We start from the raw sequence: 57671 nt of genomic DNA, 5'->3' as shown, positions 1-57671 counted from the left end.
CAGCTTGGTGACGTCCTCGCCCTTGTACCGGATCGCACCGGCCGTCGGCTGCTCCAGGTGCACCAGCATCCGGGCGACGGTCGACTTCCCGCAGCCGGACTCGCCGACGATGCCGAGGGTCTCGCCGGCCGCCAGGTCGAAGGAGACCCCGTCGACGGCCTTGACGGCACCGATCTGCTTCTTGATCAGGATGCCCTGGGTCAGCGGGTAGTGCTTGACGAGGTCGCGTACCTCCAGGATCGGCTCCCCGCCCGCGTAGCTGCTGCGCTCCCGCGACTTGGCCAGGAGGTCGCGTGCCACCTCGCCCTCTTCGCGCGCTCCCTTGCGCCCCGAGTGGTCAGCGTGCATCGAGCGTCTCCTTCCAGAAGTGGCAGGCGCTCTGTCGGTGCTCCGCCACGTCGTACAGCGGCGGCACGTCGGTGCGGCAGACGTCCTGGGCCATCGGGCAGCGCGGGTTGAAGGCGCAGCCGGGCGGGATGTGCAGCAGGTTGGGCGGCAGGCCCTTGATCGCGTACAGCTCCTGGCCCTTCTGGTCCAGGCGCGGGATCGAGCGGAGCAGGCCCTTGGTGTACGGGTGTGCGGGCGCCTTGTAGATGTCGTGGACCGGCGAGGTCTCCACGATGCGGCCCGCGTACATCACGGCGATCTTGTCGGCGACGTCGGCGACCACGCCGAGGTCGTGGGTGATCAGGATCAGGCCCATGTTCAGCTCGCGCTGGAGCTCCGCGAGCAGGTCCATCACCTGGGCCTGGACGGTGACGTCGAGTGCGGTGGTGGGCTCGTCCGCGATGATCAGCGAGGGTTCCAGGGCCAGCGCCATCGCGATCATGATGCGCTGGCGCATCCCGCCGGAGAACTGGTGCGGGTAGTTGCCGACCCGCTCCTTAGCGGCCGGGATGCGGACCCGGTCCATCAGCTCGACGGCCTTGGCCTTCGCGTCCTTGCGGGACAGTCCGCGGTGCACGACGAACATCTCGCCGAGCTGCGCCCCCACGGTCAGCACGGGGTTGAGGGAGGAGAGAGCGTCCTGGAAGATCATGGCCATCTCCCGGCCACGGATCTTCCGGCGTTCCTCCTTCTTGAGCTTGAGCAGGTCGCGGTCCTTGAAGAGGATCTCCCCGCTGCTGATCCTGCCGGGCGGCATGTCGAGGATGCCCATGATCGCCTGTGCGGTGACCGACTTGCCGGAGCCGGACTCGCCGAGCACGGCGAGCGTCTCGCCCTCGGCCACCGAGTAGTTGACCCCGTTGACGGCCTTGGCGACCCCGTCCCGGGTGTGGAACTCCACGTGCAGATCGCGCACTTCGAGCAACATGGCAGCGGACTCCTCAGCGCAGCTTGGGGTCGAGGGCGTCGCGCACCGCGTCGCCGAGCATGATGAACGCGAGCACGGTGACCGCCAGCGCCCCGGCGGGCCAGAGGAGCATGTGCGGGGCGTTGCGGATGTACTGGGACGCGGCCGAGATGTCGATGCCCCAGGACACGGCCGGTGGTTTCAGGCCGACGCCGAGGAACGACAGGGTCGCCTCCAGGGAGATGTACGTGCCCAGCGCGATGGTCGCGACGACGATGACCGGGGCGACGGCGTTCGGTGCGATGTGGCGCAGCATCATCCGCCCGTTCGAGGCGCCGAGCGCCCGGGCCGCCTGTACGTAGTCGTTGTGCTTGGCGGTGATGACGGAGCCGCGGGCGATACGGGCGATCTGGGGCCAGCCCAGCAGCACGATGAATCCGATGACCGGCCAGACGGTGGAGCTGGTCACCACGGAGAGGAAGACCAGGCCGCCGAGGACGACGGGGATGCCGAAGAACACGTCGGTGAGGCGGGAGAGGATCGAGTCCCACCAGCCGCCGAAGAAGCCGGCCAGACCGCCGAGGATGCTGCCGATCACGGATACGCCGATGGTGGAGCAGATGCCGACGGTGACGGAGTTCCGCGCGCCGTACACGACACGGGTGTAGACGTCGCAGCCCTGTCCGTCGTAGCCGAAGGGGTGGCCGGGCTGGGAGCCCTCCTGTGCCTTGTCCAGGTCGCAGTCGAGCGGGTCGCCGGAGGCGATGAGCTGCGGCCAGATGGAGATGATCACCAGGAACAGGATGATCAGCGCGGAGATGATGAAGACGGGGTTGCGGCGCAGGTCACGCCAGGCGTCGGACCACAGGCTCTGCGGCTTGGTGCCGGGGCCCGTCCCCCGTGGCCCGCCGGGCGTCTTCTCCAGGGAGTCGCCCTCGTCGAGCGCGAGGTCCATCGTTCCGCCGGCTCCGGCGGACGAGATCGCCTCGTCCGGTGTCTGCTCAGGCATAGCGGATCCTCGGGTCGAGTACGGCGTACAGCAGGTCGACGATCAGGTTCGCCGCCAGGAAGACGAGGACCAGGACGGTGACGAACCCGACGACGGTCTGCGAGTTCTGGCGCAGGATGCCCTGGTAGAGCTGGTAGCCGACACCGTGGATGTTGAAGATCCGCTCCGTGACGATCGCACCGCCCATCAGGGCGCCCACGTCCGTACCGATGAAGGTGACGACGGGGATCAGCGAATTGCGCAGCAGGTGGCGGACGACCACGCGGCGCCTGGGGAGGCCCTTGGCGGTCGCGGTGCGGACGTAGTCGGCACGGGCGTTCTCGGCGATCGAGGTGCGGGTGAGCCGGGTGACGTAGGCCAGCGACACCGAGGCGACCACGAGCCCGGGGATGATCAGCTCGTTGAGCGGGGCCTCGCTGGAGACGGAGGGTTTGATGACGCCCCACTCCACACCGAGCAGGAGCTGGAGGAGCAGACCGGTGACGAAGGTCGGGATGGAGATGACGACCAGGGTCAGGATCAGCACGGTCGTGTCGATGGGGCGGCCGCGGCGCAGGCCGGTGACGACACCGAGGCTGATGCCGATGACGATCTCGAAGAAGATCGCCACGAGGGTGAGGCGGATGGTGATGGGGAAGGCCGTGGCCATCAGTTCGGTGACTTCCTGCCCGTTGAACGCGGTGCCGAAGTCGCCGGTGAAGACGTTCCCCATGTAGGTCAGGTACTGCTGCCAGACCGGCTTGTCGAGGCCGAATTCCGAGCGGAGTTGGGCGGCGGTCGCCGGGTCGCACTGGCGGTCGCCGCAGAGACCCGCGATGGGGTCACCCATCACGTTCACCATGAGGAAGATCAACAGCGTGGTGCCGAAGAAGACCGGGATCATCTGCAGCAGCCGCCGGATCACATAACGTCCCATGAAGGGCTCCGGGGGTCGCGGGGCGGAAGTCTCTGGGCTGAGAAGTCGTGGGACGGGGAAGCCGGGTGGCCGGTGCGTGGACGCACCCGGCCACCCGGCTGCTTATCGGGTCACTTGACCTCGATCTGCTCGTACACCGGGACGCTGAACTGGTTCAGGGAGACGTTGGTGATGTTCTCCGAGTAGCCGGCACTGCCGTTCTGGTACCAGAGCGGGATGACGGGCATCTGTTCGACCATGACCTTCTCGGCGTCCTGGAAGGTGGAGACGGCCTCGGCCTTGTCCGACTCGGCGTTCGCCTTGTTGACGAGGCTGTCGAACTGCTTGTTGTTCCACTTGCCGTCGTTGGACGAGGCGTTGGTGTAGTAGACGGGCTGCAGGAAGTTCTGGATCAGCGGGTAGTCCATCTGCCACCCGGCGCGCCAGGCGCCGTGCAGCTTCTGCTGGGAGACCTGGCTGCGGAAGTCGGCGAAGGTGCCGACCGGGGCGCCCACGCACGCCTTGTTGTTGCCCATGACCTTGTTGATGCTGTTGCAGACGGCGTCCACCCACTCCTTGTGGGATCCGGTGTCCGCGTTGTACGAGATCTTGAGCTGGCCGCCGGGGATGCCGCCGCCGTCCTCGATCATCTTCTTGGCGTCGGCGGCGTTGTACGTGCACTCCTTGCCGCAGAGGCCCTTCTTGAAGCCGCCCTCCTCGCCGAGGACCGGTGAGGTCCAGTCGGAGGCGGGGGTGCGGGTCTTCTGGAAGATCTGGTTGGTGATCTGCTCGCGGTTGATCGCCATGGAGAGGCCCTGGCGGACCTTGATCGCGCCGGGGGTGTTCCACTGCTTGTCGTAGAACGGGAACGCCAGGGTCTGGATGATGCCGGCCGGGGTGTTGATGTAGCGGTCGCCGAGGTCCGCCTTGACGTTCTTGAGCTGCGAGGCGGGCACGTCGTCGACGAGGTCGAGGTTGCCTGCCGTCAGGTCGGTGTAGGCGGTGTTGTTGTCGGTGTAGACCTTGAGGTCGATCCCGCCGTTCTTCGCCTTGTCGTCACCGGGGTAGCCGTCCCACTTGCGCAGGCTCATGGACGAGCCCTTGGTGTACTTGTCGATCGTGTAGGGGCCGTTGCCGACCGGCTTGGACACCCAGGCGGCGTGGTCGGTGAAGAAGGCCTTCGGCAGCGGCGCGAAGGCGGGGTAGCCGAGGGTGTCGGGCCACAGCGAGAACTTCTGCGTCAGCTTGACCGAGAAGGTCATGTCGTTGACCTGCTTGAGGCCGGAGAGCGTGGTGGCGCTCGCGGTCCCGGTCTCGGGGTGGACCTTGTCGTAACCGTCGATGTAACCGAAGAAGTAGGCGTTCTTCTGGTTGTTCTTCAACAGGGCGCCGTAGTTCCAGGCGTCCACGAAGGACTTGGCGGTGATCTTCTCGCCGTTGCTGAAGGTCCATCCGTCCTTCACCGTGATGGTGAAGTTCTGGTTGTCCGTGGACTCGATCTTCTCGGCGAGCATGTTCGTCGCCTCGCCGGTCTTCGGGTCGTACTTCTTGAGCCCACGGAAGATCATGTCGAGGACCTTGCCGCCCTGCACCTCGTTGGTGTTGGCGGGCTCCAACGGGTTCTGCGGGTCACCCCAGGAGGAGCTCACGATCCCATCCGCGCCACCGCCACCGCCGCCGCTGTCCCCTCCGCCGCAGGCCGTCGCCGTCAGGGCGACGGCCACCGCACATGCGGCCCACTTGACCTGTGTGGCTCCGCGCATGGAGTGCCTCCTCGTAGTGCTCCGTCTTACGTGAAGTCAAATATCACCTCATAGCGGACTTGCCGCATATTTACTCCCCCCATCCGGGCGCAGCGCGACCATGCGGGTGCATTTCGGGGTCGCTACTGTGCATCCGACGTCAGGGCTTCGGCCGGCCGGCTCATACACAGGGAGGGGCGCGGACCATGGGCGCTCACGTACGGACCCGCATTTCGGCATACGCGATCGCGAGGCAGGAGGATCGCCTCCTGCTGGCCCGGCTGTCGGACGCTTCGCCCGTCTTCCTGCCGGGGCTGTGGCACCTGCCGGGCGGGGGAATCGACCCGGGAGAACAGCCTGTCGAGGCCCTGGCCCGTGAACTCCGGGAGGAGACGGGGCTCGAACTCGCACAGGCCCGGCTGGCCGACGCACGGACCTACGCGGTCCGGCGGAACGGAGTGGACTGGAGCCTCACGGCCCTGTTCTACGTCGTCACCCTCAAGGGCGGGGCGCCGACGGTGACCGAGACCGACGGCTCCACGGACGCGGTCGCATGGGTGCCCCTCACCGACCTGCGGGACGGCACGGTGCTGTCACCCGCAGCGGCGGACGCCCTCCGCATCCTCGAACGGGCCGAGGCGGCACCCGCCGCCACCTCCTGAGGCGATCACCGCGAGCGCCCCTCACGCACCTCCGCGCCCCCGCCTCACACAGGATCCCGATCGCTCCAGGGCCCGTCCGTGACCAGGGCGTCGAGCACGGACAGCACCTGCGGGGGTTCGACCGGGTCCGGCAGTGAGGCAAGATCCGTCCGGGCGATCCAGGCATACGCGTCCAGGCTCGCCCGCTCCTCTGGGAGGAGACCGGTCCGCACCAGGGGCGGGCGCTCGTCGTCGAACCGGGCGAGGAAGAAACGCTCCGTCCCGGTGTACCGCCTGCCGTTCCACCGCACGTCACGACCGACGGGCACCCACCGGTCGAGAACGGCAGCCGGGTCGAGTCCGGTCTCCTCGACCAGCTCCCGCCGCGCCGCCACCAGCGGCGTCTCGCCGGGCTCGATGCCCCCACCGGGCGACTCCCAGAGCAATGAGCCGTCGAACGGATCCCGCCAGCGCAGAAGGAGCAGACGGTCCGCCGCGTCGAGGCAGATGACCCGGGCCGCGGGCCGGAGAGGTTCCACCCGTCCGACGCTGTGCGGCACCCGAAGCGAGGATCAAGACCCGCACCGGCCGGCATCGCCCACGAGGACCGGGCATCGCACCGGCGAATTATCGCAGTGCTGTTATATTAGCGCTGTGACATCTTCGGACCCCACAGCGCTCCCCGATCCCTGGCACTCCCTCCACGAGCTCCTGGCAGCCATGGACGCCGAAATCGAGCAGGTCTACGTCGAGCGTGGCATCGAGGGAGTACGCCCCCGGTTCGCCTATCCGCTCATCCGCCTCGCCCACACCGGACCACTGACCATCCGTGAGCTCGCGAAGTCGCTGGACCGTTCGCACTCCGCGATCAGCCAGACCGTCGCCGCCATGCTCAAGGAGGATCTGGTCACCTCCGAGCCGGGGCCCGACGCCCGCACCCGGCAGATCGGCCTGACCGAGCGCGGCCGGTCACTGGTGCCGTTCCTGGAGGCGGAGTGGCGCGCCACCCACGAGACGGTCGCCGAACTGGACCGCGAAGTCCCGCATGCGATGACCGGCGTGGTCGAGGAGGTACGGCGGGCCCTGGAACGCCGGACGATGCGGCAGCGGATCCTCCACCACCTCGTCGAGCCGCCGCGATGAAGGGACGCTTCCGCCTCCGGTTCCTCGATACCCGCCCGCTGCGCGCCAGTCGGTCGTTTCGCGACCTGTGGATCGGCACCTCGGTCTCCCAACTCGGCGGACAGACAGCCGCCGTGGCGGTGCTGGCCCAGGTCTGGGATCTGACCGGCAGCCCCGTGGGCACCGGCGCCATCGGGCTCGCCACCGGCCTGCCGATCGTGCTGTTCGGGCTGCTCGGCGGCACGTTGGCCGACACCGTGGACCGCCGCACCGTGGTGCGGGCCACCACCGCGGGTCAACTGCTGGCCGCCGCGGGGCTGTGCGCCCAGGCGCTGGCGGGCAACCGGAGCGTTCTGCTGCTGCTCGCCCTGGTAGCCGTACAGACGAGCTGCGGCGCTCTCGGAGCTCCCGCCCGGCGCACCTTCCCGGTCCGGCTGCTGCCGGGTGACCAGGTCGCTGCGGGTCTCGCGCTGACCAATATCTCCTTCCAGGCGGCGATGCTGGCCGGGCCCGCGATGGCCGGGCTGATCATCGCCCGCTGGGGCTTCCCTGCCGCGTACGCCACCCAGGCAGTGGCGATGGCCGTCTCGATGCTCGCGGTGATCCGGCTGCCCGCCATGCGTCCCGACGGCGCCGACGCTGCGGGCGGCAGGCGCCGGCCGGAGCGTGGCGGGTGGCGGGTCGTCCTGGGCCGCCCGACGCTGCGCGGCTCGCTGGCCACCGACCTGGCCGCGACGCTGCTGGCCATGCCCGTCGCCCTCTTCCCCCTGGTCAACGAGATCCGCTTCGAGGGAAACCCGCAGACCCTCGGCCTGTTCCTCTCGGCGGTCGCGGTCGGGGGGATCACGGCCGGTCTGCTCTCCGGCACGGTGACGCGCCTGCGTCGCAGCGGTCTCGTTCAGCTCTCCGCCGCCGGTGTCTGGGGTCTGGCACTGGCCGGTTTCGGTCTGGTGGGGCCGCTGTGGGCGGCGCTCGGCTGCCTGGCCGTGGCGGGGGCCGCCGACACCGTGTCCGTCGTCACCCGCAGTGCCCTGGTCCAACTGGAGACGCCGGACGCGTACCGGGGACGGGTCTCCTCGGTGGAGCACGTCATCGGCGTCGCGGGCCCCGAGCTCGGCAACTTCCGAGGCGGCCTGCTGGCGTCGGCCACGTCCGCCCCCTTCGCCCTGGTCCTCGGCGGCCTCTCCGCCGCCCTGGCGGTCGGCGCCGTGGCCGCGACCCACGCACCCCTTCGCGCCTACCGCACGCCGTCCGCCGGCGCGGGGCCGGCCGGCCCCGGAGCAGCCGACGCCAAGCCGCTGGACCGGCCCGAAGTGGCCACCCCCGAAGCAGCCGTTCCCGAAGCGGCCGGCCCCGCGGCAGCGGCCGCCGGCCAGGCCCGCTGAAGCGTGCGGTGCCCCCGCAGGGCCCGGGAAACGCGAACGGGTGCCGGGACGCTTCCGCGTCCCGGCACCCGAGCTCCCGGCCTGGCCGGTACGTCCTGCTACTTCGTGTCCGCGTTCTTCTCCAGAGCGATGAGCGCGGGGTCGAGAACGACGTCCGGGCCGGTCTTCTCCGTGGTCGGCGCCTCCGGGAAGTGGCAGGCGGTCAGGTGGCCCTCACGGGCACCCGAGAGCTGCACCAGCGGAGGCTCCTCGGTCGCGCACTTGTCCTGCGCCTTCCAGCAGCGGGTGCGGAAGCGGCAGCCGGACGGCGGCATGATCGGCGACGGCACGTCACCGAAGAGCCGGATCCGCTCCGTCTTGTCGGCGTCCAGGTCCGCGTTCGGCACCGCCGACAGCAGGGCGTGCGTGTACGGGTGGCGGGGGGCGTTGTACAGGGAGTCGCGGTCGGCGACCTCCACCACCTTGCCGAGGTACATCACGGCGATGCGCTGCGAGAAGTGCCGGACGATCGCGAGGTCGTGCGCGATGAACACGAACGCGATGTTCAGCTCTCGCTGGAGCTCCTGGAGCAGGTTGATGACCTGCGCCTGGATGGACACGTCGAGCGCCGAGACCGGCTCGTCCGCGATGATGATCTTCGGGTTGAGCGCGAGCGCGCGGGCAACACCGATGCGCTGACGCTGGCCCCCGGAGAACTCGTGCGGGAAGCGGTTGTAGTGCTCCGGGTTGAGCCCGACCGTCTCCAGCAGCTCCCGCACCCGTGCCTCACGGCCTCCGGGCGGATTGATCCCGTTGACCTCCATCGGCCCCGAGATGATCGTCCCGACCGTCTGCCTCGGGTTGAGCGAGGCGTACGGGTCCTGGAAGATCATCTGGATCTCGGACCGGATCGGCGCCATCTTCCTGCGGCTGGCGTGGGAGATGTCCTGGCCGTCGTAGGTGATGGTGCCGCTGGTCGGCTCCATCAGCCGGGTGAGCAGCCGGCCCGTGGTCGACTTGCCACAGCCCGATTCACCCACCAGACCGAGGGACTCGCCCGGGTACACGTCCAGCGTCACGCCGTCGACGGCCTGGACCGCGCCGACCTGCCGCTTGAAGGGAAATCCGCCGTAGATCGGGAAGTGCTTGGTCAGGCCCTTCACGCTCAGGAGCGGTTCCGAGACATCCGGTTCCCGCTGCGCCTGAACCGTGTCCGGACCGGCGGTGTTGCTCTTGTTCTCGCTCATGGTCATAGCCCCAGTTGCCGGTACATCAGCCCAGCCGGGGCTGAATCGTCTCGATGAAAACCTGCTGCTTCTGCTCGCCGGTGAGGTGGCAGGCAGAGCCGCGCCCCTCCGGAAGCAGGGGTCGCTCGTTCACGCAGCGGCCGCTCCCGTCGACGATGTCGACGAACGAGCACCTCGGATTGAACGCGCAGCCCGACGGCGGGTTCAGGAGGCTGGGCGGCGATCCCGGGATCGGCGTCAGTTCCGAGCCCACGTCCTGGGAGAGCCGCGGCATCGAGCCGAGCAGGCCCCAGGTGTACGGGTGTTCCGGGGTCTTGAGCACCTCACGCACGGTGCCGCGCTCGACGGCCCGGCCCGCGTACATCACCAGCAGGTCGTCGACGGTGTTCGCGACGACGCCGAGGTCGTGGGTGATCAGGATGATCGCCGATCCGAACTCCTGCTGAAGGTCCTTGAGCAGATCGAGGATCTGCGCCTGGACGGTGACGTCGAGGGCCGTCGTCGGCTCGTCGGCGATCAGCAGTTCGGGGTTGCAGACCAGCGACATGGCGATCATGGCGCGCTGGCGCATACCGCCGGAGAACTGGTGCGGGAAGTCGTCGACCCGGTTCTTCGGGTCGGGGATCCCCACCTTGCCGAGCATCTCGATCGCCCGCGCACGCGCCTCCTTCTTGGAGGCCCCCGTGTGCTTCATGTACGGCTCGGCGATCTGCCGGCCCACCGTGTAGTACGGCGAGAGCGCGGTCAGCGCGTCCTGGAAGATCATCGCCATCTTGTTGCCGCGGAGCTTCTGCAGCTCCGTGTCCGAGGCGCCGGTGATCTCCTGGCCGTCGAGCACGATCTCGCCCGAGACGTTGGTGCTGCGCCGGTTGTGCAGCCCCAGGATGCTCAGGTTGGTCACCGACTTGCCGGAACCCGACTCGCCGACGATACCGAGCGTCTGCCCGCGCTCCAGGTCGAACGAGAGCCCGTCCACGGCTTTGACGATGCCGTCCTCGGTGGAGAACTGGACCTTCAGGTCCCGCACCGACAGGAAGGCTCCGGACGAGGAGGGTGCGGGCGAGTCCTCGGTCTTGGTGAGTGTGGTCACGGTCGTACTCCTAGGACAGACGCACGCGCGGATCGATGAACGCGTACGCGGCGTCCACGATGACGTTGAACAACAGGATGAAGGCGGCGCTGAAGATCAACACGCCCATGGTCAGCGGGAGGTCCTTGAGGACCACGGAGTCGCGCGCGAGGCGGCCGACTCCGGCCAGACCGAAGGTGAGTTCGGTGACCATGGCGCCACCGAAGAGCGCGCCCATGTCCATACCGATGATGGTGACGATCGGGATGAGCGAACCGCGCCAGGCATAGCGGAAGAAGACGAAACGGCTCGTCATACCCTTCGCGCGGGCTGCCTTGACGTGCTCTTCCTGCAACTGCTCGATCATCGACGAGCGCGACATTCGAGTGTACTGGGCCGTGAAGATGACCGACATGACGAGCCACGGGATCAGCAGACCCATGAACCAGCCACTGAAGCTCTCCGTCAGCGGCACGTACTTGGGCTTGTCCAGCCATCCCGTGCTGTAGACGAAGATCCCGAGAACCACCGGGCCGAGGAAGTAGATCTGCAGGGAGCTCAGCACGAGCGACGCCGAGCTGACCGTCTTGTCGACCTTCGTGCCCTTCTTCCAGGCAGCGAGCATACCCAGGCCCAGACCCACCACGAGGAAGACGACGAGTCCGCCCGCGGAGAGGGAGAGCGTCAGCGGGAGACGGTCGAGGATGGTGTCCCAGACCGGCTGGCCGCTGGCGAAGGAGATGCCGAAGCAGGGAGCCGCGCAGTCACCCATGGCCAGGTCACGACCGGCGAAGATGCCGACGATGTAGTGCCAGAACTGGACCGCCACCGGCTCGTCCAGGCCGAGGTTCTTGTGAATGACCTCCAGCGCGTCCGGGGTGCAGTTCTTTCCACATGCGAGCAGTGCGGGGTCCTGCGGGATGGCGAAGAACATGAAGTACGTGACGGCACTGATCAGGAAAAGTGTCAGGACTGCGCCGAGCGTCCGGCGAGTGAGGAATCGAAGCATGGCTGGTCGCTGCTCTCAGGACGGCGGCAATGAGGGGGACATCAGGAGAGGGCCTGACGTCCCGGGGGTGCGCGCTCCGCCGTGTGCGCACCCCCGGGATCGGCCTGTGCGGGTTGCTACTTCTTCAGGTACAGACGCGTGACGTCGACGTAGCTGGCGTCACTCGAGTACCGCAGGCCACCGACGTTGGAGCCGAAGATCTGGAACACCTTGGTGAAGTAGATCGGGGCTGCCGGGTTGATGCGCTCCACGATGTCGTGGTGCAGCGCGGTCCAGGCCTTGCCGGCCTCGGCCGGGTCCGTGATCTTCATGATGCGAGCGATCTCGGCGTTGACCTTGGGGTCGTTGACGTGCGAGTAGACGGAGGAACCGTCCTGCAGCTGGGTGCCGTCGTAGGACGGCGGGATGACGGTGGAGGCGGACGGCCAGTCCTGGCCCCAACCGGTCATGTACAGGTCGAGACCGTTCTTGACCTTGCCGACCTGCTCGTACCAGGTGGCGGAGTCGATCTCCTTCTTGACGACCTTGAGACCGATCTCCTCGAGGCGCTTGGAGATCAGGACGGCCTGCTGCTGGCGGACCGGGGTGTTGCCGTAGGCGTAGATGACCTTCTTGCCCTCGGCGCCGGCTTCCTTGATGAGCTCCTTGGCCTTGGCCACGTCGCCGTTCGGCTTCTTCAGCTTGCCGAAGGGGTCGTAACCCTTCTCGTAGCCGGGGACGGTCGGGGCCATCAGACCGGTCGCGGTCTCACCGCCGTAGGCGCCACCGTCGAGCTTGTAGAGCTGCGCGTTCGGCATCGCGTAGGTGATCGCGTCACGGACCTTCTTGTCCGTCATGCGGTCCAGGTTGAAGTTGAGCTGCCACACGTACGGCGCGTAGCCCTGGATCGTGCGCTTCATCGCGGCGGCGTCGCCGACGACCTTGCTCACCTGGTTGGTGGCGACCTGACCCGTGAACATCACGGCGTTCTTGGCCTCGCCACGGTCGGCCAGGAGGGTCTTGGTCTGGTCGTCGTCGTCGTGGTTGTACTCGATGTTGAAGCCGTCGACGTACTGGTGACGGACCGAGTCGGTCGCCGGGTCCCAGTTCGTGTTCTTGACGAGCTTCATCGACTTGCCGGGCTTGAACTCGGCGATCTTGTACGGGCCGGTCGCGACCGGGGCCGTGTCGTACTTCTCCTTGGTGTCCGTCTCCTTGGGCACCACGGAGTAGCCGGGCATCGCCAGCGCCTGACCGAGGTCGGGCTGCGCGTCCTTGAACTTGAAGATGACGGTCTTCGCGTCCGGGGTCGCCAGGACCGAGTCCGGCAGGTGCTTGCCCTTGTACGGACCGTCCGGCAGAGCCTTGCGGTACGTGGTGCCCGCGCCGGACAGCCAGTTCTGGATGTAGATCGGGCCGTCGGTGATGAACGGGGCGTACAGACGCTCGATCGAGTGCCGGATGTCCGACGAGTCGATCACATTGCCGTTCGCGTCCTTGAGGTTGTCCTTGAGCGTGTAAGTCCAGGTCTTACCGCCGTCGGTCACCTTGCCGGAGTCGGTGGCGAGGTCACCGACCACGGTGAGCTGGCCCTTGTCGTCCTCCTGGTACTGCGTCAGGCCGCGCTGGAGCAGCCGGTCAAGCTGCTTGGCGTCGCTGACGTAGCTCTGACCCGGGTCCAGGTGGGAGAAGTCGGCCTCCTGATAGACCGTCATGGTGCCGCCGGGCTTGGCGCCGGGCACCTCGGCCGCAGGACCGGTGGACGCCTTGGCGTCTCCCATGATGACGGCCGACGACTGCTTGGCGGCGTCTTCCTGGGTCTTGGTCTTGCCCTTGCTGCTGTTGTCGTTGTCGCTGCCGCCGCATGCGGTCAGCACCAACGAACCGGCTGCCACCGCGATGACCGCGGCGCGCATCTGGCGCGTACCAAAGATGCTCATGACGATGAGTACCTATCTGTCAGTAGTGATCCAACTGAGCTGCCTGGCGCATCCGGCCCTGGCCGGCGTCCGGGTGACAGCTACCCCATCCGCGGGGGGACGGAAGCTTCAGCGTCCGGACTTGGGGTCGAACGCGTCTCGGACGGAGTCGCCGAGGAGGTTGAACGCCACCACGAAGACGACCATGGCGACACCCGGGAACAGCATGTAGACCGGGTCCTGCTCGTAGATGTCGGCACCGATGGCGAACATCCGGCCCCAGTCAGGGGTGGGCTCGACGAATCCGACGCCTACGAAGGAGAGGAACGCCACGGAGAGAATCGTGGAAGGCAGCATCAGCGTGGCCTGAACCAGGACAGGCGTGATGATGTTGGGCATCAGTTCCTTGCGGATGATCCGCCCGGGCGAGGCGCCCGAGATCCTCGCCGCCTCGATGAACTCCCGCTCGCGCAGGGTCAGCGTTTCCGCACGGATCAGACGGGACAGGCCCATCCAGCCCAGGAACGACAGCACGATGATGATCGCGACGGCACGCAGCGAGGTGGGGGTCTCCTCGTCGGGGCGGACGAACGCCGCGACGACCACCGGCATGGAGGCGATGAAGAAGAGCTGGCTCGGGAACCCGAGCAGGAAGTCCGTCAGCCGGCCGACCCAGTAGTCGATCTTGCCGCCGAAGTAACCGCCCACCAGGCCCATGAAGACACCGATCGCCACCATCACGATCGTGGCTGCCAGAGCGGTGTAGATCGAGGTGCGCATGCCGTAGACGAGCTGCATGAACACATCGCGGCCCAGGTTGGGTTCGATGCCGAACCAGTGGTCGGCGGACATGCCACCCGCCCCACCCGTCGGCATGTTGAACTCATCGAGGAGGTCGAGGTTGTCCTGCCCGTAAAGGGTGTAGGCATCCTTGCCGTAGAGCATCGAGATCACGGGCGCGAGGATCGCCACCGCGAAGAAGAAAAGGACGATGCACGCGGATATGACCCCGGTGCGGTCCCTCTTGAAGCGACGCCACATCAGCTGCCCGGGAGAAAGACCTGCGGCCTTCTTGACCTCCGGTCCACCGGACTCCGACTCGCTCCCGGACGCCGGGAGGGCTGACGCCTCGGCGTCATCGATCTGCACAGGACTTGTCACGGTCGGTCGACCCCCGTAGGGATCAGCGTCGCGCACACGACCCAGTTGGTGCTTATGGCACCACGCATGGGTTCCTCCTCAAGAGTCCACTTGTTCACCGCAGGAGAGACACCGACCGCCGCCGCCATCCCTGACGTGCTTGGCCGGTACACCCAGCGTGCTCGTGAGTCGGCACCCTGCCAGTGCGCGCCTCATTGACCCGAGCTCAACTGAGCCAACTATTGAGCACAACCGGGCTGTAAACCACACTTAAAGGGTCTCGGTTTGACAACATAGGGAAGCCTTGAATGGCCGAAATTCGGACAAAGGGATCCTAGACAGACACACCCGAAACGGACTGTTAACACGTGCTCCGGTGAACAGCGCCCGATATCCGGACGTCTGACGAAAGAAAACAAGTTGCGCAGCCAGCGCGGCGGACGTGTCTCCCGGGCCGCCCGGAGAAGCGGGAACGGCGCCGCCCTGCCGGTGGCATTTGCCCCCGTCCCCGAGTGTCGGCGACGGGGGCCGAGGCATCCCGCAGGTCGCGTTCCGGGTCATTCCCGGCACGGCCTCCGCCCTCCGTGCCGCAACCCCGGAGCCGGGCCCCGGACGCGCCTCAGGGCGCTCCGGGCGGTGGGCCCCGCACACGGGAAAGGCCCGGTTCCGCGACTGTCGCGGAACCGGGCCTCTACCGTGTGATCAGCGCTTGGCGCGCGAGGCGGAGCGACCGCGCTCCTTCTGGTCCAGGACGACCTTGCGGATACGCACGGTCTCCGGGGTGACCTCGATGCACTCGTCGTCGCGGCAGAACTCCAGCGACTGCTCGAGCGAGAGCTTGCGGGCGGGCACCACGTTCTCCGTGGTGTCCGCGGAAGCCGCACGCATGTTGGTGAGCTTCTTCTCCTTGGTGATGTTCACGTCCATGTCGTCGGCGCGCGAGTTCTCGCCGATGATCATGCCCTCGTAGACCTCCGTGCCGGCCTCGGTGAAGATGACACCGCGCTCCTGGAGGTTGACCATCGCGAACGGCGTGACCACGCCGGCGCGGTCCGCCACCAGCGAGCCGTTGTGACGGGTGCGCAGCTCGCCGAACCACGGCTCGTGGCCCTCGAACAGGGAGTGCGCGATGCCCGTGCCGCGGGTCTGGGTCAGGAACTCCGTACGGAAGCCGATGAGGCCGCGGGACGGGACGATCCACTCCATGCGGACCCAGCCCGAACCGTGGTTCGTCATCGTCTCCATGCGGCCCTTACGGGTCGCCATGAGCTGCGTGATGGCGCCGAGGTGCTCCTCCGGCGAGTCGATCGTCATGCGCTCGATCGGCTCGTGGGTCTTGCCGTCGACCTGCTTGGTGACCACCTGCGGCTTGCCGACCGTGAGCTCGAAGCCCTCACGGCGCATGGTCTCGATGAGGATGGCCAGCGCGAGCTCACCGCGGCCCTGGACCTCCCAGGCGTCGGGGCGCTCGGTGTCCAGCACGCGGAGCGAGACGTTACCGACCAGCTCGCGGTCCAGACGGTCCTTGATCTGACGGGCGGTGACCTTGTGGCCCTTGCCGCCCTTGCCGACGAGCGGCGAGGTGTTCGCACCGATGGTCATCGAGATGGCGGGCTCGTCGACCGTGATCAGCGGCAGCGCGATCGGGTTCTCGGTGTCGGCCAGGGTCTCGCCGATCATGATGTCCGGGATACCGGCGATCGCGCAGATGTCGCCCGGGCCCGCCTTCTCGGCCGGCTTGCGGGTGAGCGCCTCGGTCATCAGCAGCTCGGTGATGCGGACGTTGGACTGCGTACCGTCACGCTTGATCCAGGTGACCGTCTGGCCCTTGCGCAGCTCGCCCTGCTCGACGCGGCACAGCGCGATACGGCCGAGGAAGTTGTCGGCGTCCAGGTTGGTGACGTGCGCCTGGAGCGGGGCGTCCTCGTCGTACTCCGGGGCCGGGACCGCGGAGAGGATGGTGCTGAAGAACGGCTCCAGGCTGTCGCTGTCCGGCGGGACGGTGCCGTCCTCCGGCTTGGTCAGCGAGGCGACGCCGTCACGGGCGCAGGCGTAGACGATCGGGAACTCGATCTGGTCCTCGTCGGCGTCCAGGTCCAGGAAGAGGTCGTACGTCTCGTCGATGACCTCGGCGATCCGGGAGTCCGGCCGGTCCGTCTTGTTGATGCAGAGGATGACCGGCAGCTTGGCCGTCAGCGCCTTGCGCAGCACGAAGCGGGTCTGCGGCAGCGGGCCCTCGGAGGCGTCGACCAGCAGCACGACCGCGTCGACCATCGACAGGCCTCGCTCGACCTCACCGCCGAAGTCGGCGTGGCCGGGGGTGTCGATGATGTTGATCGTGATGACGTCGCCGCCATCCTTGGGGTGGTACTTCACGGCCGTGTTCTTGGCCAGGATCGTGATGCCCTTCTCACGCTCCAGGTCGTTCGAGTCCATCATGCGTTCGTCGAGGTTCTCGGCGGCGTGCGCGGCGAAGGCGCCGGCCTGCCTGAGCATGGCGTCGACCAGCGTGGTCTTGCCGTGGTCGACGTGGGCGACGATGGCTACGTTACGGATGTCGTGGCGCGTGGGCATGGGTGGCTTGCGCTTCTCTCGGATCGGGGATTCAGGCGTCTTAGTCGGTCTTGAGTCCTCGTACGCCCGCCGGGCGGACGCGCCACGGCTAGTCCCATGGTACGGGGCGGGCGCCCCTCCGGCTTCCCGGGCAAGTCTTACCGGCCACGGGACGGGGAAGCGCGCCTCGTGGGGGTGAAGCGGCGGGCCCGCGTCCGCTTGGTGTTTCCGCCTCCGTGCCCAGGTCTTCCGCCGGAATTCACCGGTGGTCATGAACACGGTCCCCCGGGCGGACGACGCGGACGCGGGTCCTGAACAACTCCGGAGGTGGGGCTCCGAAGCTGCGGCTCCGTGGCGGGGGGCTGGGAGCGGGCCTCCACGGCGCGATCGTCGGGGTTGGGGCCCCTTCGGTCGGGCGGCGGAGTGGTCACCCGGGTCAACAGGTGCGCACAGCCTTGCCCGCCGGCCGTCCGGCGGGCAAGGGAATTGAGCCAGTTCTGAGCTTTCGGATCAGCGCTGACCTGCTACTTCTTCTGGTCGGCCGGGGCGCCGGCGGACTGCGGCTTCTTGAAACCGATGTCCTGGTAGTGCGGCACCCCGAAGCCGAAGGCGCCGACGTTCACGAGCTTCTTGTCCGTGGCGACGAGCTGCGGGCGCTGGTAGAGCGGAATCGATCCTGCGGCTGCCCAGATCCGGGCGTCCGCCTGCTTCATCAGGTCCCTGGCGGTCTTCTCGTCGAGCTCGGACACCGCCTCGTCGAAGAGCTGGTCGATGTGGTCCGTACCGACGCGGGTGTAGTTCTGCTCGACGAGCAGCGAGCCGTCGGTGCCGGGCACCGGCTTGGCGAAGATCGGGCGGCTGTCCGTGGCCGGGTAGGCGGTGGCGGGCCATGAGTACAGCGCCAGGTCGTAGTCCCCGGACGCGACGTGGTCCTGGAAGTAGCTGTCGTCGGAGACCTTGGTGATCTCGGTACTGATCCCGATCGTGTCCAGCATCGCCGCGATCTTGTCGCCGACACTGCGCAGGGACTCCGAGCCGGGCCCGGACGGCAGGACGAACCGCAGCCTCAGCGCCTTCCCGTCCTTGCCGAGGGGACCGCGGGCGGAGTCGGGGGCCTGGACCGGGGCCGCGGTGCCGACCGGGGCGTACGCGCCGGCCGCGCCGCCGGGCTGCCGGTCCTGGGCGGTGATCCGGACGGGAGCGTCCTCGGAGGTGCCCGACTCGCCGAGGTGGCCGGCCTGGCGCAGCAGTGCGGCGCTCTGTACGGCGGCGGCGGGGGCGGGGGCGATGACGTGGGTGGCCGCGCCCCCGGCCTCGCCGGGCTTGTCGTCGTCGCCGACGATGTACAGCCCGTCGTCCTCGGAGGGCTCGCGCCGGGCCGCGCCGTCGGTCTTGCCGTCGTCCTCCGCGCTGCCGGCCTCCTCTCCCTCCTTCGCCTTATCCGCCTTCTCCGTGTTCTTCTGCTTCTCGCCCTCGCTGCCCGCCTTGGTCCCGTCCGTCTTCTTGAGGGCGCCCTCGCGCGTCCAGCCCGCGTCGGCCAGCAGCGCCTGCGCCTCCTTGGTGTCCTGGCTGCCGAGCGCGTCGGCGGCGTCCTTGTACGCGGGCTGCCCGGCGAGCGCCAGGTGGCTGCCGAGGGGCTGGGCAGGCAGGCCGAGCGGCCGCAGCACGGTGTCGGCGATCTCCTGGCGGTCCAGGGCGCGGGCCACCGCCCGGCGTACCCGGGCGTCGGCGAGCGGCCCGCGCTCACCGTTCAGCGCCAGCTGGGTGTAGGCGGGCTCCAGGGACTTGCGGACCGCGTAGCCGCGCAGGTCGCCCTGCTCGGCGGCGTACGCCTTCGCGGCCGCCGCCTTCTCGTCCCGGGCCTCCTGCGCCTCCTCGGCCGCCTCCTCGTCGGAGCCGTGCGCCAGGGCCCAGGACCGCAGCGCCTGGGCCGGGGTGACCTCGGAGCCGGGGCCGTGGGCGGGGGGCGCGCCGTTGCCGCCGGTGGCCCGGGCTGCCCGGACGATGCGGTTCGCGGCAGCCGCGTCGATATCGGCGATGTCGACCTTCCCCTCGGTCAGCGCCTCCGTGCGGTCCTGCGGCTCGACCGCTCTGAACACCAGCGAGTCGAGTTTGGCGGGACTCCCCCACCAGCGCGGGTTGCGCGCCAGCGTGACGGATCCCGCCTCCTTGTCCACCTCGCGCAGCCTGAACGGGCCCGCGGTCGCCTTGAGCGTGGACCGCGCCCCGTCGTTGAAGGCGTCCGGGGAGCCCGTCACCTGCTTCGGGTACAGCGGGGAGAAGAGGGAGCGCCAGTCCGCGTACGGCTTGGCGAAGGTGACCTTGACCTCCAGGTCGTCGGCGCCGCGCTCGATCTTCTCGATGCGTTCGTACCCGGCGTTGCGGGCCGTCCAGAAGGCGGAGTCCTTGCCGCTCAGCGCCCGCCACTGGGCGACGAAGTCCGGTGCGCCGATCTCCCGGCCGTCACTCCACACCGCCTGCTGGTTCAGCCGGTAGAGCACGACCTGCCTGGGCTCGGTGTCGACGACCTTCGCGGATTCCAGGTAGTCCGGGTTGAGCTGCGGCCGGCCCTTGGCGTCCAGCGGGAAGAGGGTCGGAAGCAGGGCGCCGGTGATCCGGGTGGTGGCGCTGTCGGCGTCGGCCTGGAAGGCGTTGAGGGTGGCGGGCATCGCGTCGATGGCCCAGTTGACCGTGCCCCCCTCCGCCACCTGCGCGCGGGCCGCCGGCGCGATGTCCTGCGGGGTGACGGCCACCCTGGTGGCCGTGTCGTTGCCCGAACTGCAGCCGGCCAGTACGGGAAGGGTGAGCACCCCCGTGGTGAGAAGTGCGAGCGAGAGGCGCTTTCGGGATGTCCCGCGCGGGACGCCTACGTGGGACATGACTGAGACCTCCGGGGACGGCCCGGCCCACCGTTACCCGAATAGGCCGGATTCTGCGTGTTTGGTGGCATTTGCAGTTGATCACACTGGTTCCGCCCGTCCACTGAAAGCGCCCACGCGCGGGAGACGGCGCAGACACGGCGCAACCGGCCCGAACCTCACCCGTGCGGCGGAGTGCCCGGACCGGACGGAATCGGACACTCACGGGCGCCGTACGCCCCCCGCCCGCAAGACAGGGCGGCCCGCTCTCTTCCCAACGGGGATGTGACGCGCAACACTCGCATGCGCATGAGCATGGCCGCCCGCGACTGCGGAAGTGAGATCAAGTCATGTCACTGCAAGACGAATTGACGGCTGTTCAGCACTGCCTCGACGACCTGGTCCGCACCGTCGGGCGGCTGGAGCGGAGCCTCGCGCAGCTGCGCGTGGAGGCCACCGTTCCGGCGCCGCTCGACCCGGCCGGCCACACCGCACCCGTCGACGGGGTCATCACGATCACCGAGGCGCCCTACGACGCCACCCTGTGGACGGACTCGGACGACGAGGGTCTGGGCGTCCGCGGCAGGCACGCCCCCTAGGAGAGTTCCTTGGCCACCGGTACGGAAACAGGAACGGATTCAGGCAAGGACCCGGGCAGCGCCCCGGGTACGCAACCCCGCCCGCCGGACGTGGCAGCCGCCCGGACGACGGGAGTGCACCACCCCACGCGGGCCGCCATCGCCGCCCGCCACCTGCGGACCGACCGCTGGTGGCTGGCGCCCGCGGTGACGGCCGGCGGACTGCTCGCCTTCATCGTCTACTCCACCTGGCGGGCCTTCTCGAACGCGGACTACTACGCCGCGCCCTACGTCTCGCCGTTCTACTCACCGTGTCTGGCGGACAACTGCGCCCCCATGCGGAGCGGCCCGAACTGGGAGATCCTCGGCAGCTGGTGGGGCCTGTCGCCCGCCCTGCTGATCCTGATCTTCCCGCTCGGCTTCCGGCTGACCTGCTACTACTACCGCAAGGCCTACTACCGGGGCTTCTGGGCCTCGCCCCCCGCCTGCGCGGTCGCCGAGCCCCACCAGGCGTACAGCGGCGAGACCCGCTTCCCGCTGATCATGCAGAACATCCACCGGTACTTCTTCTACGCGGCGGTGCCGGTCGCCGGGATCCTCACGTACGACACCGTGCTCTCCTTCCGGGACGAGCACTACGCCTGGGGCCACATGGGCCTCGGCTCGCTGATCTTCCTGGTCAACATCGCCCTGATCTGGGCGTACACCCTGTCCTGCCATTCCTGCCGGCACATCATCGGCGGCCGACTGCGGCACTTCTCCAAGCACCCTGTTCGCTACCGGCTGTGGGGCTGGGTGGGGCGGCTCAACGCCCGTCACATGCTGCTCGCCTGGGCCTCACTGATCAGCGTGGCGGCGTGCGACTTCTACGTCTACCTGGTCGCCTCCGGCGCCTTCGACGATCCGAGGTTTTTCTGAATGACTGAGCTCGAACGGCAGCAGTGGGACGTCGTCGTGGTCGGTGCCGGAGGCGCCGGGCTGCGCGCCGCGATCGAGGCCCGGGAGCGCGGGGCCCGTACGGCCGTCATCTGCAAATCACTCTTCGGCAAGGCCCACACGGTCATGGCGGAGGGCGGCATCGCCGCCTCCATGGGCAATGTGAACTCCGGGGACAACTGGCAGGTGCACTTCCGCGACACCATGCGCGGCGGGAAGTTCCTCAACCAGTGGCGGATGGCGGAGCTGCACGCCAAGGAGGCACCCGACCGCGTCTGGGAGCTGGAGACCTGGGGCGCGCTCTTCGACCGCACCCCCGAGGGCAAGATCTCCCAGCGCAACTTCGGCGGACACGAGTATCCGCGGCTGGCCCATGTCGGGGACCGTACCGGCCTCGAACTGATCCGCACCCTCCAGCAGAAGATCGTCTCGCTCCAGCAGGAGGACGAGCGCGAGTTCGGCGACCACGAGGCGCGGCTGAAGGTCTTCCAGGAGTGCACGGTGACCCGCGTGCTCAAGGACGGGGAGAGGGTCTCGGGCGCCTTCTGCTACGAGCGCGAGAGCGGCCGCTTCTTCGTGCTGGAGGCGCCCGCGGTCGTCCTCGCCACCGGCGGCATCGGCAAGTCCTTCAAGGTGACGTCCAACTCCTGGGAGTACACGGGCGACGGCCACGCGCTGGCCCTGCTCGCGGGCGCACCCCTGCTGAACATGGAGTTCGTGCAGTTCCACCCGACCGGCATGGTCTGGCCGCCCTCGGTCAAGGGCATCCTCGTCACCGAGTCGGTGCGCGGCGACGGCGGGGTGCTGCGCAACTCCGAGGGCAAGCGGTTCATGTTCGACTACGTCCCCGACGTGTTCAAGGAGAAGTACGCGCAGTCGGAGGAGGAGGGCGACCGCTGGTACGACGACCCGGACCACAACCGCCGGCCGCCCGAACTGCTGCCGCGCGACGAGGTCGCCCGGGCCATCAACTCCGAGGTGAAGGCGGGCCGCGGATCGCCGCACGGCGGGGTGTTCCTGGATGTGTCGACGCGGATGGACGCGGAGCGGATCCGGCGCCGGCTGCCGTCGATGTACCACCAGTTCAAGGAACTGGCGGACGTCGACATCACCGCAGAGGCGATGGAGGTCGGCCCGACCTGCCACTACGTGATGGGCGGCATAGCCGTCGACTCCGACACCGCGGCAGCTCTCGACGTACCCGGCCTGTACGCGGCGGGCGAGGTCGCGGGCGGTATGCACGGCTCCAACCGGCTCGGCGGGAACTCTCTCTCCGACCTGCTCGTCTTCGGCCGCCGGGCCGGACTGCACGCCGCACAGTACGCCGCGTCGGTCGATGCCCTGCCGGTCGTGGACGAGGGCCAGATCGACGCCTCGGCCGCGGAGGCGCTGCGTCCCTTCAGCGCGGAGGACCTCGCCGGGGCCGAGCCGACGGAGAATCCGTACACCCTGCACCAGGAACTCCAGCAGACGATGAACGACCTGGTCGGCATCATCCGGCGGGCGCCCGAGATGGAACGGGCCCTGGAGAAGCTGTCCGGGCTGCGCGAGCGGGCCCGCCGCGCAGGGGTCGAGGGGCACCGGCAGTTCAACCCCGGCTGGCACCTCTCCCTCGACCTGCGGAACATGCTGCTGGTCAGTGAGTGCATCGCCCGGGCGGCCCTGGAACGCACCGAGAGCCGTGGTGGACACACCCGCGAGGACTGCCCGGCCATGGAGCGGGCCTGGCGCCCGGTCAATCTGCTGTGCCGGCCGGTGGACGAACAGGACGCCGCGAGCGGCCGGATCGCTCTCGTACGCAAGGTGACCGACCCCATCCGTCCGGATCTGCTCTCCCTCTTCGAGAAGGAGGAGCTGGTCAAGTACCTCGCCGATGAGGAGCTCTACGAGTGAGCAGCTATGACGCACGGTTCAGGGTGTGGCGCGGGGACACCGGGGGCGGCGCTCTGGAGGACTTCGAGGTCGAGGTCAACGACGGTGAGGTCGTCCTCGACATCATCCACCGCATCCAGGCCACCCAGGCGGGCGATCTGGCGGTGCGGTGGAACTGCAAGGCGGGCAAGTGCGGTTCGTGCAGCGCGGAGATCAACGGGCGCCCGCGGCTGCTGTGCATGACGCGCATGTCGGTCTTCGGCCGTGAGGAGACGATCACGGTCACGCCGCTGCGCGCCTTCCCGGTGGTGCGGGATCTGGTGACGGATGTCTCGTTCAACTACGCCAAGGCGCGCGAGATCCCCTCCTTCGTCCCCCCGGAGGGTGTGAAGCCGGGCGAGTACCGGATGCAGCAGATCGATGTGGACCGCTCGCAGGAGTTCCGCAAGTGCATCGAGTGCTTCCTGTGCCAGGACACCTGCCATGTGGTGCGCGACCACGAGGAGAACAAGACGGCCTTCGCCGGGCCGCGGTTCCTGATGCGGGTGGCCGAGCTGGACATGCACCCCCTGGACGCCGCCGCCGAGGCCGGTCTCGACCGGAAGGCGACGGCCCAGGAGGAGCACGGGCTCGGGCTCTGCAACATCACCAAGTGCTGTACGGAGGTGTGCCCCGAGCACATCAAGATCACCGACAACGCCCTGATCCCGCTGAAGGAGCGGGCCGTGGACCGCAAGTACGACCCGCTGGTGTGGCTGGGCAACAAGATCCGGCGGCGGGACGCGACCTGAGGCCGGCGGTCAGCCGAGCAGCTTGACGATCGCGTCCGTCGTGTCCGTCTCGCCGAGGCGGGGGAAGATCCGCTCGACGCTGTTGTCGTGGGCCTCGGCGCTCATGTCGGTGACCGCGTCCGTGGCGACGGTGACGTGGTAGCCGTGTTCGTGGGCGGAGCGGGCGGTGGACTCGACGCCGATGCTGGTCGCGATCCCGGCCAGCACGACCTGCGTGATGCCCCGGCGGCGCAGCCGGAGGTCGAGGTCGGTGCCGTAGAAGGCACCCCACTGCTGCTTGGTGACGACGATGTCGCCGTCGTGCGGGCCGAGTTCGGGGACGATCTCGGCCCAGTCGGCGGCCGGCTGTCCGGACCGTGCGGCCCCCTCGGTGCGGCCGGGGGCGCCGCCGGTGACGCGGACCAGGACGACCGGGAGGCCCTTGGCCCGGAAGGCGTCGGCGAGGGTCGCGGCGCGGGCGACGACCTCGTCGGCGGGGTGGGCGGTCGGGAGGCCGACGATGCCCTTCTGGAGGTCGACGACGATCAACGCGGTGGCCGGGTCGAGGGTGGTGGCGCTCATGGTGGTGCTCCTTGCCTGGGGGGTGTTCGGGGGGATCAGGTGCGGCCGCGCAGGGCGCGGTCGGTGACGGTGAGGACGATGAGCAGGACGCCCAGTACGGCGGCCACGCCGGCCATCAGGTGGAGGCCGTGGTCGCCGGCCGACTGCCCGTACGCGAGCGCGATGAGGCTGGACGCGGTGATGGCTCCTATGTACTGGGCGGTGCGCTGGAGACCCGCGGCGGAGCCGATGGACTCGGGCGGGGCGTAGGCCTGGACGGCTGCCTGGTTGCTCGTGCCGATCAGCCCCTGCGGGATGCCGAAGCAGGCACCGGCCAGCAGCAGGACGGCGACGGGGGTGTCGCCGTCGAGGAGGAACAGCAGTCCGGACCCCGCGGTGAGCAGCACGCAGGCCAGGGTGAGCGGCCCGCGGATGCCCTTCGTACGGGCGCCGAGCAGCGAACAGACGAGCGCGGCGACGGACATCGGCAGCATGAGCAGTCCGGTGTGCCCGGAGGAGTAGCCCCGGGCCTCCTCCAGCCACTGGGTGTACCCGTACATCACGACGTAGATGAGCAGGTAGCTGATCCCGTGCCGTAGGTACGTCCGCGAGAGCGCGGCGTTCGCCGCGAGCATCCGCAGGTCGATGAAGGGCTCGGGGCGGCGCAGCAGCCACCGCACCAGCGCGGCGGTCAGGACGGCGAAGGGCGCGAGGAGCCACCACATCGGGTGGGCCAGGTCGAGCAGGAAGAAGACCAGCACGGTCAGCGCGGTGGTGAAGAGGCCGATGCCGAGCGGATCCAGGCCGAGCCGGGGGCCGCTCCCGTCGGCGGCCCGTCGGCGCGGCGGGTCGGCGGGGATCCACAGCAGCGCGGCGCCGAACGCGACGAGGGCGACGGGCACGTTGACGGCGAAGATGCCGCGCCAGCCGACGACCATGACGAGCAGGCCGCCCAGCGTGGGGCCCACAGCCGCGCTGCCGAGCGCGGCGAAGGAGAGCCGGGCCAGCACGGGGCGCGGGGTGGCCCGGCCGATCCGGGCCGACTCGTCGCGCAGCACCGCCATGGCGGCCGGGTAGGCGGCCGACGTACCGATGCCGAGCAGCAGCCGGGACACGATCAGCCACCCGAAGTCCGGCGCCACCGTCCCGACGATCCCCGACGCGATGACGACGACGAGGCCGGCCAGGAAGACGCGCCGGGGGCCGAGGACGTCGGCGAGTCTGCCCAGGACGGGCTGGGCGACGGCGCTGGCGAGGTAGAGGACCGAGATCAGCCACGCGGTGTCGGCGGCACCGATGGCGAAGTGGTGCCCGATCGCCACGAGCGCGGTGGAGATCATGGTGGTGTTGAGCGGGTTGAGCAGCGAGCCGAGCAGCAGCGGGGCGGTGAGCCGGGTGCTGAACCCGGGGACGGGCCCCGCCTGCCGGGTCACGGCAGCCGGGCGGAGCACATCGCGACCGGTCATGAACCGACCAGGCGCTCGATGAGCTCGGCGGCCTCGGCGACGGTGCGCCGCTGCGGCCCGTCCAGTTCGGCCGCGACGGCCTCGGCGAGCCAGTTGCGCTTGGCTGCACGGACCTGGGCGAGGGTGGTGCGGCCGGTGTCCGTCACCGACATCACCGATTTCCGGCCGTCGGCCGGATCCGGCGCGCGCTCGACGAGCCCCTGCTCCTCCAGCGCGCCCAGGGTCAGCCGCATGGACTGGGGGCGCACGAACTCGGCGCGGGCCAGATCGGCCGTGGTGGCCGGGCCGCCGTCCTCCAGCCGGGCCAGCACCGAGCGCTGGGTCGGCGTCAGCAGGCTCTCCGACGACGAGGAGCGCAGCCGTCGCAACAGCCGGCCGACGACGGAGGCGAGCTGGTTCGCCACCTCTTCGGCGGTCGGGTCGGCGGGGGTGGCACCGGACGGTCGCGTCATGTCTCCACCGTAAAAGATGTACAAGCCATCTTGCAAGGTTGCCTGTTGATTCCGGGTCGGCCTTGCCCGCGCACGGCCCGCGATCTAGGGTGAATGCGCTTTCAAAACGTGTACGTCGACGTTCGCGTCGATACGCGTCGGTACGGAAGAAGAAGCGGACGGTCGGTCGAGTGAGCGCCCCAACGGTGTATGACGTCGCGGAGCGGTCGGGCGTCTCCATCGCCACGGTTTCGCGGGTCTACCGCACTCCGGAATCGGTGCGCGCCCAGACCCGCGAGCGGGTGCTGGAGGCGGCGCGCGAGCTCGGTTACGTACCGAGCGGCAACGCGCGGGGGCTGGCGAGCCGCACCACCGGCGTGCTCGGCCTGTGCTTCCCGGACTACGCCGACCCGGACGCCGAGGCCGACGCCGAGGCGGACAGCGACGCGGACGACGCGGTGATGCTGTACTCCGACCAGATCATCCGCGGCATGGAGCGCGCCGCCCGGCGGCACGGGTACGCGCTGCTGATCGCGGCATCGCTGGAGGGCGGCCCGGAGAGCCTGGTCGCGAAGGTCGCGGGGCGGGTCGACGGTTTCGCCGTCCTGGCACAGACCGTGCCGACCGAGGACCTGGAGGTGATCTCGCGCCGCCTGCCGGTCGTGATGCTCGCCGGACCGCGCGAGATCGATCACCTCGACCACATCGTCGTCGCCAACGCCGACGGTGAACGGGAGCTGACCCGCCACCTGATCGAGGACCACGGCCTGCGCCGGCTGGTCTTCGTCGGGGGCGAGACCGATTCGCCGGACGCGGAGGCCCGGTTCCGCGGCTTCCAGGAGGCGTGCCGGGACGCCGGCCTCCCGGTGCCCGACGAGCCGGCCCTGCGGACGACGATGATGAAGCAGGCCGAGGGCGCCCTGGCGGCCGAGACCCTGCTGGACCGGGGCGGGGAACGGCCCGAGGCGATGCTGTTCGCCAACGACCAGATGGCGGTGGGCGCCCTGCGCGCCCTGGCCCGGCGTGGAGTGCGGGTGCCCCAGGACATGGCGGTGACCGGCTTCGACGGGATCCCGCTCGGCCGGATCGTCCAGCCGCCGCTGACGACGGTGCGCCAGCCGATCCGGCGACTGGGCGAGCAGGCGGTCGAGCTGCTGGTCGAGCGCCTGAACAACACCGGCCGCGAGCCGGTGTCACTCACCCTTCCGGTGTCCGTGATCCGCCGGGCCAGCTGCGGCTGCGGCTGACGAGGGCGCGCCGGAGCGTTCCGTCCGGCGCGCGGCCGGTCACCGCCCCAGCCACTTGCCGAAGAACGCGCGCCGCGCCGCCACCAGCCCGGCCACGTCCTGCGCCAGCCCTTCGTACTCGAAGTGCCCCGCCGGCAGCACCAGCAACTCCCGCTCCCCCGCCAGCGCGTTGTGCACGGCGAACTGGCCCGGCGGCGGCACGGACGGGTCGAACAGCGCCGCGGCCACCAGCGTGGGCAGCTTCACGGACTCCGCCGCCGTCGCCGCGTCGAAGTACCGCAGCACCTCCACGACCTCCGGGTGCTCACGGTGGCGGGCGCGCACGGACTCGCCGCTTCCCGCGCACGGCAGCGTGAGCCGCAGCGGGTGGTTCCCGAACGTGGGCACCGTAAGCTGCGCCGCCGCGAACCGGTCGTCCCACGGCAGGGCCAGCGCACCGAGCCCCCCACCGAAGCTCTCCCCGAGGTAGCCCAGCCGGCCCGGCCCCGCGAGCTCCGGCACGAGCTCGCCGAGCGCGGACGCCGCGCACCACAGGTCCGCCACGCAGTCACCGATGACATACGTGTCGCGCGACTCTATGCCGTGCAGCACGTGCCCGGCGGAGACGTCGGGGATGCCCGCCACGAGACCGCGCGCCCCCATCCCCCGTACGCACGGCAGGATCGCGGCGGACGACGGCAGCGGCAGCGGCACGTCGGGCCCCGCCTCCTGCCGCCCCCCGTACCCGTGTCCGACGACGAAGCCGTGGCGCACCGGCCCGGCCGCCGCGCCCTCCACCGGAAGCGCCAGCCAGCCACCCAGACGCACCCCGCCCACCGAGGTGTACGTCACGCCGTGGATCCGCACGCCGTCGCGCTCGTCCTCCAGCGGCCCCACCTCAGGGGCCGTCACGACCTCGCGGGCCGCGTCGTACCGCGCCCGCCAGAAGTCCGCGAAGTCCTCGGGGGCGGAGGGCGCGGGCACGGCCATGAGCTCGTCGAGGGTGCGCCCGTAGGCCGGATCGAACGGGAAGTCATGCACGAACGAAGTCATGATCACGACACTATCGCCGCCCGCCTCCGGCCCGTGCCCCCGCAGGATCGCGGGACCAACCCTGCGGATTCGGTCACATCGTTACGTTTTCCACAAACGGCACGCTTACCGTTCCAAGTCGAACATTCAGATGTCCACCGCGTTGCACGAGTGTGACCAAGCACCCTCTTGCGGATTTCCGAATCTCTGCCGCAGAGTGATGTATGCGCTTACAGGCAGCGCATACATCCGGAATGCTCAAGGAGGAGCCCTCCATGTCCCGCACCGCCAGAACCGCCTCCACCGGCATCGGAATCGCTGTCGTGCTCGCCCTCGGCCTCACCGCGTGCGGCAGCTCCGGCGGCGAGGACGTCGCCGCGGACAGCAAGCAGACGCTCACCGTCTGGGCCATGGGGGCCGAGGGCGAGAAGCTCGCGGACGTGGCAGAGGTGTACGAGAAGGCCCACCCGAACATCACCGTCAAGGTGACCCCGGTCGGCTGGGACGTCGCCCACCAGAAGCTCGTCTCCGCGGCCGCCGCCGGCACCATGCCCGACGTGGCGCAGATGGGCGGCAGTTACATGGGCGAGTTCTCCGAGCTCGGGGTTCTGGAGCCGGTCGACACCGAGACCTTCCAGGAGAAGGACTTCTTCCCGGCCGGCTGGCAGCAGGGCGAGGTGGACGGCCAGGCGTACGGCGTGCCGTGGTACGTCGACACCCGCGTCCTCTACTACCGCACCGACCTGGCCGAGAAGGCCGGCGTCACCAAGGCTCCGACCGACTGGAAGGAGATGCGCGACCTCGCCACCGCCTACCAGAAGAAGGCGGACACCAAGTGGGGCCTGTCCATCCAGCCCAGCGGTCTGGACACGGTGCAGAACTTCTACTCCTTCCTGTACTCGGCCGGCGGCGAGATCGTCAACGACAAGGGCGACGTCGTCATCGACAGCCCCGAGGCCGTCAAGGCGCTCAAGGAGTACGGCTCGTACTTCGACAAGGGCCTCTCCAACAAGTCCGTGCAGCCCGGCTACGACGTCGTGAAGGACTTCGGCAACGGCCGCGTCCCGATGTTCTTCGGCGGCCCCTGGCACGTCACCCTGCTGAACGAGGGACAGCCGCAGCTCAAGGGCAAGTGGGCGGTGGCGAACGTGCCCGCTGACAAGTCCTCCGTCTCGATGGCCGGCGGCTCCTCCCTGGTGATCTCCAAGGACAGCGGGCACAAGGCCGCCGCCACCGAGTTCATCAAGTACCTGACGGACACCAAGGGCCAGGCCGACTGGTACGAGCGCACCAAGGACCTGCCGGCGAACACCGCCGCCTGGACCTCCGGCGACCTCGCCGACGACGCCGGCCTCCAGATCTTCAAGAAGCAGATGGACACCGCCAAGTCCTCCCCCTCGCTGCCCAACTGGACCGAGGTGACCGACAAGGTCGACCAGGCCATCGCGAAGGTGACCCAGGGCAAGGCGTCCGCCGAGGACGCGCTGAAGACCGCGCAGTCCGAGATCGAAGGCCTCGTGAAGTAGGAGCCATGAGCACCACGACCGGAAAGGCCGCGCAGCCGGCCAAGGTGCAGGCCGGGCCGGGGACCACCGCGTCCCCGGCCGCCGGGCCGAAGGGCTCGCGACGTCGCAGGAAGCCCGCGATGGGCGTGCAGAACATGGCCGGCTGGCTGTTCTCCACTCCCTTCCTCGTGCTCTTCCTCGTCTTCATGGCCGTCCCGATCATCGCCACGCTGGTGATGAGCTTCACGGACTTCGGGCTGCGCAACGTGACGCATCCGCTGGACGCGAACTTCATCGGCTTCGAGAACTACACCAAGCTGTTCGGCGACGAGAAGTTCCTCAAGTCGCTTTTCAACACGGCGTACTTCGTGGTCATCGGCGTGCCGTTGACGATCTTCCTCGGACTGGTCGTCGCCGTCCTGCTGAACAACGGCATCGACCGGGCCCGGACCTTCTTCCGCGTCGGCTTCTACGCCCCGGTCGTCACCACCATCGTCGCGGTCGCCGTCGTCTGGCGGTTCGTGCTCGATCCGAGCGACGGTCTCATCGCAGGCCTCTTCTCCGAAGTGGGCCTCACCGCGCCGGACTTCCTCGGCTCCGAGAAGCTCGCCATGCCCTCGATGATCGCGATGGCGGTCTGGCGCAACCTGGGCACGGTCATGGTGCTCTTCATCGCCGGTCTGCAGGCCATCCCGACCGAGGTGCGGGAAGCGGCGCGGCTGGACGGCGCCGGCATCTGGCAGGAGTTCAAGGGCATCACCGTCCCGCTGCTGCGGCCCACGCTGCTCTACGCCACGGTGATCACCACCATCGGCTACCTCAACGTCTTCGAGGAGCCGTTCGTGATGACGCAGGGCGGGCCCTCGGACTCGACGCTCACCGTCTCGCTGAACATGTACCGCGAGGGCTTCAACTTCTTCCACATGGGCTATGCGAGCGCCATGGCGTATGTCCTCTTCGTAGTGATCATGGGCATCACGGTGCTGCAGCTCCGACTGCTGAAGGACAACACGAAATGAGCGCCACCAGTGCACCGGGCGCCGTCTCGACGGCGCCGTCGAAGGAGCCCGGACAGCCGGGCGGGGAGAAGCGGCCGCGTTCGCTGAAGCGGGTCCTCGTCTACGTCCTGCTGTCGCTCGGCCTGCTGATCATGTCGGCGCCGTTCCTGTGGATGGCCCTGTCCGCGTTCAAGACGACGAGCGAGCTGACGGCGAGCCCGCCGGTCTGGATCCCGACCGAGTGGACCCTGGACAACTTCCGGGACCTGCTCGACAAGCTCGATCTGCCGCTGTACTTCATGAACTCGGTGATCGTGGCGGTGCTGGTCACCGTCTCGAACCTGGTCTTCTGCTCGATGCTCGGGTACGCCCTGGCCAAGCTGAACTTCGCCGGCCGCAACAAGATCTTCGGTCTGGTGCTCGGCGCCCTCATGGTGCCCGGCAACCTGATGCTGCTGCCGCTGTTCGTCCTGATGAGCAAGATGCAGCTGATCGACTCGTACGCCGGTCTGGTGCTGCCGTTCGCGGCGGGCGCCTTCGGGGTCTTCCTGATGCGGCAGTTCATGCAGTCGATCCCGGACGAGCTGCTGGAGGCGGCCCGGATGGACGGCGCCGGCGAGTGGTACATCTTCTGGCGGATCGTGATGCCCCTCGTGAAGCCCGCCCTGGCGACGCTGTCGATCTTCACGTTCCTGGGCTCCTGGAACAACTTCGTCTGGCCGCTCATCGCGACCAACGACCCCGACAAGTACACCCTCCCGGTCGCCCTGGCGACGTTCGCCACCGACCCGAACAAGTCGGGCGGCTCCAACGGCATGCTGATGGCCGGGTCCTTCCTGATCGTGCTGCCGGTCCTGGTCGTGTTCATCGCGCTCCAGCGGCACTTCACCCAGGGCATCGCCACGGCGGGCATGAAGTAGCCCGCACGGGGCGGCACCGCCGCCCCGCCCACACGTACGAGGCCGCGCACCCCGCACCCCTGCCCGGCCGCACCCCCTCACGCACCAGAAGGACAGTTCGCGATGACGCACACCCAGGTCCCGTTCCCCGAAGGCTTCCTGTGGGGCGCCTCCACGGCCGCCCACCAGATCGAGGGCAACAACACCAACAGCGACTGGTGGGTCAAGGAGCACACCGCGGGCACCCACATCCAGGAGCCCAGCCTGGATGCCTGCGACAGCTACCACCGCTGGCACGAGGACATGGACGTGCTGGCCGGACTGGGCTTCACCGACTACCGGTTCTCCATCGAGTGGGCCCGCATCGAGCCCGCCGAGGGCCGGTTCTCCCGGGCCGAGCTCGCCCACTACCGCCGGATGGTCGAGGGCGCCGTCGAGCGCGGGCTGCGCCCCATGGTCACCCTGCACCACTTCACCGTCCCCCAGTGGTTCGAGGCCCGGGGCGGCTTCACCTCCGAGGGCGCGACCGAGCTGTTCGCCCGTTATGTCGCGGCCTGCGCACCGGTCATCGCCGAAGGCGTCAGCCACGTCTGCACCATCAACGAGCCGAACATGATCGCCGTCATGGCGGGCCAGGCCAAGCGCGGCGACATCGGCTTCCCGCCCGCCGGTCTGCCGACCCCGGACGACGAGACCACCGTGGCCGTGATCGCCGCCCACCACGCGGCCGTCAAGGAGGTCAGGGCGATCAACGCCGGCATCCAGGTCGGCTGGACCGTCGCCAACCAGGTCTACCAGGCCCTCCCCGGCGCCGAAGAGGTCACCGCGGCCTACCGCCACCCCCGCGAGGACGTCTTCATCGAAGCCGCCCGCGGCGACGACTGGATCGGCGTGCAGTCCTACACCCGGACCCTGATCGGCACCGACGGCCCGATCCCCACCGCGGACGACGTCGAGCGCACCCTCACCCAGTGGGAGTACTACCCCTCCGCCGTCGGCCACGCGCTGCGCCACACCGCCGACATCCTGGGCCCCGGCATGCCGTTGATCGTCACCGAGAACGGCATCGCCACCGACGTCGACAGCCGCCGCATCGACTACTACACCGGCGCGTTGAACGAGGTCGCCTCCGCGCTGGAGGACGGCCTCAACATCCAGGGCTACCTGGCGTGGAGCGCGCTCGACAACTACGAGTGGGGCTCCTACGCGCCCACCTTCGGCCTCATCGGCTGGGACCCCGAGACGTTCGAGCGGCTGCCCAAGCCGTCCGCCGTCTGGCTGGGCGAGATGGGCCGCACCCGCACCCTGCCGCGCGACGCCGGCTGAGACCGGTCCCAGGACCGGGAGCTCCTGACGGCTCCCGCCCGTACGGGAGCCGGCGGAACCTGACATCCGCCGGCTCCCGTACCGCACCGCCGCTTCACCGCACCACCCGGCACGGCTCGGGCCGTGCCGGCAGTCGCACCCGAAACGGCGCCGGAGGCGCGGCACCGCTCCCGGCGCCTGTCCGCGTCCGCACGTCCGTGGCCCTCGATTCCCGGTGTGCCGTGGCAGTATGACCGGCATGATGTCCCCCTGCCGAAAGGCCCATGCCGCGTAAGCGGCCCGGCGCGCTGCGCGCCGCCCCTGACCGCACGCCCGTATGGCTGTGCGAGCCGGGAAGGATCAGCTCGCTCTCGCTCGCGACGAGCGCCGCCATCCGGCGCGTGGAGTACGCGCACGAGGACTACGAGGTCTACCCGGGTGTCACCTCGGCCGCCCTGCTCCGCTACCGGCTCTTCCTCGCCCGTCCCGGGCGCATCCTCTGGCCGAGCCTCGCCCGGTGCTCCTGTCCCGGCTGCTCGCTCGACGACGTGACCCACGTACGGGACGCGCTGGCGGAGGTTCTCGCCCTGCTGCCGGCCCGGCCCCGGGCCGAGCTGTCCCGCCTCGTCACCCGACTGGACCGCAGACTGCTGCGTCGCACCCTCCCCTCCCCGCACTCCGCATCGGATCCGTGGCGGAGCCGGGCCTGGTGGCGGATGCGCCTGTACGACGGGGAGGTGGATCCGCCGTGACGTGCGGTGCCGTTCCTCGTCGGGTCGCGGGGCACCTGGGGCGGACATAGCCTCACGAACGTGATGCCGCCTGTGAGCCGAACCCGGATCCTCATACCGGGCCGGGCCCTGCTCGCTGTGCTGTTGACGGTGTGCTGGCTGGCCCTCTGCCCCGCGCCGGCCGCTCGCGCCGACGGGCCGATCACGCTGTCCCGCGACGGACAGATCACCGACAAGGTGGGCGCGCTCGGGGACCGCAGGGCCCAGGTGGTCACCGCGCTCGACCGGCTCTACGACCAGCGCCGTGTCCAGCTCTTCGTGGCCTACGTCCGTGACTTCTCCGGGCGGTCCGCACAGGACTGGGCCGACGAGACGGCCGACCGCAACGGGCTCGGCCTCGACGACGTGCTGCTGGCCGTCGCCACCCACGACCGGCAGTACGCGTACTCCGTCGACCAGGCCTCCCGCCTCACCGACGCGCAGCTCCAGGACGTGGCGAGCACCGCCATCGAGCCGGCGCTCAAGGAGAACGACTGGGCAGGTGCCGCGATCGGGGCCGCCGACGGGTACTCCGCCGTCCTGGCCGGCTCGCCCGTCCCGACCCCGACGATCACCCCCGGCCCGGACGACCCCGGCACGGGGAGCTCCGGCGGGACGAGCACCGGCGACCTGGTGCTGCCGATCGTGCTCGTCGGCGGCGCCGCAGCGGTAGCGGCGTACGCGTTCACCCGCCGCAAGCGGCGCGCCACCACCCGTACGACGCCCGGTGCGACGGGCTGGGGACCGGCCGGAGGCGGGCGGGACGAACCCCGGCCCCCCACCCCGCTCCCCGAACTGGACGCCCGGGCCAAGGAGACGCTCGTCGGCACGGACGACGCCGTCCGCACGAGCGAGGAGGAACTGGGATTCGCCACCGCCCAGTTCGGCGAGGAAGCCGCCGCGCCGTTCACCGAGGCGGTCACCCACGCCAAGGGCGAGCTGACCGCGGCGTTCCGGTTGCGTCAGCAGCTCGACGACGCCTTTCCCGAGGACGATGCCACGCGCCGGCGGATGCTGGACGAGATCCTCAGCCGCTGCGCGGACGCCAACGCCCGGCTGGACGACGTCTCCGAGGACTTCGACCGGCTGCGGGAACTGGAACGTGACGCCCCACAGGCACTGACCGCGGCCGAGACCGCGTTCCGCTCCCTCGCCGGCCGGGTCTCCGCCGCCGAGGCCACGCTCACCACCTTGCGCGGCCGCTACGCGGAGTCCGCGTCGGCCCCCGTGGCGGGCGACATCGAACAGGCCAAGGACCGGCTCCTCTTCGCGACGTCGTCGCTCAACCAGGCGCGGCAGGCGGTCGACAGCGGCGACCACGCCGCGGCGGCGGTGTACGTACGGGCCACCGAGGGGGCGGTCGGCCAGGCGGCCACCCTCGCCGACGCCGTCGACCGGCGCGCGCGGGAACTGGAGGAGGCGGCGGCCAGGCTGCCGGCCGCGCTCACGGAGACAGAGACGGACCTGGCGGACGCGGGAGGGCTGCTGGAGGGCACCGGGGAGGGCGTGTCCACCGCGGACCTCCGCGGCCGGATCGCGCGTGCGGAGTCGGTGGCCCGTGCTGTGCGGGAGGAGCTGGACGCGGGTGCGTACGACCCGATCGACGCCCTGCGCCGCGTGGAGGAGGCGGACGCCGTGCTGGACGAGGCCTTGGCCGGTGCGCGCGAGCAGGAGCAGGGCAACCGGCGGGCCCGGTCCCTGCTCGACAGGACGATGCTCACCGCGCGGTCGGCCATCGGTGCCGCCGCCGACTACGTCACCACGAACCGCGGTGCGGTCGGCAGCCAGGCCCGGACCCGGCTGGCGGAGGCCCAGCGGCGGCTGGAACAGGCCCGCGAGCTGGCCGGGACGGACGATCCGCAGGCCGCGCTGGCCGAGGCGCAGCGGGCGGAGGCCATGGCCGGGGAGGCTCTGGGCCTCGCGGAACAGGACGTGCGCGCGTACGGGGGCCGGGGCGGCCCGGGCGGCGGGGTGCCGGGGGGCGGCGGGGGCGTGGGCGGCGCGGTGCTCGGCGGGATCATCCTCGGCGGGCTCCTGGGCGGCGGAGGCGGTCGAGGGGGCGGCTTCGGGGGTGGCGGGTTCGGCGGCGGGTTCGGCGAGGGCGGCGGGCCGGGCAGCTTCGGCGGTGGGGGCACCCGCGGCCGGCGCGGTGGTGGTGGCCGTTTCTGAGCGAGGCCCACAGCCGTACACGTACATGCCCCGTAGCTCAGCAGGACCGGACACACAGGAGAGGTGCCATGACCAAGCAGACCATTCTCGGACGCGTCACCCAGCTGGCGAAGGCCAACATCAACGCTCTGCTCGACCAGGCCGAGGACCCGCAGAAGATGCTGGACCAGCTGATCCGCGACTACACGTCCAACATCTCGGAGGCCGAACAGGCCGTGGCCGCGACCATCGGCAATCTGCGGCTCATGGAGCAGGACCACCGCGAGGACGTCGCGGCGGCCAGGGAGTGGGGCGAGAAGGCACTCGCCGCCAGCCGCAAGGCCGACGAGCTGCGGGCGGGCGGGTCGGGCCCGGACGCCGACAAGTTCGACAACCTGGCCAAGGTCGCGCTCGGCCGCCAGCTCCAGTCGGAGAAGGAGGCGACGACCGCCGAGCCCACCATCGCCGCCCAGACCGAGGTGGTGGACAAGCTGAAACTGGGCCTGGACCAGATGAAGGCGAAGCTGACGGAGCTGAAGTCCAAGCGTGACGAACTGGTCGCCCGTGCCAAGTCGGCCCAGGCCCAGAACCAGATGATGGACTCCGTCAAGAGCATCGACGTCCTGGACCCGACCAGCGAGATCAGCCGGTTCGAGGACAAGGTGCGGCGCGAGGAGGCGAAGGCGCTGGGCAAGCAGGAGCTCGCCGCGTCGTCGCTGGACGCCCAGTTCGAGCAGTTGGACACGCTGGGCAACAGCGCCGAGGTGGAGGCGCGCCTCGCCGCCCTGAAGACCGCCTCGTAAGTCCCTCGCCACCGGGCCCGGGTCAGAACATGCTGAGCAGTTCCTCCACCGTGCGCTCGACGGCCGGTCCGCCGTCGGGCAACGGGAGTTCGAACCAGACGGTCTTGCCGCGCGGTGTCCGGCGCGACCCCCAGGCCGCGCTCAGCAGCCCGACGAGCTGGAGTCCGCGGCCGCCCTCGTCCGTGTCGCGTGCGCGCCGGCGCCGCGGCTGGACGAGGCCCGCGTCCCACACCTCGCACACGAGGGTGCGGTCACGTAGCAGTCTGAGCCGGATCTCGCCCTCGCCGTATCGCAGGGCGTTGGTGACCAGTTCGCTGACCAGCAGTTCGGTGGTGTCCACCAGGTCGTCGAGGTCCCAGGCGATCAGCCGTCCGCGGGCCAGTTCGCGGGCGCGGCCGACCGAGCGGGGCTCGCGGGGCAGCCGCCAGTCCCCGACGGCGTCGGCCGGCAGCCCCTGGATGCGGGCCATCAGCAGCGCGATGTCGTCCTCGCCGTGCCGGGTGTCGAGCGAGCTCAGAACGTGGTCGCAGACGTCCTCGAGGGGCCGGGCAGGTTCGACGAGGGCCTGGCGCAACGCTTCGAGGCCCTCGTCCAGGGGATGGTCGCGGGACTCGACGAGTCCGTCGGTGTACAGGGCGAGGAGGGCGCCCTCCTTGAGCTCCACCTCGACCTCTTCGAAGGGTTCGCCGCCGACGCCGAGCGGCATGCCGGGCGGGACGTCGAGGAGCAGTGCCGCTTCGCCGGGCTCGACGACGACGGGGGGGAGGTGGCCTGCGTTGGCGAAGGTGCAGCGGCGCGTGACGGGGTCGTAGACGGCGTAGACGCAGGTCGCCAGATAGACCTCGGAGAGGTCCGCCTCGCGTGACTTGTGGGCGGCCCGCGAAGGCCACTGGGCGCCGCCGCCCGCATCGGACGAGGTGCCCGCGCCGGGGGTGCCGAGGCCCCGGGCGACCTCGTCGAGCGCGGAGAGCACCTCGGCGGGTTCCAGGTCGAGGAGGGCCAGGGTCCGCACGGCGGTGCGCAGTTCCCCCATCGCCACGGCTGCGCGCAGTCCGCGCCCCATCACGTCGCCGACGACGAGGGCGGTGCGATGGCCGGGGAGTTCGATCACGTCGAACCAGTCGCCGCCCACCTCGGTCGCCGTGTTGCCGGGCAGGTAGCGGCAGGCGATGTCGAGGCCGGCGGCCTCGGGGTCGCCGGGCGGCAGGAGGCTGCGCTGGAGTATCAGCGCGCGCTCGTGCTCGCGGCGGTAGAGGCGGGCGTTGTCGATGCAGACGGCGGCGCGTGCGGCGAGTTCGGTCGCCAGGGCGCGGTCCCGCTCACCGAAGGGTTCGCTGCCCTTCGTACGGGAGAACTGCACGAGGCCGACCACGGTGTCGTGGGCGACCAGCGGCACGGCGAGCGTGGACTGGACGAAGCCGCGGTCGTCCCCCGGCACGTCCTCCACGTGGCCGGTGCGCAGGGCGATGGCGCAGGGCGAGCCGAAGGAGTAGTGGTGCACGGCGCCGAGGGCGGGCGCGTCGTCGGTCGTACGGGGGCCGCCGTCGGTCGCGGGGTCCGGGATGCCGGGCACCGCGTCCGACACCGCGCTGGCGAACGCGACGCGGCGCAGTCCGGCGGAGCCGCCGACCGCCTCCCCGCGCAGGGAGCCGACGCTGCCGGGCGCCGTCTCCTCGCCGGTGAGCAGGGCCTGGTAGAGGTCGACGGACGCGAGGTCGCAGAAGCCGGGTACGGCGACGTCGAGGAGTTCGCGGGCCGTCGTCTCGAGGTCGAGGGAGTTGCCGATGCGGGCGCTCGCCTCGTTGAGGAGGGCGAGGTTGCGCCGGGCGCTGGCCGCTTCCCGGGCGGCGATGTGTCGCCGGGTCACATCGGTGGCCAGTCCGGCGATGCCGATGGGGCGGCCCGAGCCGCTGTGCACCCGGTAGAGGTTCATCGACCAGTGGCGGCGCTCGGTGTCGCCGGGGGCGGTGCCGACGAGCTGAAGGTCGGTGACGGAGTCGCCCGTGGCCAGGACGCGTTCGAGCGTGGCCGTCAGCCGGTCCGCCTCCGCGCCCGCGAGGTAGTCGTGGACCGTGCGGCCGCGGTGGTCGTCGGCCCGGCCGCCGAAGACCGTGGCGAAACGCTGGTTGGCCCGCACCACGGTGAGGTCGGTGCCGAACAGTACGAAGCCGAACGGGGATTGGCCGAAAATCGCCTGCGAGGCGGCGAGGTCCGTCTCGATGAGGCGCAGGGCGCGGACGTCCACCACGATGCAGACCGCGGCCCGTTCACCGGTGGCCGTCTCGCTCGGCATCACATAGATCTCGGCGAGCCCGTGCACGGCGTCCTCGCCCGGCATCCGGAAGGGGACGAGGCCTGTCCACTCCTTGCCGTCGAGCACCTCGCCGATCCGGCGGTGGCCGTCCCGGCGCAGCTCGGCGGGCATGAAGGCCTCCACCGGGTCCCTGCCCATGGCCTCGTGAGCGGCAACGCCGAAGAGGCCGGCGGCCCGGCGGCTCCACTGCTCGATCAGGCCATCGGGGCCGATCGAGAAGGAGGCGACCCTGATGTAGTCGTAGATCGAGCCAGGCGGACTGCTCTGCCACACGACGTCGCCCGCTGTCCCAGGTATTTCGCTCACGCGACCGTCCCCTCCAGCTCACACACCGGACCGGTCCTGCCCGCAGTATTCAGCACTACGGCCCCGACCGACACGGCGTTCACGATCACAGCACGGTCTCAGTCCGTTTCGGCCAGATTCTGACCGGCCGATTCCGACCTGTCTTCCGTGATCGTTTTTTGTCCCACCTCACTCCTAACCAGGCAGGGCCAGCTCGAACCACACCGTCTTGCCGTTCTTTCCGCGCCGCGTCCCCCATCGCCTGGCCGAACAGGCGACGAGCTGCAAGCCCCTGCCGCCCTCGTCGTCGGGTCCAGCCGTACGTTCGGTGGGCGGATCCGGAACCGGATCGGAGACTTCCACGATGAGGCCGGGGTGTGCCGCGGGACCTTCCCCGTCGGGCCGGGGGCGCACCAGCCGCACTCCGATGGGGCCCGCCGTGTACCGCATCGAGTTGGTCACCAGCTCACTGACCAGCAGAACCGCCACATCACCCACGGCCGCGTCGAGCCCCCAGCAGCTCAGCGCCTCGTGGACGGCGTGCCGCGCCGTGCGCACAGCGCCGGGAACAGCCGGAAAGCTCCACTCGGCGCTGTCGCCTTCGGTATCGATCACGCCGATCACTTCCCAGGGCCAGCGACGGGGGATGCCCTGCGTGCGGGGGCTAAACACCACATACCCGAAATTCAGGACGAAATACCGCCGGTGTCGACACGTGGGGCGTACGGGTGTAGCAGCGCGCGCACGAACGGCTGTGCGCGGAGGGAGGGGGCGCACGGGCCCGGGGCCGGGCGCTCCACTCAGCGGTGTGCGCCGCCGGGCTGCCGGCGTACGGCTTCGGCCACGGCGGGCAGGTCCTGCTCCAGCCAGTCCACCGTGCCGCTCTCGCCCGGTCCGAGCCAGCGCAGCTCGTCGTGGTCCTGGAGCGGCGCGGGCACACCGGACACCAGGCGGGCCGTCCACACACGGAGTACATAGCCGGGCTTGAGCGGCCACTCACCGGGGACCCGCTCCAGCGGCTCCACCTCGATGCCCAGCTCCTCACGGAGCTCACGCACGAGCGCCTGCTCGCCGCTCTCCCCCGGCTCCACCTTGCCGCCGGGCAGTTCCCAGCGTCCGGCCAGCTCGGGCGGGGCGCTGCGGCGCGCGGCCAGCAGCCGCCCCCGGTCATAGACGGCTCCGGCCACCACCACGCGATCAGTCATGGTTCGGAGCGTAACGCCCCGTCACCGACGCCCGGAAAGTGCCGCAACAGCCGCGCCGCGGCCGCGGGGGCGAACGGATCGCAGGCCCCCTAGGGGCGCGCGGTCTGCCCTGTGCGCTCGACCCAGTAGAGCTGCTCGTGCCCGCGGTCCTGGAGCTTGTCGGCGGTCCGCTGCGCCTCGTCCTGCGTGGCATACCTGCCCACGCGGTAGCGGTTGCCGTTGTCGTCCTGCCGTATCACCAGCCAAGGGAGCACGGCACCGCTGTCGCTCATCGTGCCCCTCCCGAGCATTGCGCCCCTCCCCTGAACGGCGTGCACGTCTCTAAGGATCCCCAGGAAACCGCAGTACGCATATGCCCGAGCCTACGCCTGACCTTTACTCAACGCATGCGTAATTGCACAAAGAGATACCGATCCGGCCAGGAGTGGACCAACGCACCGGGGGGCGCATCCTCATGGATGCGCCCCCCGGTGTCCCGCAGCCCCCTCGCAGCACCGGACAGGCGCCGGGCAACGGGACATGACAAGCCGTTACACGGCGTCGCTCACCGGACCGGAAGGTGGTAGGCGACCCGGTAGCGATCGGCCGGCACCACCACGTCGGCGGTCTCGACCGGGCGGCCCGACGCGTAGTACGTCCGCTCGATCACCATCACCACGTGACCCGGCACCCCGCCGAGCGCCAGGAGCTCCTCCGCCAGCCCCGGGCGCGCGCCGACCTGTTCGGCCACGTTGTCCACGACGACATCGATCGCGGCCATCCGCTCGACCACCCCACAGCCGCCCAACGGGCCCTCCTCCGGCAGCATCACCGGCGTGCGCCCCGTGACCGCGAGGGTCTCCCAGGAGGTGGAGAGCATCATCGGCTCGCCGCCGTCCCGGAACACGTAGCGCGTCCGCATCACCCGGTCGCCCGGCTCGATCCCGAGCCGCTCGGCGACCTCCGGGCTCGCGCCCTCCTGCTCGCTCCGGGACTCCCAGGTCCCCCGGGCACCCTCCGCCGTCTGCTCCTGCCGGAACGGGCTGGCCCCGGCCTCCGAGCGGAAGCCGGAACGGGCGATCCGGCGCGGGACCGGGCGCTCACGCACATACGTGCCGGAGCCGGAACGCCCCTCGACCAGGCCCTCGGCCATCAGCACCTTGCGCGCTTCGAGCGCGACGGTGTCCGAGACCCCGTACTCCTCGCGGATACGCGCCTGCGACGGCAGACGCGTATGCGGCGGCAGCGAACCGTTGGCGATCTTCTCCCTCAGATCGCTCGCAACGCGCAGATAGGCGGGCTGCTCACCGAAAGTCACAGGCCACTCCCCAAGAGGTTGACAGACTGCAACAGCGTCGCAACCGTCGGTTCCCGACCGCAAGCACAGGCCAGAGTTTCACTCGAAGTGATGATTCGCCGCGGACGTGCGCATACCCGCGCCGGGCACTGCGACATCTTCGGCCGTTCCGGTGCGCCCCACCCCTTGACCTCGTTTGGTCCAGACCAATAGTTTCCTCTCCACACAGCACGGCCACGCACTTCCCGCACATGTCTCAGCACATGCCTCCGCACACGCACAGGAACGGGCCTCATGCGTCGAAGAACCCTGTCCGGACTGGCCATTGCCGCCTGCGCCTTCTCGCTGGCCGCCACCCTCGCCCCCGCCGCGAACGCCTCCGGGGGCCACGGCAAGGACCACGGCGGTGGCAGCCACGCAGGCGCGCCCGCCTACAAGCGCGTCGGCTACTTCACCCAATGGGGCGTCTACGGACGCGACTTCCAGGTCAAGGACCTGGAGACGAGCGGCACGGCGGCCAAGCTCACCCACATCAACTACTCGTTCGGCAACGTCAGCGCCGACGGCAAGTGCTTCACCGGCAACGTGCCCGGAGAAGCCGACGCCTGGGCCGACTACGTCCGTCCGCTGGACGCCGCGGGCTCGGTGGACGGCGTCGCCGACACCGACGACCAGGCCCTCGCGGGCAACTTCAACCAGCTGCGCGAGCTCAAGGCCAAGCACCCCGGCCTCAAGGTGATGATCTCGCTCGGCGGCTGGAGCTGGTCCACGCACTTCTCGGACGCGGCCCGCACCGCGGCCTCCCGCAAGGCCTTCGTCTCGTCGTGCATCGACCTGTACATCAAGGGCAATCTGCCGGTGGACGGGACGCGCGGCGGCGAGGGCGCGGCGGCCGGCCTCTTCGACGGCGTGGACATCGACTGGGAGTGGCCGGGATCCGCCGGTGACTCCGACACGGTGTACCGCCCCGAGGACAAGCGGAACTTCACGGCGCTGGTCCACGAGTTCCGTACCCAGCTCGACGCGTACGCGAAGAGCAGCGCCGCCTCGCGCGACGGCGGCCACCACGGATCGAAGCCCCGGCACTACGACCTCTCGGCGTTCGTACCCACGGCCCCCGAGAAGATCGACGCCGGCTTCGACGTCCCGCGCATCATGCGGGACTTCGACTTCGTGAACCTCCAGGGCTACGACTTCCACGTCTCCGGCGAGAAGACCACCGCCCAGCAGTCCGCGCTGTACGCGAAGGGCGACTTCAGCGTCGACCAGACCGTGCGCGACTGGCTCAAGCGCGGCGCCCCCGCCCGCAAGCTCGTGATGGGGATGCCGTTCTACGGCCAGGGCTGGACCGGTGTGACCGGTGGCGGCGACGGCCTCGGCCAGCCCGCCGCGGCGCCCGCCCCCGCCACCTGGGCGGCCGGTTACGAGGACTACAAGGCCCTCAGGAAGCTGGCCGAATCCGGTACGTACAAGGTCCACCGCAACGCCCGTGACGGCAGCGCCTGGCTGTTCGACGGCACCACGCTGTGGACGTACGACGACCCGCAGGTGCTGCGCACCAAGACCGCGTACATCCGCGACCACCGGCTCGGCGGCGCGATGTTCTGGTCGCTGGACGGGGACACGGAGGACGGCGAGCTGATGACCGCCGTCGACCGCGGACTCTCCCGGCGGTAGGACCTCCTTCCGGGGTGGCTGCGCCGTCGCGGCCACCCCGGACCCCGCCCCGCCCTCGCGGCTGGCATGCTGGCCGCCATGGCCCCCACCTACCGCTGCCCGCAGGACGGCACCCGTGCCGACGTCACCTCGCTCACCTGGTGCTGCCCGGTCTGCCGCGGACCGTGGGACCTGGACTTCGAGAGTGCGGGCCCATTGCGCCCCGGTGATCTGGCCGGCCGGGTCAACTCCCTGTGGCGTTACGAGGAGGTCCTGCCGCTCTCCTCACCCGCGACCACCCTCGGCGAGGGCCGCACCCCGCTCGTGCCGCTCACCGGCACGGTCTCGGCCAAACTCGACTTCCTGATGCCGACGCTCTCCTTCAAGGACCGCGGCGCCGTGATGCTGGCCGAGCTGGCCCGCCGTCTGGCCCCCGAGCGCGTCGTCGCGGACAGCAGCGGCAACGCGGGCACGGCCGTCGCCGCGTACTGCGCCCGCGCCGCACTGCCGTGCACGGTGTACGTCCCCGAGGGAACGTCGCCGAAGAAGACCGAGCAGATCAGGGCCCACGGAGCCCGGCTGGAGGTCGTCCCCGGGGACCGCGAGGCGACCGCGCTGGCGGCCCGCGCCGCCGCCGACGAGCCGGGCACCTTCTACGCCTCGCACGTCTTCAACCCGTACTTCCTGCACGGCACGAAGACGTACGTGTACGAACTCTGGGAGGACCTGGGCGGCCGCCTCCCCGACGCCGTCGCCGTACCCGTCGGCAACGGCACGCTCCTCCTCGGCGCCGCCCTGGCCATCGCGGAACTCCTCGCCCAGGGGCTGATCGACACCCGCCCCGCGCTGATCGCCGTCCAGGCAGAGGCCGTGTCCCCGCTGGCCGCGGCCTTCCACGCGGGGGCGGACGACCTCGTCGACGCCCCGGCCGGTGCCCCGGCCTCCCCCACCCTGGCCGAGGGCATCGCCATCCCACGCCCCCCGCGCGCCCGGGCGATCCTGGCGGCGGTACGGGAGTCGGGCGGCACCTTCCTGACCGTGACCGAGGATCAGATCCGCACGGCCCAGAGGGATCTGGCCGCCCGCGGCTTCTACGTGGAGACGACGGGCGTGGCCTGCTGGGCGGCGGTGGGCGGCTGGACGGACCGCAGCGTCGTCGTACCCCTGTGCGGAGCGGGCCTCAAGACGGGGCTCGCGGCCTGAGCGTCCGCGCTCCGCGCGTCAGCCGTTCACCCGCGCGCCGTGCCCCGTCGCACCGCGCCCGCTTCCCTACGTTCGTACCGTGAGCCTTTCGCGTACCTCTCTCCTCACGTCCCTCCTCGCCTGCGCCCTGATCGCGCCCCTGCCGCCCGTCGCGTCGGCCACCGTCCCCTCGTCGCCCGCCGCTCCCGGCGTGGCCTGCGGCCGTGACACGGACCCCGCCTGGGCCCCGACGTCCACCGCCTACGGCGAGGCCGCCGGCTACGACCCGTACGTGGGCAACGGGTATCTGGGGCACCGCGTGCCGGCGGCGGGTGCCGGGTACGCCGAACGCGACGAGAAGACCGGCTGGCCGCTGTTCACCCCGCGCTACGGCGGCGCGTTCGTCTCCGGACTCTTCGGCCGCGAGGAAGACCTGGCGGCCGGCCGCGAAGTGGTTGCCGCGCTGCCGAGCTGGACCGGCCTCGGTGTGCGTGTGGGCGGGGAGACGTACGGCTCCGCCACTCCGGCGGCCCGGATCTCCCACTACCGCCAGACGGTGTTCCTGCGCTGCGGGCTGGTGCGCACGTCGTTGCGCTGGACCACGGCCGACGGCCGCGCGACCGACCTGACGTACGAGGTGCTGACCGACCGCTCCGACGTGCACACCGGCGCCGTCCGGCTGCGGATGACCCCGCACTGGACCGGGACGGCCACGGTGAGCGGGCGGCTCGATCCGCGCGGCGCACGCCGGATCGACCTGGAGGACGACGGAACGTTCCGCACCCGGGGCACGGGCACGGCGGGCGCGATCGTCCAGACGGTGCGCCCGGCCGGCACGAACGGGCTGGCTTCCCGGGTGAGTTCCGGGCGTACGTACACGTTCGAGAAGTACGTCGGGGTGGACACCGCGCTCACCTCACGCGCTCCGCGCACCACCGCGCGCGAGGCGTCCCGGCGTGCGGCGCGGCGCGGCTGGGCCGGCGTCCTCGCCGAGAACGCCGCCGTCTGGCGCCGCGACTGGTCCGCCGACGTGTCCGTGCCGGGCAGTCCCGATCTGCAGAAGTGGCTGCGCTCCGCCCAGTACGGGCTCCTCGCCTCCACCCGCGCCGGTTCCCGGGACAGCATCGCCCCGGCCGGGCTGACCAGCGACAACTACGCGGGCATGGTGTTCTGGGACGCGGAGACCTGGATGTACCCGGGACTGCTGGCCACCCGCCCCGAACTGGCCCGTCCGGTGGTCGAGTACCGCTACCGGACCCGTGACGAAGCGCGTACGAACGCCGAGAAGCTCGGGTTCAAGGGGCTGTTCTACCCGTGGACGAGCGCGAGCAGGGGCAACCTCTGGTCCGAGTGCCAGAGCTGGAACCCGCCGCACTGCGTGACCCAGAACCACCTCCAGGGCGACGTGTCGCTGGCCGTCTGGCAGTACTACCTGGCCACCGGCGACCGCGACTGGCTGGCCGGTCACGGCTGGCAGATGCTCCAGGGCATCGCCGAGTTCTGGGCCTCGCGCGCCACCGCGAACGACGACGGCAGCTACTCCGTGAAGGAGGTGGCCGGCCCGGACGAGTACAGCAACGGCGTCACGGACGGGGTGTTCACCAACGCCGTCGCGGCCACCGCCCTGCGCAACGCCACCCGCGCGGCGCAGCTCCTCGGGCACCCGGCTCCCGCGGAGTGGACCGCGGTCGCGGACGGACTGCGGATCCCGTACGACGCGGACCGCAAGCTCTACCTCCAGTACGCGGGTTACGACGGTTCGACGATCAAGCAGGCCGACACGGTCCTGCTGATCTACCCCCTGGAGTGGCCGATGGAGCCGGGTGCGGCGGCCTCGACGCTCGACTACTACGCGGCGCACACCGATCCGGACGGCCCGGCGATGACGGACTCGGTGCACGCGATCGACGCGGCGGCGATCGGGGAGCCGGGATGCGCCACGTACACCTACCTCCAGCGCGCGGTGCGCCCCTTCATCCGGGGCCCCTACGCGCTCTTCAGCGAGGCGCGGGGCGCGAAGGCGGGCGCGCAGGACCCGTTGTCCGGCTTTCCCGCCGAGGACTTCCTCACCGGGAAGGGCGGCTTCCTCCAGGTGTTCACCCACGGGCTGACGGGTCTGCGCCTGCGGGAGGACGGGGTGCGGCTTGACCCGGTGCTGCCGCCTCAGCTGAGCGACGGCGTGAGGCTGACGGGCCTGCGCTACCAGGGGCGTACGTACGACATCGCGATCGGTCCCCGGACGACGGAGGTCCGCCTCACCTCGGGCGCCCCCTTCACCGTTCACACCCCGTCCGGCCGACGCTCCCTGTCCACCACCCTCACCCTCCCCACGCGCCGCCCGGACCTGACGCGGACCACCGACGCGGCCCGCTGCCGCCCGGTGACGGCGACGTCCGAGACGCCGGGCCTGTACGCGGTCGCGGCAGTGGACGGCAGTGCGGCGACGGCCTGGTCGCCCGACGGGGAGACGGGCGCGCTGACGGTGGACCTGGGGCGGGCGGCCCCGGTGACCGGCATCGCGCCCCGGTGGACGGACGTGCCCCCCGCCTCGCACCTCCTGGAGACCTCGGCCGACGGCAGGAACTGGCAGCCGTACCGGTCGGGGGCGGTGGCCCGCGAGGTGCGGCTGACCGTCCGTTCGACGGACGCGGCCGAGCCGACGGGCGTACGGGAACTGACGGTCACGCAGCCATAGGGTGCGCGCGGGCGATGGGGCCCGAGGCTCAGCCGGTGCCGAGTGGTGCGGCTGTCCGGAAGTACGTCGAGAGGGCCGGGCAGGCGGGTGTCCGCCCGGCGCCCGGACGGCAGGCGGGGCAGGTCGAGGCCGTCGCTCCGGACCTCACGGAGCAGGACTGGGGCGGGTGCGGAGGATCCCGGCCGGCCTCCGGCCCGCCCCCGGCCGGCCGAGCAGGATCCCGCCCAGCACGAGGACGAGCCCGCAGATCTGCCGGAGGGTGAGCGACTCCCCGGCGATGACGGTGCCGAGCAGCACTCCGGTCACCGGGTTGAGGAGCCCCACCAGCCCCACGGTCGCGGCCGGCAGGTGGCGCAGGCCCGCGAACCAGGCGGCGAAGGCGAGGGCGGTCGCCACCACGGTGACGTAAGCGAATCCGAGGACGGCCGGCAGGTCGAGGGCGGGCGGGGCGCCTTCCACGGCCGCGGCGAGCGGCAGCAGCAGGACGCCGCCGGCTGTCAGCTGCCAGGAGGTCGAGGCGAGGACATCGGTGCCCGCTCCCCAGCGCTTGGTGAGCACGTATCCGAGGGAGGACATGAGCAGTGCCGTGACCGAGGCCAGCACCCCGCGGATGTCGGCCGAGGCGGTCCCGTTCAGCAGCATGAGGCACACCCCGCCGATCCCGGCGGCGGCCCCCAGCAGCGGCAGCGCACCCGGCCGTTCGGCCACGAGCGCCCAGGCGATCAGCATCATGGCCACCGGTGAGGCGGCCATGATCGTCGAGGCGGTGCTGGTCGGGAGCAGTTGCGCGGCGACGTAGACGAGGGCGAAGAAACCGCCCATGTTGAGGACGCCGAGCACGGCGGCCTTCCACCACCAGGAGCCGCGGGGCCGTTGGCGCCGTACGGCCAGGAGCAGCAGCCCGGCGGGCAGGGCCCTGATGGCGGCACCGTACAGCGGGGTCTCGGCGGGCAGGTAGGCGTGGGTCACGTAGTAGTTCGTGCCCCAGGCCACCGGAGCGATCGCCGTGATGAGCACCCATCGCAAAGTAGCTTCCATGGAAGCCAATATACCTTCCCAGGAAGCTACACTGTGAGTCATGCCGGATACCAGCACCCCCCACCCTCTCGACCACGTGGCCCGCATCCAGGCCGAATGGACACGCGAGCGCCCGGATCTCGACGTGAGCCCCCAGGCCGTGATCGGCCGCCTGCACCGGCTGGCCGGGCTCCTCACGGAGGAACTCTGCGTGGTCTACCGCCGGTTCGGCCTGAGCGAGGGCGAGTTCGACGTACTGGCCGCACTGCGCCGGGCCGGGGAGCCGTTCGAGCGCGCGCCGGGCGAACTGGCCACGCACACGATGGTCACGACCGGCGCGATGACCAAACGCATCGACCGCCTGGAACGCACGGGCCTGGTCACCCGCCGCCGAGCGGCCGACGACGGCCGCGCCCGCGTGGTCGCCCTCACCCAGGCCGGCCTCGACCTGATCGACCGGGCCTTCACGGAGCACATGCGCAACGAACGCCGCCTCCTCGACACTCTGACCGCAGACGAGACGGCGGCGCTGGAGCCCCTGCTGACGGCATGGCTGGGACGGCTGGAACCGCCACAGGGAGGCTGAGGCCGCACCCTCCGGTCCTCGCACCAGAGGGTCGGAGCCGATTGGCTGGATCATTACGTAGATCGAATCTCACTCCCCGCCAGCCGCTCAGGCATGCCGCACGTAAACGCAACAGGAGGGGAGATCGAGAGGGGCCTGGAGCCAGCACAGGGGGGGTCGGCAGGGATATCGACGGGTGATGGGGCGTCAGTTGCCCCAGCATCATCCCGGCACGGGAAACCACAAAGGGCCGACTCCCGGAGGAGTCGACCCCTTCTGACCCGCTCGCTTGACGAGTCACTTGGCGTGGAGCAACGGACTGATCACACGTTGAAGCGGAACTCCACCACGTCCCCGTCCTGCATGACGTAGTCCTTGCCCTCCATGCGCGCCTTGCCCTTGGCGCGGGCCTCGGCGACCGAGCCCGTCTCGACCAGGTCGTCGAAGGAGATGATCTCCGCCTTGATGAAGCCCTTCTGGAAGTCGGTGTGGATCACACCGGCCGCCTCAGGGGCCGTGGCGCCCTTCTTGATCGTCCAGGCGCGGGTTTCCTTCGGGCCTGCCGTGAGGTAGGTCTGCAGGCCCAGGGTGTCGAAGCCGACGCGGCCGAGGGTGGCGAGGCCGGGCTCCTCCTGGCCCATCGACTGGAGCAGTTCGAGGGCCTCGTCGTCGTCGAGCTCGATCAGCTCGGACTCGATCTTGGCGTTCAGGAAGATGGCCTCGGCGGGGGCGACCAGAGCGCGCTGCTCGTTCTTGAAGTCCTCGTCGACCAGCTCGTCCTCGTCGACGTTGAAGACGTAGAGGAAGGGCTTGGTGGTGAGGAGGTGCAGCTCGTGGAGGAGGCGGCCCTTCTCGGTGCCGGCGGTGATGCCCGCGTGGAAGAGGGTGTCGCCCGCCTCCAGGATCTTCTGGGCCTCCTCGACCGCGGCCAGGACGGCGACCTTCTCCTTCTGGAGACGGGCCTCCTTGGTGAGGCGGGGGACGGCCTTCTCGACGGACTGGAGGTCGGCGAGGATCAGCTCGGTGTTGATCGTCTCGATGTCGTCCTTGGGCGAGACCTTGCCGTCGACGTGGACGACGTTCTCGTCCTTGAAGGCGCGGATGACCTGGCAGATCGCGTCAGACTCGCGGATGTTCGCGAGGAACTTGTTGCCCAGGCCCTCGCCCTCGCTCGCGCCGCGCACGATGCCCGCGATGTCGACGAAGTCGACCGTAGCCGGGAGCAGCTTCTGGGAGCTGAAGATCTTCGCGAGGGTGTTCAGCCGCGGGTCGGGAACCCCGACGACACCGACGTTCGGCTCGATCGTGGCGAACGGGTAGTTGGCCGCCAGCACGTCGTTCTTGGTCAGGGCGTTGAAAAGGGTCGACTTGCCGACATTCGGCAGACCGACGATTCCGATCGTGAGCGACACGGTGGCGACTTCCCTAGGGGGTGGACGGGCTCGAATGGACGTCGGGCCCGGGTGGGCCGATTCTCCAGTTTACGGGCGGGGGCGGGTGGCCGGTCACGGGTCCCGAGGGGCGGGGCGGGGCGGTCGGCCGGCCACGGGTCCCGAGGGGCGGGGCGGGGCGGTCGGCCGGCCCCAGGTCCCGCGGGGCGGGGGACGGTCACGGGTCCCGCCGAGCGGGAAGGGTGGACGGTCACGGGCGCGACCGGCCCGTCCCGCTGCCGGCGGCGGCGGGTGCACGGGTCCCGACCAGTACCCGTCCCTCCACCGGAAGCGTGCCGCATCCGTGCCGGACCCGTGCGGAATGCGTGCCGAATCGGTTCCCGTTGGGCCGTGTGGCATCGAACTCATCGCCCAGGTCGCCCAAAGCGCGTGTCCCGCACCCGCTTCCGCCCGCCCGGCGACCTACGTTGTCCCGGTGGAGCAGCACAGGACACGTCCCCCGCAGCGCAGGCAGACCCGGCCAACCCCGCTGTCCCCGCTCGGGACCAAGGAAGCCACCGGCGCCGAGGCGTCCGTCGGCGACGGCGCGGCCGTCTATCGCGTGAGTGCGCCGGCGGACCGGGCCCGCCCGGTGGCGCCCGCCGTGCTCGCCCTGCGGCGGCTGCCCAATCCCCGGCTGACCGGCATCGGCGCCGGCCTCTTCGCCGCCGCCGTCATGTTCGTCGTCGGCTGCGCGGACTGGCTGCTGTTCGACGGCTCGTCCGCCGTGTTCGGTGTGCTGTTCCTGCCGGTCAGCGCGCTGGCCGCGCTCTGGGTGCGCCCCGCCGACCTGGTGACCGCGCCGATCAGTGTGCCGATCGCGTTCGCCGTCGGCATCATCCCGATCTCCGGCGGCACGGGCGGCTTCGGCGGGCAGACCATGGCCGTCGTCACCGCCCTCGCCGTCCATGCCGGCTGGCTGTACGGCGGCACGCTCATCGCCGGACTCATCGCGACCGTGCGCAAGGTCCGCCTGATGCGGGCCCGGCAGCGGCGGATGCTGCTGGCCGCGCAGACCGCGCGGCCGGCCGGACACCCCTCGCCCGCGGCCCGGCCCGCCGGACGGACTCCGCGGCGCCCCTCCCGCCGTTAGGCCGACGGGCGGCGCCGGGCGCTCAGCGGCCCGCCGCCGCCATCGCCGCGCCCACGATGCCCGCGTTGTTCTGCAGCTCCGCGGGCACCATCTCGGCCCGTACGTGCTCGATGAGCGGCAGGAACTTGTCGGCCTTGCGGCTGACTCCGCCGCCGATGATGAAAAGCTCGGGCGAGAACAGCATCTCCACATGGGCCAGGTACTTCTGCACCCGGTGCGCCCAGTGGTGCCAGCTCAGGTCCTCGTCCTCCTTGGCCTTGGTGGAGGCGTGCTTCTCCGCGTCGTGGCCGTGCAGCTCCAGATGGCCGAGCTCGGTGTTGGGCACGAGCCTGCCGTCGATGAAGAGCGCGCTGCCGATGCCCGTACCGAGGGTCAGCACGATGACCGTGCCCTTGCGGTCGCGGCCCGCGCCGAAGGTCATCTCGGCGATGCCCGCCGCGTCCGCGTCGTTCAGGACGGTGACCGGGAGGCCGAGCTTGTCGCCGAGCAGGGTGCGGGCGTCCAGGTCGATCCAGCCCTTGTCGACGTTGGCCGCGGTCCGGGTCAGACCGCTGGTGACGACACCGGGGAAGGTGATGCCCACCGGCCCCTGCCAGTCGAAGTGGCCGACCACCTCTGCCACGCACCCGGCCACGTCCTCGGGGGTGGCCGGGTGCGGGGTGAGTACTTTGTGGCGCTCCTGCGCCAGGTCTCCGCGGTCCAGGTCCACGGGAGCACCCTTGATCCCGGATCCGCCGATGTCCACGCCGAAGATCTCCATGTGATCCACGGTACGGGCACCCGGCCCCGCTCACTTCCCGGAACGGAAAACCGAAGGAAGACGGAACGGGGGACCGATGGCCCCGGGTGCTACTCCGCCGACAGCGCCGCCGCCTCCGCGCGCAGGTCGCGGCGGAGCTCCTTCGGCAGGGAGAAGACGATCGACTCCTCGGCCGCCTTCACGATCTCCACGTCCTCGAAGCTCCGCTCGGACAGCCAGGCCAGGACGCCGTCGACGAGTACCTCGGGCACGGACGCGCCGGAGGTGACCCCGACCGTGGAGACGCCCTCCAGCCAGGTCTCGTCGATCTCGTCGGCGGCGTCGACCAGGTACGAGGCGCCCGCGCCCGCGCCGAGGGCGACCTCGACCAGGCGGACGGAGTTCGAGGAGTTCTTCGAGCCGACGACGATCACCAGGTCGGCGTCCGCCCCCATCTGCTTCACCGCGATCTGGCGGTTCTGCGTGGCGTAGCAGATGTCGTCGCTGGGCGGCGAGATCAGGAGCGGGAACTTCTCCTTGAGCGCCCCGACGGTCTCCATCGTCTCGTCGACCGAGAGCGTGGTCTGGGACAGCCATACGACCCGGGAGGGGTCGCGCACCTCGACGTTCGCGACGTCCTCGGGTCCGTCGACCAGCGTGATGTGGTCGGGGGCCTCGCCGGAGGTGCCGATGACCTCCTCGTGGCCCTCGTGGCCGATCAGGAGGATGTCGAAGTCGTCCTGCGCGAAGCGGACGGCCTCTTTGTGGACCTTGGTGACGAGGGGGCAGGTCGCGTCGATCGTGGCGAGCTTCCGCTCGGCCGCCTCCTCGTGCACGGTCGGCGCGACGCCGTGTGCCGAGAACATGACGATCGAGCCCTCGGGGACCTCCGCGGTCTCCTCGACGAAGATCGCGCCCTTCTTCTCCAGGGTCTGCACGACGTATTTGTTGTGGACGATCTCGTGGCGTACGTAGACCGGGGAGCCGTACTGCTCCAGGGCCTTCTCCACGGCGATCACGGCACGGTCCACGCCCGCGCAGTAGCCACGGGGAGCGGCGAGCAGGACGCGGCGGGGTGTCGTAGCAGTCATGCGTCCCATCGTAAGGCCGTACCGAACAGGCGCGGGGACGACGGGGTCGGGAGACTGATCATCACGCGATCACCGACGCGACCGACGGAGGGCTCATGGCCGGCAGCGGCACGGATTCCGGCAGCACCACCGACCGGGCGGGGCTGCGGCGGACGCTCGGCTTCCGGGACCTGGTGGTCTACGGGCTGCTCTTCATCGCCCCGATGGCCCCCGTCGGCGTCTTCGGCACTCTCGACGCGAAATCCGACGGTGCCGTGGCGCTGGTGTACATCGCCGCGACCGTCGTCATGGCGTTCACCGCCTTCAGTTACGCCCAGATGGTGCGGGTCGCCCCGCTGGCCGGGTCGGTCTTCGCGTACGCGCGCAAGGGGCTCGGCGAAGGACCGGGGTTCATCGCCGGGTGGATGGCGATGCTGGACTACCTGCTGATCCCCGCGGTCGCGTACCTCTTCTCCGGGATCGCGATGAACTCGCTGGTGCCCGAGGTCTCGCGCTGGGTGTGGACGGCGCTTGCGGTGGTCCTCACGACGCTCCTCAACCTCTGGGGCGTACGGGCGGCGGCCCGGGTCGGCTTCGCGGTGCTCGCGATGGAGATCGTGGTGCTGCTGGTGTTCCTGGTGTCCGCGGTGGTGGTGCTCGTACGGGACGGGGCTCAGCGCGGCTGGCTGACGCCGCTCACCGGCGATTCTGGCTTCTCCGCGACGGCGGTCCTGGGCGCGGTGTCCGTGGCGGTGCTCTCGTATCTGGGCTTCGACGCCATCGCCTCGTTCGCGGAGGAGGTGACGGGCGGTTCGGCGAAGGTGGCGCGGGCGGTGCTGTTCTGTCTGGTGCTGGCGGGGGTGCTGTTCGTGGCACAGGCGTATCTGGCGGCGTTGCTGGAGCCGATGTCGTCGGCGGAGCTGGCTGCCGATCCGGTGGCGCAGGGCTCGGCGTTCTACGACACCGTGGACTCCGCGGTCGGGACCTGGCTGCACGATCTGGTGGCGGTCAGCAAGGCGATCGGGGCGGCGTTCGCGGCGCTGGCGGGGCAGGCGGCCGCGGGCCGGCTGCTGTTCGCGATGGCCCGGGAGCGCAGGCTGCCCGCGCTGCTGTCCAAGGTCGATCCGAGCTCGGGGGTGCCGAGGGTCGCGATCCTGATCGCGGCGGTCGTGACACTGGTCGCGGCGGTGTGGGCGGCGCGCCGGGACGACGGTCTGGATCATCTGGTGTCGGTGGTGGACATCGGGGCGCTCACCGCGTTCGTCCTGCTCCACGCGTCGGTGGTCGGCTGGTTCGTGGTGCGCCGGATGGAGGGGCCGCCGAGCTGGTGGCGGCACGTCCTGATGCCGGTGGTGGGCGCCGGGGTGCTGATCGCGGTGATCGTGGAGGCGACGTCGAGTGCTCAGGTGGTCGGCGCGTGCTGGCTGGCGGTGGGGCTGGTGGTGCTGGCGCTGCAACGGGGACGCCGGATGGCCACGTGAGGGCGTGACGGTCGCTGCGGGACCGTCCCGTTGTCGGCGCCGGCCGATACGCTCGCTCGCATGGCTCTCCAAACTTCCCCGGACGCTCCGCTGCCCGTCGGTGACGTGTCGCGGCTGATCGGCGGCTGGATCGACCGGCTCGGCGCGGTCTGGGTCGAGGGGCAGATCACCCAGCTCTCACGGCGGCCGGGTGCCGGAGTGGTCTTCCTGACACTGCGCGACCCCTCGCACGACATCTCGGTGAGCGTGACGTGCTTCCGGCAGGTCTTCGACCGGATCGCGGACGTGGTGACGGAGGGCGCGCGGGTCGTCGTCCTCGCGAAGCCCGAGTGGTACGCGCCCCGGGGCCAGCTCTCGCTGCGGGCCACGGAGATACGGCCGGTCGGCATCGGTGAGCTGCTGGTCCGGCTGGAGCAGCTCAAGAAGTCCCTGGCCTCGGAGGGCCTGTTCGCCCTCGACCGCAAGAAGCCGCTGCCCTTCCTGCCCCAGCTGATCGGGCTGGTCTGCGGGCGCGCTTCGGCGGCCGAGCGCGATGTGCTGGAGAACGCGCGCCGCCGGTGGCCCGCCGTCCGCTTCGAAGTGCGCAACACCGCGGTGCAGGGTGTGCACGCGGTGAACCAGGTGGTCCGCGCGGTCAAGGAGCTCGACGCCGTGGACGAGGTGGACGTGATCGTCGTGGCGCGCGGCGGGGGCAGCGTGGAGGACCTGCTGCCGTTCTCGGACGAGGAGCTGATCCGTACGGTCGCCGCCTGCCGCACGCCGGTCGTCTCGGCGATCGGGCACGAACCGGACTCCCCCCTGCTCGACCTCGTCGCCGACGTGCGGGCCTCCACGCCCACGGACGCCGCGAAGAAGGTCGTGCCCGATGTGGGCGAGGAGCTGGACCGGGTGCAGCAGCTGCGGGACCGGGCGCTGCGGACGGTAAGGGGGCTGCTCGACCGGGAGGAGCGGGGCCTGGCGCACGCGCTGGGGCGGCCCTCCATGGAGCACCCGCAGCGGATGGTGGACGAGCGCGCGTCGGAGGTCGACGCGCTGATCGGGCGCGGCCGGCGGGTGCTGGGGCATCTGCTGGACCGCGCGGACTCGGAGCTGGCCCATACCCGGGCCCGGGTGCTCGCGCTGTCGCCCGCGGCGACGCTGGAGCGTGGCTACGCGGTGCTCCAGCGGGCGGACGGGCACGTGGTCCGGGACCCGGCCGACGCGGGCGCCGCCGGGGACGCGCTGCGGGCCCGGGTCTCCGGGGGCGAGTTCGTGGTGCGGGTCGCCGAGTGAGCAGGACGTCTTGGAGCCGGTAAGCCGGCCCCGGGGCAGCCGGCCGGAGCCGGGATGGACGGACATGCCGACGCATAGGGTGGATCACATGACGGACGACGGGACGACAGCGGCCGCGGGCACGGGCACGCTCGGTTATGAGCAGGCGCGCGACGAGCTGATCGAGGTGGTGCGCCGGCTGGAGGCGGGCGGGACCTCGCTGGAGGACTCCCTCGCGCTGTGGGAGCGCGGCGAGGAGCTGGCGAAGGTGTGCCGGCACTGGCTGGAGGGTGCGCGTGCACGTCTGGACGCGGCACTGGCGGGGCCTGCCGACCCCGGGCACGACGCGGGGGACGCGGCGGCCGACGCCGGCTGAAGGGGCCGACCGGCCGGGAGGAACGACGCAGGACCCTCGCGTTGTGGAGTCGGTCACTCCCCTCCCGTTTTAGTTGAAAGTTAACCTACCTCTCCCGTACGGTGATCGACGTTGCTTGATCCCCCGTGTACGTCCGGAAGGTAATACGCCAGATGTCCCTCGCCCTTGACCCCGCCGCCCAGGACCTCCTCTTCCGTGAGGCCCGCACCGCCAACACCTTCACCGACGAGCCGGTGACCGACGAGCAGGTCCAGGCGATCTACGACCTGGTCAAGTACGGCCCGACGGCGTTCAACCAGTCGCCCCTGCGCGTCGTCCTGGTCCGTTCGGACGAGGCCCGCGCCCGCCTGGTCCCGCACATGGCCGAAGGCAACCAGCCGAAGACCTCGACCGCCCCGCTGGTCGCGATCCTGGCGACGGACAACGAGTTCCACGAGGAGCTCCCGGCGCTGCTGCCGCACTTCCCGCAGGCCAAGGACGCGTTCTTCTCCGAGCGCCCGGTCCGCGAGTCGGCCGCCGCGCTGAACGGCGCCCTGCAGGCCGCGTACTTCATCATCGGCGTCCGTGCCGCCGGCCTGGCCGCCGGCCCGATGACGGGCTACGACGCCGCCGGCATCGAGAAGGAGTTCCTCGACGGCGACCACAACGTGCTGATGGTCGTCAACATCGGCAAGCCCGGCGAGGACGCCTGGTTCCCGCGTCTGCCGCGCCTGGCGTTCGACGAGGTCGTCAAGACCGTCTGAGACCTGCCGCCCCGAGGGGTGTGTACGGACATGAGGAGGGCCCCGAAGCAACGTGCTTCGGACGTACCAGTGGAAGAGGCGGTCGCGGGTCATGGCATCGGGGAACCGCCCGCCGTGCCGGTGAAGCAGCCGGCTCATGACGGGGAACGCGG

At 70.4% G+C, this 57671-nt stretch carries 50 protein-coding genes (1 of these 50 running past the window's edge); 24 read left to right on the top strand and 26 right to left on the bottom strand.

Features of this window, described 5'->3' with window-relative positions; genetic code table 11:
- The 5 genes from ABZ434_RS27890 to ABZ434_RS27870 all read right to left on the bottom strand — a co-directional run.
- Positions 1-348 carry the 5' portion of a dipeptide ABC transporter ATP-binding protein gene (locus ABZ434_RS27890; RefSeq protein WP_359142350.1) on the bottom strand. 1050 nt of this gene lie to the left of the window's left edge, so 348 of the gene's 1398 nt are visible here — the first part of the coding sequence; it begins with the start codon at positions 346-348; the stop codon falls past the left edge of the window.
- Positions 338-1315 (bottom strand): ABC transporter ATP-binding protein, encoded by a 978-nt coding sequence (locus tag ABZ434_RS27885; protein WP_359142349.1) that lies wholly within the window; start codon positions 1313-1315, stop codon positions 338-340. Before ABZ434_RS27885 ends, ABZ434_RS27890 begins: the two co-directional genes overlap by 11 nt.
- A 13-nt stretch (positions 1316-1328) precedes the next feature.
- Entirely contained in the window at positions 1329-2303 is a 975-nt protein-coding gene (locus tag ABZ434_RS27880) for an ABC transporter permease (protein ID WP_359142347.1), read from the bottom strand.
- Positions 2296-3219, bottom strand: coding sequence for an ABC transporter permease (locus tag ABZ434_RS27875; protein WP_359142346.1), 924 nt, complete (start codon positions 3217-3219; stop codon positions 2296-2298). The genes ABZ434_RS27880 and ABZ434_RS27875 overlap by 8 nt, the downstream gene beginning before the upstream one ends.
- Before the next feature lie 110 nt (positions 3220-3329).
- The gene (locus ABZ434_RS27870; protein WP_359142345.1) at positions 3330-4961 is read right to left on the bottom strand and encodes an ABC transporter substrate-binding protein; all 1632 of its coding nucleotides are present in this window, start codon (positions 4959-4961) and stop codon (positions 3330-3332) included.
- Positions 4962-5146: 185 nt separating this feature from the next.
- On the opposite strand from ABZ434_RS27870, the gene ABZ434_RS27865 reads away from it, so the two are divergent.
- Complete coding sequence (locus ABZ434_RS27865; RefSeq protein WP_359142343.1) at positions 5147-5602, top strand: NUDIX domain-containing protein; 456 nt, start codon at positions 5147-5149, stop codon at positions 5600-5602.
- 44 nt (positions 5603-5646) lie between these two features.
- On the opposite strand, the gene ABZ434_RS27860 is transcribed toward ABZ434_RS27865, so the two are convergent.
- Positions 5647-6120, bottom strand: a complete 474-nt coding sequence (locus ABZ434_RS27860) for an NUDIX domain-containing protein (protein WP_359142341.1) — start codon at positions 6118-6120, stop codon at positions 5647-5649.
- A gap of 115 nt (positions 6121-6235) precedes the next feature.
- On the opposite strand from ABZ434_RS27860, the gene ABZ434_RS27855 reads away from it, so the two are divergent.
- Both ABZ434_RS27855 and ABZ434_RS27850 read left to right on the top strand, forming a co-directional pair.
- A complete protein-coding gene (locus tag ABZ434_RS27855) occupies positions 6236-6724 on the top strand; it encodes a MarR family transcriptional regulator (RefSeq protein ID WP_359142339.1) in 489 nt (162 codons plus the stop codon).
- Positions 6721-8088 (top strand): MFS transporter, encoded by a 1368-nt coding sequence (locus ABZ434_RS27850; RefSeq protein ID WP_359142337.1) that lies wholly within the window; start codon positions 6721-6723, stop codon positions 8086-8088. The genes ABZ434_RS27855 and ABZ434_RS27850 overlap by 4 nt, the downstream gene beginning before the upstream one ends.
- Before the next feature lie 98 nt (positions 8089-8186).
- Here ABZ434_RS27850 and ABZ434_RS27845 read toward each other — a convergent pair whose 3' ends face one another.
- From ABZ434_RS27845 to ABZ434_RS27815, 7 genes are all read right to left on the bottom strand, one after another.
- On the bottom strand, positions 8187-9314 hold the full coding sequence (locus ABZ434_RS27845) for a dipeptide ABC transporter ATP-binding protein (RefSeq protein WP_359142335.1): 1128 nt from the start codon (positions 9312-9314) through the stop codon (positions 8187-8189).
- Between the two features lie 25 nt (positions 9315-9339).
- Complete coding sequence (locus ABZ434_RS27840; RefSeq protein ID WP_359142333.1) at positions 9340-10404, bottom strand: ABC transporter ATP-binding protein; 1065 nt, start codon at positions 10402-10404, stop codon at positions 9340-9342.
- A gap of 10 nt (positions 10405-10414) precedes the next feature.
- Positions 10415-11392 (bottom strand): ABC transporter permease, encoded by a 978-nt coding sequence (locus ABZ434_RS27835; protein WP_359142330.1) that lies wholly within the window; start codon positions 11390-11392, stop codon positions 10415-10417.
- A 116-nt stretch (positions 11393-11508) separates the two neighbouring features.
- Positions 11509-13311 carry an ABC transporter substrate-binding protein gene (locus tag ABZ434_RS27830; protein WP_359142328.1) on the bottom strand — a complete coding sequence of 601 codons (1803 nt, stop codon included), beginning with the start codon at positions 13309-13311 and terminating at the stop codon, positions 11509-11511.
- Positions 13312-13419: 108 nt separating this feature from the next.
- On the bottom strand, positions 13420-14451 hold the full coding sequence (locus tag ABZ434_RS27825; RefSeq protein WP_359142326.1) for an ABC transporter permease: 1032 nt from the start codon (positions 14449-14451) through the stop codon (positions 13420-13422).
- Positions 14452-15132: 681 nt separating this feature from the next.
- Positions 15133-17004 (bottom strand): translational GTPase TypA, encoded by a 1872-nt coding sequence (gene typA / locus ABZ434_RS27820; RefSeq protein WP_359142324.1) that lies wholly within the window; start codon positions 17002-17004, stop codon positions 15133-15135.
- Positions 17005-17507: 503 nt separating this feature from the next.
- A complete protein-coding gene (locus tag ABZ434_RS27815; RefSeq protein ID WP_359142323.1) occupies positions 17508-19862 on the bottom strand; it encodes an ABC transporter family substrate-binding protein in 2355 nt (784 codons plus the stop codon).
- 329 nt (positions 19863-20191) lie between these two features.
- Between ABZ434_RS27815 and ABZ434_RS27810 the strand changes: the two genes are divergently transcribed.
- The 4 genes from ABZ434_RS27810 to ABZ434_RS27795 all read left to right on the top strand — a co-directional run bounded on the left by ABZ434_RS27810 (position 20192) and on the right by ABZ434_RS27795 (position 24018).
- Positions 20192-20440: a hypothetical protein gene (locus ABZ434_RS27810; RefSeq protein ID WP_359142321.1), complete on the top strand. Its 249-nt coding sequence runs from the start codon at positions 20192-20194 to the stop codon at positions 20438-20440.
- A gap of 90 nt (positions 20441-20530) precedes the next feature.
- Positions 20531-21337 (top strand): hypothetical protein, encoded by an 807-nt coding sequence (locus ABZ434_RS27805; RefSeq protein ID WP_359142391.1) that lies wholly within the window; start codon positions 20531-20533, stop codon positions 21335-21337.
- Entirely contained in the window at positions 21338-23248 is a 1911-nt protein-coding gene (locus ABZ434_RS27800) for a fumarate reductase/succinate dehydrogenase flavoprotein subunit (RefSeq protein WP_359142319.1), read from the top strand.
- On the top strand, positions 23245-24018 hold the full coding sequence (locus ABZ434_RS27795; protein ID WP_359142317.1) for a succinate dehydrogenase/fumarate reductase iron-sulfur subunit: 774 nt from the start codon (positions 23245-23247) through the stop codon (positions 24016-24018). The genes ABZ434_RS27800 and ABZ434_RS27795 overlap by 4 nt, the downstream gene beginning before the upstream one ends.
- Positions 24019-24027: 9 nt before the next feature.
- Here the strand turns inward: ABZ434_RS27795 and ABZ434_RS27790 are convergent, their stop codons facing one another.
- Genes ABZ434_RS27790 through ABZ434_RS27780 form a run of 3 tightly spaced genes read right to left on the bottom strand, consistent with a single transcriptional unit; the run spans position 24028 to position 26476 of the window.
- On the bottom strand, positions 24028-24579 hold the full coding sequence (locus ABZ434_RS27790) for an isochorismatase family protein (protein WP_359142315.1): 552 nt from the start codon (positions 24577-24579) through the stop codon (positions 24028-24030).
- A 35-nt stretch (positions 24580-24614) separates the two neighbouring features.
- Positions 24615-26024 carry an MFS transporter gene (locus ABZ434_RS27785; RefSeq protein WP_359142313.1) on the bottom strand — a complete coding sequence of 470 codons (1410 nt, stop codon included), beginning with the start codon at positions 26022-26024 and terminating at the stop codon, positions 24615-24617.
- The gene (locus ABZ434_RS27780) at positions 26021-26476 is read right to left on the bottom strand and encodes a MarR family transcriptional regulator (RefSeq protein WP_359142311.1); all 456 of its coding nucleotides are present in this window, start codon (positions 26474-26476) and stop codon (positions 26021-26023) included. The genes ABZ434_RS27785 and ABZ434_RS27780 overlap by 4 nt, the downstream gene beginning before the upstream one ends.
- 170 nt (positions 26477-26646) lie before the next feature.
- Between ABZ434_RS27780 and ABZ434_RS27775 the strand changes: the two genes are divergently transcribed.
- Complete coding sequence (locus ABZ434_RS27775; protein WP_359142309.1) at positions 26647-27702, top strand: LacI family DNA-binding transcriptional regulator; 1056 nt, start codon at positions 26647-26649, stop codon at positions 27700-27702.
- A gap of 39 nt (positions 27703-27741) precedes the next feature.
- Here the strand turns inward: ABZ434_RS27775 and ABZ434_RS27770 are convergent, their stop codons facing one another.
- Positions 27742-28734, bottom strand: a complete 993-nt coding sequence (locus tag ABZ434_RS27770; RefSeq protein WP_359142307.1) for an acetylxylan esterase — start codon at positions 28732-28734, stop codon at positions 27742-27744.
- A 254-nt stretch (positions 28735-28988) separates the two neighbouring features.
- Here ABZ434_RS27770 and ABZ434_RS27765 point away from each other — a divergent pair, with 254 nt between their 5' ends.
- From ABZ434_RS27765 to ABZ434_RS27735, 7 genes are all read left to right on the top strand, one after another.
- The gene (locus ABZ434_RS27765; protein ID WP_359142305.1) at positions 28989-30239 is read left to right on the top strand and encodes a sugar ABC transporter substrate-binding protein; all 1251 of its coding nucleotides are present in this window, start codon (positions 28989-28991) and stop codon (positions 30237-30239) included.
- 5 nt (positions 30240-30244) lie between these two features.
- Positions 30245-31237 (top strand): sugar ABC transporter permease, encoded by a 993-nt coding sequence (locus tag ABZ434_RS27760; protein ID WP_359142304.1) that lies wholly within the window; start codon positions 30245-30247, stop codon positions 31235-31237.
- Entirely contained in the window at positions 31234-32136 is a 903-nt protein-coding gene (locus ABZ434_RS27755) for a carbohydrate ABC transporter permease (RefSeq protein ID WP_359142302.1), read from the top strand. The genes ABZ434_RS27760 and ABZ434_RS27755 overlap by 4 nt, the downstream gene beginning before the upstream one ends.
- A 102-nt stretch (positions 32137-32238) precedes the next feature.
- Positions 32239-33441, top strand: a complete 1203-nt coding sequence (locus ABZ434_RS27750) for a family 1 glycosylhydrolase (protein ID WP_359142300.1) — start codon at positions 32239-32241, stop codon at positions 33439-33441.
- Positions 33442-33704: 263 nt separating this feature from the next.
- On the top strand, positions 33705-34172 hold the full coding sequence (locus tag ABZ434_RS27745; protein WP_359142298.1) for a hypothetical protein: 468 nt from the start codon (positions 33705-33707) through the stop codon (positions 34170-34172).
- A gap of 63 nt (positions 34173-34235) precedes the next feature.
- Complete coding sequence (locus tag ABZ434_RS27740) at positions 34236-36359, top strand: TPM domain-containing protein (protein ID WP_359142389.1); 2124 nt, start codon at positions 34236-34238, stop codon at positions 36357-36359.
- A gap of 68 nt (positions 36360-36427) precedes the next feature.
- Entirely contained in the window at positions 36428-37141 is a 714-nt protein-coding gene (locus ABZ434_RS27735; protein WP_359142296.1) for a PspA/IM30 family protein, read from the top strand.
- Between the two features lie 22 nt (positions 37142-37163).
- Here ABZ434_RS27735 and ABZ434_RS27730 read toward each other — a convergent pair whose 3' ends face one another.
- The 5 genes from ABZ434_RS27730 to ABZ434_RS27710 form a co-directional block, all read right to left on the bottom strand.
- Complete coding sequence (locus tag ABZ434_RS27730) at positions 37164-39728, bottom strand: SpoIIE family protein phosphatase (protein WP_359142387.1); 2565 nt, start codon at positions 39726-39728, stop codon at positions 37164-37166.
- 207 nt (positions 39729-39935) lie between these two features.
- A complete protein-coding gene (locus ABZ434_RS27725) occupies positions 39936-40364 on the bottom strand; it encodes an ATP-binding protein (protein ID WP_359142385.1) in 429 nt (142 codons plus the stop codon).
- A gap of 176 nt (positions 40365-40540) precedes the next feature.
- Positions 40541-40945 (bottom strand): (deoxy)nucleoside triphosphate pyrophosphohydrolase, encoded by a 405-nt coding sequence (locus ABZ434_RS27720; protein WP_359142294.1) that lies wholly within the window; start codon positions 40943-40945, stop codon positions 40541-40543.
- An 89-nt stretch (positions 40946-41034) separates the two neighbouring features.
- Entirely contained in the window at positions 41035-41217 is a 183-nt protein-coding gene (locus ABZ434_RS27715) for an SPOR domain-containing protein (RefSeq protein ID WP_359142292.1), read from the bottom strand.
- A 272-nt stretch (positions 41218-41489) separates the two neighbouring features.
- Positions 41490-42242 carry a GntR family transcriptional regulator gene (locus ABZ434_RS27710; protein WP_148020513.1) on the bottom strand — a complete coding sequence of 251 codons (753 nt, stop codon included), beginning with the start codon at positions 42240-42242 and terminating at the stop codon, positions 41490-41492.
- A 273-nt stretch (positions 42243-42515) separates the two neighbouring features.
- Between ABZ434_RS27710 and ABZ434_RS27705 the strand changes: the two genes are divergently transcribed.
- The 3 genes from ABZ434_RS27705 to ABZ434_RS27695 all read left to right on the top strand — a co-directional run bounded on the left by ABZ434_RS27705 (position 42516) and on the right by ABZ434_RS27695 (position 47754).
- Positions 42516-43898 carry a glycoside hydrolase family 18 protein gene (locus ABZ434_RS27705; protein WP_359142289.1) on the top strand — a complete coding sequence of 461 codons (1383 nt, stop codon included), beginning with the start codon at positions 42516-42518 and terminating at the stop codon, positions 43896-43898.
- A 66-nt stretch (positions 43899-43964) separates the two neighbouring features.
- Positions 43965-45080 carry a pyridoxal-phosphate dependent enzyme gene (locus tag ABZ434_RS27700; protein WP_359142287.1) on the top strand — a complete coding sequence of 372 codons (1116 nt, stop codon included), beginning with the start codon at positions 43965-43967 and terminating at the stop codon, positions 45078-45080.
- A 79-nt stretch (positions 45081-45159) separates the two neighbouring features.
- Positions 45160-47754 (top strand): glycosyl hydrolase family 65 protein, encoded by a 2595-nt coding sequence (locus ABZ434_RS27695; protein WP_359142286.1) that lies wholly within the window; start codon positions 45160-45162, stop codon positions 47752-47754.
- 144 nt (positions 47755-47898) lie between these two features.
- Here ABZ434_RS27695 and ABZ434_RS27690 read toward each other — a convergent pair whose 3' ends face one another.
- A complete protein-coding gene (locus ABZ434_RS27690) occupies positions 47899-48792 on the bottom strand; it encodes an EamA family transporter (RefSeq protein WP_359142284.1) in 894 nt (297 codons plus the stop codon).
- Positions 48793-48832: 40 nt separating this feature from the next.
- On the opposite strand from ABZ434_RS27690, the gene ABZ434_RS27685 reads away from it, so the two are divergent.
- Positions 48833-49357 (top strand): MarR family transcriptional regulator, encoded by a 525-nt coding sequence (locus ABZ434_RS27685; protein ID WP_359142282.1) that lies wholly within the window; start codon positions 48833-48835, stop codon positions 49355-49357.
- A gap of 302 nt (positions 49358-49659) precedes the next feature.
- Here the strand turns inward: ABZ434_RS27685 and ychF are convergent, their stop codons facing one another.
- Positions 49660-50748, bottom strand: coding sequence for a redox-regulated ATPase YchF (ychF, locus tag ABZ434_RS27680; RefSeq protein WP_359142280.1), 1089 nt, complete (start codon positions 50746-50748; stop codon positions 49660-49662).
- 580 nt (positions 50749-51328) lie between these two features.
- Between ychF and ABZ434_RS27675 the strand changes: the two genes are divergently transcribed.
- The gene (locus tag ABZ434_RS27675; RefSeq protein WP_359142383.1) at positions 51329-51859 is read left to right on the top strand and encodes a DUF6542 domain-containing protein; all 531 of its coding nucleotides are present in this window, start codon (positions 51329-51331) and stop codon (positions 51857-51859) included.
- A 22-nt stretch (positions 51860-51881) separates the two neighbouring features.
- Here ABZ434_RS27675 and ppgK read toward each other — a convergent pair whose 3' ends face one another.
- Positions 51882-52619, bottom strand: coding sequence for a polyphosphate--glucose phosphotransferase (gene ppgK / locus ABZ434_RS27670; protein ID WP_359142278.1), 738 nt, complete (start codon positions 52617-52619; stop codon positions 51882-51884).
- Between the two features lie 89 nt (positions 52620-52708).
- Positions 52709-53698 carry a 4-hydroxy-3-methylbut-2-enyl diphosphate reductase gene (locus tag ABZ434_RS27665; protein WP_359142276.1) on the bottom strand — a complete coding sequence of 330 codons (990 nt, stop codon included), beginning with the start codon at positions 53696-53698 and terminating at the stop codon, positions 52709-52711.
- An 86-nt stretch (positions 53699-53784) separates the two neighbouring features.
- Here ABZ434_RS27665 and ABZ434_RS27660 point away from each other — a divergent pair, with 86 nt between their 5' ends.
- The 4 genes from ABZ434_RS27660 (at position 53785) to ABZ434_RS27645 (ending at position 57519) form a co-directional block, all read left to right on the top strand.
- Positions 53785-55149, top strand: a complete 1365-nt coding sequence (locus ABZ434_RS27660; protein ID WP_359142274.1) for an APC family permease — start codon at positions 53785-53787, stop codon at positions 55147-55149.
- 60 nt (positions 55150-55209) lie between these two features.
- Positions 55210-56421, top strand: a complete 1212-nt coding sequence (gene xseA, locus ABZ434_RS27655; RefSeq protein ID WP_359142272.1) for an exodeoxyribonuclease VII large subunit — start codon at positions 55210-55212, stop codon at positions 56419-56421.
- Between the two features lie 88 nt (positions 56422-56509).
- Positions 56510-56776, top strand: coding sequence for an exodeoxyribonuclease VII small subunit (locus ABZ434_RS27650; RefSeq protein WP_359142270.1), 267 nt, complete (start codon positions 56510-56512; stop codon positions 56774-56776).
- A 152-nt stretch (positions 56777-56928) separates the two neighbouring features.
- Positions 56929-57519 carry a malonic semialdehyde reductase gene (locus ABZ434_RS27645; protein WP_359142268.1) on the top strand — a complete coding sequence of 197 codons (591 nt, stop codon included), beginning with the start codon at positions 56929-56931 and terminating at the stop codon, positions 57517-57519.
- The last annotated feature ends 152 nt before the right edge of the window (positions 57520-57671 follow it).

Source organism: Streptomyces sp. NPDC005761 (assembly GCF_040630635.1).
Classification (GTDB): Bacteria; Actinomycetota; Actinomycetes; order Streptomycetales; family Streptomycetaceae; genus Streptomyces.
The sequence above is the reverse complement of the archived record's forward strand: the minus strand, read 5'-3'. Positions and strand labels throughout refer to the sequence as shown.

Coding starts and splice junctions, on each gene's coding strand:
- ABZ434_RS27885 (WP_359142349.1), bottom strand. CDS start 1,315: ATGTTGCTCGAAGTGCGCGATCTGCACGTGGAGTTCCACACCCGGGAC.
- ABZ434_RS27880 (WP_359142347.1), bottom strand. CDS start 2,303: ATGCCTGAGCAGACACCGGACGAGGCGATCTCGTCCGCCGGAGCCGGC.
- ABZ434_RS27875 (WP_359142346.1), bottom strand. CDS start 3,219: ATGGGACGTTATGTGATCCGGCGGCTGCTGCAGATGATCCCGGTCTTC.
- ABZ434_RS27870 (WP_359142345.1), bottom strand. CDS start 4,961: ATGCGCGGAGCCACACAGGTCAAGTGGGCCGCATGTGCGGTGGCCGTC.
- ABZ434_RS27865 (WP_359142343.1), top strand. CDS start 5,147: ATGGGCGCTCACGTACGGACCCGCATTTCGGCATACGCGATCGCGAGG.
- ABZ434_RS27850 (WP_359142337.1), top strand. CDS start 6,721: ATGAAGGGACGCTTCCGCCTCCGGTTCCTCGATACCCGCCCGCTGCGC.
- ABZ434_RS27845 (WP_359142335.1), bottom strand. CDS start 9,314: ATGAGCGAGAACAAGAGCAACACCGCCGGTCCGGACACGGTTCAGGCG.
- ABZ434_RS27835 (WP_359142330.1), bottom strand. CDS start 11,392: ATGCTTCGATTCCTCACTCGCCGGACGCTCGGCGCAGTCCTGACACTT.
- ABZ434_RS27830 (WP_359142328.1), bottom strand. CDS start 13,311: ATGAGCATCTTTGGTACGCGCCAGATGCGCGCCGCGGTCATCGCGGTG.
- typA (WP_359142324.1), bottom strand. CDS start 17,004: ATGCCCACGCGCCACGACATCCGTAACGTAGCCATCGTCGCCCACGTC.
- ABZ434_RS27815 (WP_359142323.1), bottom strand. CDS start 19,862: ATGTCCCACGTAGGCGTCCCGCGCGGGACATCCCGAAAGCGCCTCTCG.
- ABZ434_RS27810 (WP_359142321.1), top strand. CDS start 20,192: ATGTCACTGCAAGACGAATTGACGGCTGTTCAGCACTGCCTCGACGAC.
- ABZ434_RS27800 (WP_359142319.1), top strand. CDS start 21,338: ATGACTGAGCTCGAACGGCAGCAGTGGGACGTCGTCGTGGTCGGTGCC.
- ABZ434_RS27790 (WP_359142315.1), bottom strand. CDS start 24,579: ATGAGCGCCACCACCCTCGACCCGGCCACCGCGTTGATCGTCGTCGAC.
- ABZ434_RS27785 (WP_359142313.1), bottom strand. CDS start 26,024: ATGACCGGTCGCGATGTGCTCCGCCCGGCTGCCGTGACCCGGCAGGCG.
- ABZ434_RS27780 (WP_359142311.1), bottom strand. CDS start 26,476: ATGACGCGACCGTCCGGTGCCACCCCCGCCGACCCGACCGCCGAAGAG.
- ABZ434_RS27770 (WP_359142307.1), bottom strand. CDS start 28,734: ATGACTTCGTTCGTGCATGACTTCCCGTTCGATCCGGCCTACGGGCGC.
- ABZ434_RS27765 (WP_359142305.1), top strand. CDS start 28,989: ATGTCCCGCACCGCCAGAACCGCCTCCACCGGCATCGGAATCGCTGTC.
- ABZ434_RS27760 (WP_359142304.1), top strand. CDS start 30,245: ATGAGCACCACGACCGGAAAGGCCGCGCAGCCGGCCAAGGTGCAGGCC.
- ABZ434_RS27755 (WP_359142302.1), top strand. CDS start 31,234: ATGAGCGCCACCAGTGCACCGGGCGCCGTCTCGACGGCGCCGTCGAAG.
- ABZ434_RS27750 (WP_359142300.1), top strand. CDS start 32,239: ATGACGCACACCCAGGTCCCGTTCCCCGAAGGCTTCCTGTGGGGCGCC.
- ABZ434_RS27745 (WP_359142298.1), top strand. CDS start 33,705: ATGCCGCGTAAGCGGCCCGGCGCGCTGCGCGCCGCCCCTGACCGCACG.
- ABZ434_RS27740 (WP_359142389.1), top strand. CDS start 34,236: ATGCCGCCTGTGAGCCGAACCCGGATCCTCATACCGGGCCGGGCCCTG.
- ABZ434_RS27735 (WP_359142296.1), top strand. CDS start 36,428: ATGACCAAGCAGACCATTCTCGGACGCGTCACCCAGCTGGCGAAGGCC.
- ABZ434_RS27720 (WP_359142294.1), bottom strand. CDS start 40,945: ATGACTGATCGCGTGGTGGTGGCCGGAGCCGTCTATGACCGGGGGCGG.
- ABZ434_RS27715 (WP_359142292.1), bottom strand. CDS start 41,217: ATGAGCGACAGCGGTGCCGTGCTCCCTTGGCTGGTGATACGGCAGGAC.
- ABZ434_RS27705 (WP_359142289.1), top strand. CDS start 42,516: ATGCGTCGAAGAACCCTGTCCGGACTGGCCATTGCCGCCTGCGCCTTC.
- ABZ434_RS27700 (WP_359142287.1), top strand. CDS start 43,965: ATGCTGGCCGCCATGGCCCCCACCTACCGCTGCCCGCAGGACGGCACC.
- ABZ434_RS27690 (WP_359142284.1), bottom strand. CDS start 48,792: ATGGAAGCTACTTTGCGATGGGTGCTCATCACGGCGATCGCTCCGGTG.
- ABZ434_RS27685 (WP_359142282.1), top strand. CDS start 48,833: ATGCCGGATACCAGCACCCCCCACCCTCTCGACCACGTGGCCCGCATC.
- ppgK (WP_359142278.1), bottom strand. CDS start 52,619: ATGGAGATCTTCGGCGTGGACATCGGCGGATCCGGGATCAAGGGTGCT.
- ABZ434_RS27665 (WP_359142276.1), bottom strand. CDS start 53,698: ATGGGACGCATGACTGCTACGACACCCCGCCGCGTCCTGCTCGCCGCT.
- ABZ434_RS27660 (WP_359142274.1), top strand. CDS start 53,785: ATGGCCGGCAGCGGCACGGATTCCGGCAGCACCACCGACCGGGCGGGG.
- xseA (WP_359142272.1), top strand. CDS start 55,210: ATGGCTCTCCAAACTTCCCCGGACGCTCCGCTGCCCGTCGGTGACGTG.
- ABZ434_RS27650 (WP_359142270.1), top strand. CDS start 56,510: ATGACGGACGACGGGACGACAGCGGCCGCGGGCACGGGCACGCTCGGT.
- ABZ434_RS27645 (WP_359142268.1), top strand. CDS start 56,929: ATGTCCCTCGCCCTTGACCCCGCCGCCCAGGACCTCCTCTTCCGTGAG.